Consider the following 45361-nt stretch of genomic DNA (forward strand, 5'->3'; position numbering starts at 1 on the left):
GCCTATCCAATCCGCAGCGCCCCGTCCGACATTACCGGCAACCCGGCCTGACGCGCGGCGGGCAGGGCGCTTGGATGCACCCTTTCGGACCGGTCCAGCCCAATCCGCCGCTTGCGGCGCAGCACGAAGATCCGGCTCCAGCCGCGCATGGTCCCGACCGAGGGCGCACCCGGATCGGTCAGGTAGCGGCTGCGCCAATGGGGCGGCAGGGGCAGACCGCAATGTTCCGCCTCTCCCAGCATCCAGGCCAGCGGGATATTCGCCAGCGGTCGTGCCGCCTGCCAGTCACCAAGCTGGCCGCCCACATCCCCGTGGGTGCCGCGAAACCACATCTGGATCACATCGCCCTCACGCCCTTCGGGCAGGGTCCACATGACGGGTGCGTAGACATCGCGGGTTTCGTCCATTGCCAGCGCGTGGCGCCCGTGGCGGGTCGAGGGGCCCAACTCGTGGCTGTGAAACTCATGCGCTTGCGGGGCCAGTCGCCAAAGCAAAGGCCAGCGCAGCCCGAGCGCGCGCACCGTGTCATAGACACCCACCATCTCGATCCGTACCCGGTCATGACAGCGCGCGGCGCGGAAGGCGCGGGCCTGCTGGCTGTCCGGCGCCTCCTGATACAGGCAATAGAGCCGCTCCAGCGCCTCTTCACTGATCTGCGCGGGCCGCAGCAACCCCAGTTTGTCGATCAGCCCCGCCAGTGACCGCACCGCGAAGGCGCCGCGCGAATAGCCCATCAGGAAGATCCGGTCGCCGGGGTGGTAGTTGCGGGCCAGGAACAGATAGGCGCGCTTGATCTGGCGGTTGATCCCGACCCCGGCCAACACCTCGACCGAGCGTTTGACCCCGCGCCACTGGATTCCGGGCTCGTAATACAGCATCACATTGGCCGATTGGGGCAGTTCCGAGAGCAGCCGATAGGTCAGGCCGATATTGGTCTCCTGACCCCGGCGCAGGGTAGACATGGTGCCATCGAGCAGCACCACATGGGTGCAGGCGGGCCGAACATCCGGCAGGCGCGGTTCCTCGTTGCGAAACCCGCGCCAGAAAGACCATTTACCCCTGATCGGTGCCAATCGCGCCCTTTGCCTCCTCGATCATCTGCCAGACACGATGCGGCGTGAACGGCATATCCGCAACCCTGACCCCCACGGGCCACAGCGCATCCTGAACCGCGTTCGCCACTGCCGCCATCGCGCCGATGGTCCCCGCCTCGCCACAGCCTTTCATGCCGAGCATGTTGGTCTCGGTCTCGGTCGGTTCCGAGTGGAAGTCGAAGAACGGGAAATCCCCGGCGCGCGGGATGCCGTAATCCATGAAACTTGCCGTCAGCAACTGCCCGTTTTCATCGAAGACCACCCGTTCGTTCATCGCCTGTCCGGCCCCCTGCGCAATGCCACCGTGAATCTGCCCTTCGACCAGCATCGGGTTCATGAGGTTGCCCAGATCGTCGGTCACAGTGTAGCGCTCGATGGTTAACAAACCGGTGTCGGGGTCGATCTCCACCTCCGCGATGTGGCAGCCATTGGGGAAGGACCGGCCCGCGTTGCGGATTTCCTTCTGGGCCACCAGCAGATCGGCGCGCCCCTCCGCCTCGGCCCGTTCGGCCAGTTCCATCAGACCTACGACCGTGTTCGACCCCGGTGCGCGGAAGACGGCCTCTTCTGGATCGAACCGCGCACCCTCGGCGCCAATCACCTCCTCTGCGAAGGGCAGAAGTCCCTCCAGCAGCAGGTCAGAGGTCGCGTATATGGCCGAGCCTTGTACCGTGACCGACCGAGACCCGCCGGTGCCGCCGCCCCTGGCGATTTGGTCGCTGTCGCCCTGCACGATTTCGATCTGGTCGAGTGCCAGCCCCAACCTGTCGCGCAGCAGCTGTTTATAGACCGTCTCATGCCCCTGACCCGCCGATTGTGTGCCGACATAGACCTTGGCCCCGCTCCCGGTCAGCTCCACCTTTGCGGTTTCCATCGGCTGGCCCAAGATGGCCTCGATGTAATAGCACAGCCCCTGACCGCGCAGCTTGCCCTTCGCGGCACTTTCGGCCCGGCGCGCGTCGAACCCGGCGGTGTCGGCCTCCCGCGCGGCCCGGTCCATCGCCCGTGCGAAATCGCCTGAGTCATAGAGTTCACCTGCCGCCGTCCTGTAGGGCATCTGCCCCGGTTTGATGAACGCACGACGGCGCAGCTCCATCGGGTCCACCCCCAGAACCCGCGCCGCATGGTCCATCGCGCGTTCCAGCACATAGATCGCCTCGGGCCGACCGGCCCCGCGATAGGCGTCGACCTGAGTCGTGTTGGTGAACACCGCCTTGTTGTTCATATAGGCCGCCTGCACGTCATAGACTCCGGGAAAGACGTGGGAAAACAGGCGGCTCTGGATGATCTGGGCGAAGCCCGACACATAGGCCCCCACGTTCGAGACCGTGTGCAGGCGATAACCCGTCAGCTTGTAATTGGCATCGAAGGCCAGTTCCGCCGTGCAGGTCAGGTCGCGCCCGCCATTGTCGGACAGCATGGATTCCGTCCGGTCGGCCATCCAGCGGACAGGCTGGCGCAGTTCCCGCGCCGCGAAGGACAGCAGGAAATGTTCCGGGTAGCGCATGGTTTTCATGCCGAAGGCCCCGCCTACATCGGGCGTGGTCACATGTACAATCTCGGGATCGACCCCGAGCCACGCAGATATCTCGGCCTTCTTCGTCCACACCCCTTGCCCGTTCTCGCAGACATGCAGGCGCTCGCCCTGCATCTCGGCATAAATCGCGCGCGGCTCCATGCTGGCGCACATGATCCGATTGTCTTCCACCGTGACCTTGACCACATGGGCCGCGTCCGTCAGGGCCTTGTCTGCGGCCTCTTTGTTGCCAGCCCCCCAGGAATAGCACAGGTTCCCCGGTGCTTCGGGGTGGATCTCCGGCCCGCCAATGGCGACATCCAGCTTCGGCTCCAACTCGTCGAAGTCCAGCACGACCAGTTCCGCCGCATTGCGTGCTGCCACCATGGTCTCGGCCACGATGAACACCACGGGTTCGCCCACGAAGCGTACCCGGCCTTCGGCAAGGATCGGGCGGCGCGGGGCGGCGGCCTTGCCCCCGTCTTCGGTGTCGATCACCGTGAAGTGGATGGAATTGGCCAGCCCCGCCGCCGCCAGATCCGCCGCCGTCACCACCAGATGCACACCGGGCACGTCCCGCGCCTCCGACACATCCAACTCGGCGATCTCCGCATGGGCCACCGGGCTGCGCAGCAGATAGCAGTGCAGCGCCCCCTCCGGCGCGATGTCGTCCACATAGCGCCCCTGACCCGTCAGGAACCGCTGATCCTCTTCCCTCGTGACCGACTGGCTGCTTCCGAATTTCATGACCTGCTCCGACTTGCCTCGCCTTCATAGGTATCAAGCCGGTGGCAACTGTCCAGCCCACGCGATTTCACCGCAATTCCCTGCCCGTGCCCTTGGCCTTTGCCCGCGAAGCGGATAAGTCACCCTCAAGCTTAGAACATGGGACATGCAGGCGATGGAAAAGACCTTTAACGCCGCCGAGGCCGAACCGAAAATCCTGGCGAAATGGGACGAGGCGAATGCCTTTGCCGCTGGTGCTAATGCCAGCCGGGACGAAACCTTCTGCATTATGATCCCGCCGCCGAATGTGACCGGCAGCCTGCATATGGGCCATGCCTTTAACAACACGTTGCAGGATATCCTGGTGCGCTGGCACCGGATGCGGGGCTTCGACACGCTCTGGCAACCCGGCACCGACCATGCGGGCATCGCCACCCAGATGGTGACCGAACGCGAGATGGCCGCGAATGGCGAACCCTCGCGCCGCGAAATGGGGCGTGAGAAATTCCTCGACCGGGTCTGGCAACAGAAGGTCAAATCGCGCGGCACCATCATCGGGCAGTTGAAGCGCCTCGGCGCCTCCTGCGACTGGTCGCGCGAGGCCTTCACCATGGGCGGGGCAGAGGGCGACCCGGATCGCGGCAACCACGCCAATTTCCACGATGCCGTGATCAAGGTCTTCGTGGAGATGTACAACAAGGGCTTCATCTATCGCGGCAAGCGGCTGGTGAACTGGGACCCGCATTTCGAGACCGCGATTTCCGATCTGGAGGTCGAGCAGGTCGAGGTGAATGGCAAGATGTGGCGCCTGCGCTACAAGCTGGATGGCGGCGAGACCTACGAACACCCGATCGAATTCGACGAGGAAGGCAACCCGACCGACTGGGAAACCCGCGATTACCTGACCGTCGCCACGACACGGCCTGAAACGATGCTGGGCGATACCGGCGTTGCGGTTCATCCCGAGGACCGGCGCTATGCCCACCTCATCGGCAAGACCGTGACGCTGCCCATCTGTGGCCGCTCCATCCCGATCGTGGCCGACGAATATGCCGACCCCGAAAAGGGCACCGGCGCGGTCAAGATCACACCGGCGCATGACTTCAATGACATGGAAGTGGGCAAGCGCACCGGCCTGCGCGCCATCAACGTCATGACCACCCGCGCGGCGATGTTCCTGCGCGGCAATGACGACTTCGCGGAGGGCTGCCCGGCAGACATGATCGGCGCGGCCATCGAACGCTATGACGGCATGGACCGCTACGAGGCCCGCGATGCCATCGTGACCGAGGCGCGCGACAACGGTTGGCTCGACGGGATCGACGAAGACAAGCACATGGTGCCCCATGGCGACCGGTCCAAGGTGGCGATTGAACCCTACCTGACCGACCAGTGGTTCGTGGATGCCGCCAAGATCGTCGGCCCGGCTTTGGACGCCGTTCGCAAGGGCATGGCCGCGCAGGAGGCAGGCGAATTCGACGAGGCCGCAGGCTATACCCGCATCCTGCCCGAACGCGACGCCAAGACCTATTACCACTGGCTGGAGAATATCGAGCCGTGGTGCATCAGCCGCCAGCTGTGGTGGGGGCACCAGATTCCGGTTTGGTATGACGACGACGGCAACGAATACTGCGCCGCGACCGAGGACGAAGCAGTCGTCATGTCGGGTGGCAAGGCCCTGACACGTGACGAAGATGTCCTCGACACCTGGTTCTCCTCCGGTCTCTGGCCCATAGGCACGCTTGGCTGGCCCGAGGAAACCGAGGCCTACGCCAAGTATTTCCCGACCTCGACGCTGATCACCGGCTTCGACATCATCTTCTTCTGGGTCGCCCGGATGATGATGATGCAACTGGCCGTGGTCGACCAGATCCCCTTCCACACGGTCTATGTCCACGCCCTCGTGAGGGACGAGAAGGGCAAGAAGATGTCCAAGTCGCTTGGCAACGTTCTGGACCCGCTGGAACTGATTGACGAATACGGCGCGGATGCGGTGCGCTTCACGCTCGCCTCCATGGCCGCCATGGGCCGCGACCTGAAGCTGTCCACGCAGCGCATCGCGGGCTACCGCAACTTCGCCACCAAGATCTGGAACGCCGCCCGTTTCGCCGAGATGAACGAGTGCAAACCGGTGCCGGGCTTCGACCCCGCGGGCGTCACCCAGACCGTCAACCGCTGGATCGTGGGCGAAATCGCCCGCGCCCGCGTCGCCCATGACGCGGCACTCGATGCCTACCGGTTCAATGACGCGGCCAACGGGCTCTATGCCACCGTCTGGGGCAAGGTCTGCGACTGGTATCTGGAATTCGCCAAGCCGCTCTTCGCCTCGGGCGACGAGGCGGTGATCGCGGAAACCCGCGCCACCATGGCCTGGGTCATCGACCAGTGCCTTGTGATGCTGCACCCCACCATGCCCTTCGTCACCGAAGAGCTGTGGGGCCAGATTGCGGACCGCGAAAAGCTGCTGGTCCACACCGACTGGCCGACCTACGGCGAAGAGCTTGTCGATGCCGAAGCCGACCGCGAGATGAACTGGGTCATCGGCCTGATCGAAGCCATCCGGTCCGTTCGCGCGCAGATGCATGTGCCTGCCGGTCTCAAGGTGCCGCTGTTGCAGGCGGAACTGGACGCCAAGGGACAAGCTGCGTGGAACCGCAACGAAGCGATGATCCTGCGGCTGGCCCGCGTTGTCGGCGTGGACACCGTGGACACGCTGCCTAAAGGGGCCGTCACCATCGCCGTCGAAGGTGCGGTCTTCGGCCTGCCGATTGCCGACATCATCGACGTGGACGAGGAAAAGGCGCGGCTGGAAAAGGTGCTTGGCAAGCTGGCAAAGGAACTGGGCGGGCTGCGCGGACGGCTGAACAACCCGAAGTTCGCCGAAAGCGCCCCGGCAGAGGTGGTCGAGGAAACCCGCGACAATCTCGCCGCGCGTGAAGAGGAAGAGGCCAAGATCAAGGACGCGCTTGCGCGTCTGGCAGAGATTGGCTAACAGCCAGCCCTTCTGTTACAACCAGCGACGCGCGGGAAACCCTTGCGCGTCGCTTCGCTTTTGGGTTCTTCTCTTGCCATGATCGGTCCACGCTACACATCGCTCGTCCAGAGCCTCCCCGCCTCCGTCCCCTTTGTGGGCCCCGAAACCCAGGAACGGGCCCGCGGCGAGGCTTTTCGCGCGCGGCTTGGCGCCAATGAAAGCGTTTTCGGTCCATCTCCCAAGGCCAAGGCAGCCATCGCCGAAGCCGCGAATGAGGCGTGGATGTATGGTGACCCGGAATCCTACGATCTGCGCGCAGCGCTTGCGGCCCATCATGGTGTGGGCATGGAAAACATCGTGGTGGGTGAAGGGATCGACGGCCTGCTTGGTTATCTGGTTCGTCTGCTGATCAAACCTGGCGATGCGGTGGTCACTTCGGACGGGGCCTACCCGACCTTCAACTACCACGTGGCCGGGTTCGGCGGCGAGCTTCACAAGGTGCCCTATGCCGACGACCATGAAGACCCGCTGTCGCTGATCGCCAAGGCGCATGAAACGCGCGCCAAGCTGATCTATTTCGCCAATCCCGACAATCCCATGGGCAGTTGGCACGACGCGGACACCGTACAGCATCTGATCAATTCGGTGCCCGAGGGCTGCCTTCTTGTGCTGGATGAGGCCTATTGCGACAGCGCCCCTGCCGATGCGATCCCGCCGCTTGATGCGAGCGACACCCGCGTGATCCGTATGCGCACCTTCTCCAAGGCTTACGGTCTTGCGGGCATGCGCGTGGGCTATGCCATCGCAGAGGCCGGGCTGATCACCGCCTTTAACAAGATCCGCAACCATTTCGGCATGAGCCGCGTGTCGCAGGCCGCCGCGCTAGCGGCGTTGGAGGACCAGGATTACCTGCGTGAAACGGTGGAGCGGATTGCGAACTCCCGCGACCAGATCGGCCGGATCGCACGGGACAACGGGCTGACACCGCTGCCGTCAGCAACCAATTTCGTGGCCATCGACTGCGGTCGCGACGGGGATTTTGCTCGGTCCGTGCTTCAGGGGCTGGTGGCGCGAGGAATCTTCGTGCGCATGCCGTTCACGTCCCCACAGGATCGCTGCATCCGCGTGAGTTGCGGGCGCGACGAAGATCTTGCAGCCTTCGCAGAAGTGCTTCCCGCCGCATTGGCAGAGGCGAACGACTAGGAAAAATCTTCTGGAAGATTTTTCAGGTCAGCAAAATTCTTCCAGAAGAATTTTGGGAAGGTCGGAAGAATTTTGGTTCAAAATTCTTCTATCCCTTTGCGATGACCTCAGCTGCTGCATCAAGTCCGCCCGGTCCGTGGGGAATGCGCAACGCGGTCATGCCCGCTTGTAGCGACCCAAGCACGCCCATGACCATATGCGCATTCACGTGTCCCATATGGCCGATGCGAAAGATGCCATTGGCGTCTTCTTCCGGTGCGCCAAGCGGAATGCCAAGCGTGATCCCCGCCTGCTGCTCCAGCCAGTGGCGCAGGCGCGTGCCTGCCACGCCCCCCATGCGAACCGTCGTCACCGCGTGCGAACGTTCTGCCGGGCCAGCGATATTCAGCTCGATATCGGTGTCTGTTCCCCATGCCTCGAACGCGGCCCAGACAGCCCCTGCCAGCACCTTATGGCGGTGCCAGACTGCCTCTAGCCCTTCTTCGTGCAGGATCATGTCCAAAGCCTCGCGCAGCCCATACAGGTGATGCGTTGGCGCGGTGCCGCAGAAATGCTGATAGTAGAGCGCCGGGTTCGCACGCGGGCGCCAATCCCAATAGGGCGTCACGAGGTCAGCCGTTTCGCGGGAGGCATCCGCCTTGTCGTTGAAAAAGACGAAGGACATGCCCGGCGGCACCATCAGCCCCTTCTGGCAGCCCGTCACCATCACGTCGACGCCCCAGTCATCCATGTGGAACTCATCCACTGCCAGGCAGGCGATATTGTCGGAAAACAGCAGCGCCGGGTGGCCGGTCTCATCCAGCACACGACGCAGGCCGGGAATGTCGTTCTTGACCGAGGAGGCCGTATCGACCTGCACCGCCAGTACCGCTTTGATCTTGTGGCTCGTATCGGCGCGCAGAGCCTCTGCCACGCGGTCCAGATCCACCGCCGCGCGGAAGCCGAAATCGATGATCTCGGTCTCGATCCCCAATCCGCGCGCCATCTCGCCCCAGCCTTGGCAAAACCGCCCGGTTCCGAGAATCAGGATGCTGTCGCCCCGTGAGAGGGTGTTGCACAGCGCCGCTTCCCAAGCGCCATGGCCGTTGGCGATATAGATCGCCACCTCATGTCGGGTCCGCGCCACCTGCTTTAGATCCGCAACGATGGTTGCGGTCATGTCCACCAACTGCCCCGTATAGATGTTGGGCGCAGGTCGATGCATCGCCTGAAGCACGCGGTCGGGCATGACCGAAGGGCCGGGAATGGCGAGGTAATGACGACCGTTGGCGAGGCTCATGTCGGGACCTTTCAAGAGGGCATGTGAAAGCGGTAGCCGCCCTCGCAGGCGGGGTCAATCGGTGCCGTGATAGCGCCGTGCAAGCCGCGCCGGATCGGCCCCCATCCGGTAGCGCAGCAGGGTGCCGAGGTTGCGCGCCCCGCGCCTCACCCAGCCCTCTGCCTCGTATCGCGCTGCCGATGTCCGCGCCTCCACCGGCACCATTACAAGCCGGTCTTTCAGGGCGCGCGCGATCGCCACATCTTCCATAAGCGGCTGGTCCGGGTAGCCGCCAACCCGGTCGTACTGCACCCGCGACAACAGCAGCCCCTGATCGCCATAAGGCAAGCCAAGCGCCCGCGTCCGCCAGTTGGCCCATCCTGCCACGCGCCGTGCGGCGCTCGCCTCGCTGCGGAAGGCGAGGCGGAAACAGGCCGCGCGGTCGGGGTTGCGGTTCATATGAGTCAAAACCGCTTCGCCCCATCCGGGGGCCAGATGCGTGTCGGCATGCAGAAACAGCAGCCACGGGGCCGACGCCGCCTGCGCCCCGCGCGCCAGTTGTCCGCCCCGGCTGGCCGGGCCGCTGACCCAGACTGCGCCCAGTTCCCTCGCGGCCTCTGCCGTTTCATCCGTGGACCCGCCGTCAGAGATCACCAGTTCGCGCACCAGCCCCATCTCCACCCCTTCCATCAGCGCCGCGGTGGTCGCCGCCAGCAAAGGTGCTGCGTTCAGGGTGGGGATGATGATGGACAGCGGCGCAGGCATCTTGCGAAAGCCCATGGTTCAGGACGGTCTGCCGTCCTATATGACGGGGAAGACGCGAAAGGAAACGTGGATGACCGGCGAAAAGGCAGAGAATCGCACCGTGTTGCGGATTGCAGGCAAGGATGCGCATCACTTCTTGCACGGGTTGGTGACGAATGACGCCCGGCCCGGTGCGCTCGTCTATTCTGCGCTTCTGTCTCCTCAAGGCAAGTTTCTGGCCGATTTCTTTCTGCTCGACCGGGGAGAGGATATCCTGCTCGACGTGGCCGGTGACCTTGCGCCGGGGCTGTTCCGGCGTCTCTCGATGTACAAGCTGCGTGCCGCCGTGACGATCGATGACAGCGGTTTGCCGGTGGCCCGTGGCCTTGCCGAGGTTCCGGACGGGGCCTTTGCCGACCCACGCCACAAGGCCCTCGGCTGGCGGGCCTATGGGATGGAGGGCAGCGCGCCGCAGATCGACTGGGACGCCATTCGCGTGGCCCATTGCATCCCCGAAACCGGCATCGAACTGATCCCCGAGGACAGTTACATTCTGGAGATGGGCTATGACCGGCTGCACGGGGTCGACCACCGCAAGGGCTGCTATGTTGGACAGGAGGTCACCGCGCGGATGAAACACAAGACCACCCTGCGCAAGGGGCTGGTCACGGTGGAGATAGATGGCAGCGTCCCCGTGGGCACCCCGATCATGGCGGGGGCCAAACCGGCGGGCACGCTCTTTACCCAATCGGGCGGGCGGGCCATTGCCTATCTGCGCTTCGACCGGGCAAAGGGCGACATGGCGGCGGGCGACGCGACCGTCCGGTGGTCAGAGCCGGGTCAGAACAACGCCTGAGACAATCAGAACGGCGGCAATGATCTTGCCCCGGTCCATCTTGTCGCCAAACAGCAGCCAGCCAAGCAGCACCGCAAACAGGATCGACGTTTCCCTGAGCGCTGCGACCAGCGCCAGCGGGGCAACCGTCATGGCCCAGACCGCAATCGCGTAGGCGGCAAAGCTCGCCGCCGCCGCGATCAGCCCCATGATCCAGTCCCGCCTGCTGGCCCGGATCACCTCGACCCCGCGCAGTGCGATGGCAGCGGGGGTGTAGAACAGCGCCGACAGCATCATCAGCCAGCCCACATATTGCAGCGGATCACCCGCCACACGCGCGCCCAACCCGTCGGCCAGCGTATAGCCCGCCGTGGCCATGGCCGAACCTAACGCAAAGGGCAACAACCGCCGCGATTCCCCGTTTGTGAAGACCCCGCGCGCCATGAAGGCGATGCCGAGGCCAAGGACCAGAACGCCCACATAGTCCATGACGCCCATAGGGTCGGACAGGAACAGCACGCTCACCACCAACACCATCATCGGCGCGGCCCCGCGCGCCAGCGGATAGACGCGGCTGAGATCCCCCTGTTCATAGGCGAAGGCGAGGAACAGCTGATAGGCCATATGGATCAGCCCCGAGGCCAGCAGCCACGGCCATGCCTCTGCCACCGGGAACGGTTTGGTCAGGGCGACGCCAAAGCCGATCGCCGCATGCCCCACCGACAGCAGGAACATCGAGGTCTGCTTGGACAGCCCCGTCTTGATGATGGCGTTCCAGCCCGCATGCAGCAAGGCCGCACCCAGGACCGCCAGAAGAACCGTGAGGGACATGTCGTGCTGCCTCGGCGAATGTAACGGTTATGTGACACAAGCCGCAGGCGAATGGAAAACCCAAAAAGGCAGGTCAGCAGGTATTCTCGGTCTCTGCCGTGCCGGAATGCGAGTCCGGCGCGCCATACGCGTTCAGTCCCTCCACCCCCTTGGGCGTCAACGCATAAACACCCTTCTCCACCTTCTCGAACCATCCATAGTGGTCGTCCCGCATCAGGGTCGTGGCCCGGTCCACCCCGGTGGCGGCCTTCACGTCCCGCCCCCGTGACGGGCCGTTTTCTACCAGATGGGCCGCGCACCGCAGCGCGTCCTGCCGGTAGGCGGTGACCAGTCCCACCCGCGTGGCCCCGCCGCTATTCGGGTCGCCGACACGCCGCGAAAACTCTCGCAGCAGCCGCTGGCGTTTCGGTTTCGAGATGCGCGGCGCATATGGCCCCGGATCGCAATGCGCCTCGACGAAGCCATCGCGCAGCCGCACGGTCAGCAGGCCAAGCCCCAAGCGGCGGCAGAGCGTCACGTTTTCCTTCAATGCCTTCTGAAATCCGCGCCCGTTGCCGCGCGGCACCGCCAGATAGACGAGGTCCGCCAGCGCCAGCCGCGCCACCCCCTGATGGAACAGCGCTAGCGAGAAACGGGTTTTCAGCTCCACGATCACCGGGTCTTCGCCCGGACGCAAGGCCACCACATCCGCGGCACCGACCTCGGATTTCACCTCGTAGCCCTGCCCTTCCAGAAAGGCTTTCACCGGCGGATAGAGATCGGTTTCCTTCACCATGGCGGCAGGCTATGACGGGAAACAGGGAAAGTCATCCCGGGCGGGGATGAATCGCTTGACACTGCCCGTGCAGCGCCGTATCCACCCGCCAGATTTGTAGGGGCGCTGACCGGCTCAGCGCCCTTGTCCGTTTCTGAGACCGAGGATAAGCACATGTCGCGCGTCTGCGAATTGACCGGAAAAGGCCCCATGTCTGGCAACAATGTCAGCCACGCCAACAACAAGACCAAGCGTCGGTTTCTTCCGAACCTGAACGACGTGACCCTCGGGTCCGAGGCGCTTGATCGCAGCTTCAAGCTGCGGATTTCGGCAGCGGCCCTGCGCTCCGTCGATCACCGTGGTGGTCTGGATGCGTTCCTGGCCAAGGCGAAAGACGAAGAGCTGTCGCCCAAAGCGCTGAAAATCAAGAAAGATATCGCGAAGGCCCAGGCAGAAGCCTGATCTTCCCCGATCCTTTCAGCACAGTTTCGCGGCCTCCGGCATCTGACCGGGGGCCGCGTCCTTTTTGCGCTTTGCAAGCGCCGCGACCCATGCCTATCTAGGCCACATGAACCGTCTGCTGAATCCCGCAACCGCGCTGCTGCTTGGTCTGGTACTTGCCATGACCTCGGTCAGCATGGCCGTGGCCCGTGGCGGGATGTCGATGAATGGCGCGATGATTCTCTGCATCGACGCAGGCCAGCAGGTCGTGCCCCTTGGCCCCGATGGGCAGCCGATTGAGGTGTCTCATGCCTGCCCCGATTGCATCATCGGCGCATTGGCCCTGACGGAACCGCAACCGCTGGACGCGCCGCAATGGCACATGGCGCGGCTCTATGCGCGGCCCTTCACGCTGCTTGTTCACGAAACCACTGTCCAGGGCGGGCAGGGGCGTGGCCCCCCATCCCTGATCTGATCCCGAATTTCCCTATTCCAATCAGATCAAGGAGACGACCGATGTCGTTCAAATCCACCCTTCTCGCGGGCGTTGCCGCCCTGTCCTTCGCCCTTCCCGCCTTTGCCGACGGTATCATGATCCACGACCCCTATGCGCGCGCGTCGGCGATGATGTCGCAATCGGGCGCGGCTTTCATGGAGATCATGAACCAGACCGACACCGATGATCGGCTGATTGACGCCCGGTCCGACGTGGCTGAACGGGTCGAGCTGCACACGCATCAGGAAGACGCAAATGGCGTGATGCGAATGATTCACGTAGAGGAAGGCTTCGCCATTCCCGCCGGTGGCAGCCACGCCCTGGCGCGCGGCGGTGACCACGTCATGTTCCTCGGCCTCAACCAGCCCTTCGAACATGGCGATGAGATCGAGGTGACCCTCGTCTTCGAACAGGCCGGTGAGATAACCGTGACCATCCCGATCGACCTGGAACGCAACCCAATGCGTCAGCAGATGCAGGGTCATGGCCAGATGAACCACGGCAACATGGGCAACGCGGCCTCTGACTAAGCCCTTGGGATAGGGCCGCGACGGTGCTGTCCCTCCCATAGTGGCCCTTGGCGGCGCGCCGCAGGTTCCATCCGGCGCGCCGTTCCAATTGAAACCCTATTGCATCAGCGCAATCGCGGCAGCCTGCGCCTCGGCGTATCCGTCCAGGCTGACCGTATGGGCAGAGCCGTCTGGAAAGACTGCGCCACCCGAGATGAACTCGGCCGATGTGTCCGGACCGGCATAGGTCAGCAATACCTCTTCAGCGCCGAAACCCTCTCCCTCCCGCATCATGCCATCACCGGGGACATGCCCGCGTCGCGTATAGGCGAAGTAGCCGAACGGATTGACGAACACGATCAGCCCATAGCGATCCTCGACGGCGCAATCGCGCGGATAGGACCAGCTGCCGGTGCCCACAGGTGTACACAGAACGCGCCAGTCGTCATGCACCGAGATCACGCGATAGGGGGTCAGGTCATAGCTTTCCAGACCGGCCTGCGCATGGACCGCCGTGCCGTGGGTGGTGAACAGCAGACAAAGGGCGAGGATGGAGTGGCGTTGCATGGGAAACCCTTTACGCATCTAAATATGTGTTTTCTATACACCATGTTGAGCGCGCAATCAAACCGTCTCACCGGCTTTTGAACGGGCCGCTATGCCAGCATCTCAGCCACCCAGTCCGGCACTGTGTCGGTGGCAGGCCCCGCAATCACCCGGTCGAACAGCCCCGGCAGGCGCGATGGCTCCAGGTTGATTTCCAGCGTCTCAGCCCCGGCGGCCTGCGCCTCCTGCACGAATCCCGCGGCGGGATAGACCTCGCCCGAGGTGCCGATGGACACGAACAGGTCCGCCTGCCACAACGCGTCGGCGATCTGGTCCATGTGATAGGGGATCTCTCCGAACCAGACGATATCCGGGCGCGTGCGCGGGGCCGCGCAGGCGGGGCAGGGGGCGTCGGGGTCCATCACCCGTGGCGCGGGCCAGCGATGGTCGCAGGCCGCGCAGAGCGCCCCGGCAAGCGCCCCATGCATATGCAGCACATTGCGGCTGCCCGCGCGTTCATGCAGGTCATCGACGTTTTGGGTGACGATCAGCAGCTCCCCCGGCCACTCCCGTTCCAGCCGCGCCAACGCGGTATGCGCAGCATTGGGCGCAGCATCCAGCGCATTGGCGCGGCGGGCATTGTAGAAATCATGCACCAGCCGGGGATTGCGGGCGAATCCTTCCGGCGTGGCAACCTCGTTCAAATCGTAGCGCGTCCAAAGCCCGTCCTTGTCGCGAAACGTGCCAAGCCCGCTTTCCGCAGAAATCCCCGCGCCGGTCAGGATGACAATGCGTTCCATTCAGCCCCCTTCCATGGCATCAAGGCACCGCAATGAAGGAGCCCCCATGACCAAGTCTATCCTCTGTGTCTGTCTGGGCAATATCTGCCGCTCCCCCACGGGCGAGGCGCTGCTGCGCGTGGCGCTGCCTGATGCACATATCGACAGTGCCGGAACCGCAGGCTGGCATGTGGGCAAGCCACCCTATGGCCCGATGCAGGCGGCGGCACGGGCGCGGGGCTATGACCTCAGCCAACAGCGCGCCCGTCAGGTCACGGCCGAGGATTTCCACCGCTTCGACCTGATCCTGGCGATGGACAGCAGCAATCTGAAGGATTTGCAGGCGATCCGCCCGGCGGATGCCACGGCAAGGCTGTCCCTGTACCTCGCCCCGCTGGATGGTGCGCCACGCGATGTGCCCGACCCATATTACACGCGGGATTTCGACGGGGTGTTGGACCTGATCGAACTGGCCGCAAGGGCCTGGGCCGAGAAGCTCGCCTGAGTTCAGCCGCACATCTGTTCGGCAGCTTCCCCGAAGGCCCTGTACCGGTCCCAGAATGCCTCGTCCCGATGGTTGTCGGACATGCGCAACTCTTCCGCTTCGTCCGGGTCGTCAAACAGTCGCGCGGCGCGGCGCTGTTCACCGAAATTCAGGGTCTGGCGCGCGGCGCTACCGATACAGGCGCAAAGCGACGGGTTCGCCGCCGTGCGGCCCGATGTCATACAGGCGCGTTCCACCGGGCTTGCCTCCAGAGGGGCGCCCACCACCATGAACGTGATCAGAAATGCCGAGAATGTCTTGCGCATCGCCCTGCCTCGCTTGCCCCGTGCAAGGGGTTGGTCCCCCCATCTGCATGTTAATCTGCCGAAAATACCCCCGCAGCGCAATCTCCCGGCGCGCAACGGGGGCAAAATGGGCGGAAAATGGCAGGTCAGGCGGCAGGGCGCTGCTGCATGCGGCTCAGAACGATATCGTCGGCCACCTTGTGCGGCGCCAACCCGCGCGTGGCGGCCTGAGTCAGGATCGCGTCAAGCGTCGCTTCGGCCTCGGCCAGCTTATCGGCGACGAAGCGCTCCCGGTCGCGGATCTTGAGGATCTCGGTCGCCACGTTGATGATGCCGCCCGCATTGGCCACATAGTCCGGCGCATAGAGGATACCACGCTTGTGCAGCGCTTCGCCATCGGCAGGGGTTGCCAGCTGGTTGTTGGCCCCACCCGCCACGGCCTGCACCCGCAGGGCCGGAATGGTGTCGGCATTCAGGATGCCACCAATGGCGCAGGGGGCGAGGATATCGGCCTCCACCTGCAGGATCTTGTCGACCGGCGCGAGTGCCGCGCCGAAGACCTGCGCCGCGCGGTCGCAGCGGGCGGGGTCGATATCGGCCACGATCAGCGACGCCCCGGCATCATGCAGCATCTCGGCCAGATACCAGCCCACATGCCCAAGGCCCTGCACCGCCACCTTGCGCCCGGTCAGGTCGCCCGATCCGAACCGGTGCCGCGCGGTACAACGGATCGCGTTGAAAATGCCGCGCGCGGTGATGGGCGAGGGGTCGCCGCTGGCAAAATCCCCATCCGGCAGACCGGCCACGAACTCCGTCCCACGCGCGATCACGGCCATATCGGTAGGGCTCATCCCCATGTCTTCCGCCGTCCAGTAGCGCCCTTTCAGCGCCGCGATGGCCCCGGCGAACCCCGCCAGCAGCGCCTCGGATTTCAGCACAGCCGGATCGCCCATGATCACCGCCTTGCCACCGCCCAAAGGCAGACCCGCCGCGGCGTTCTTGAAGGTCATCCCGTGGCTCAGCCGCAGCGCATCGGTCAGCGCCGCCTCCTCGCTGGCATAGGGCTTCATCCGCAAGCCGCCCGCTGCCGGACCCAACTGGGTGGAGTGGATGGCGATAAAGCCCACAAGCCCGGTCGCCACGTCTGAAACGCGCAAGACCTCTTCATGGCTGGGTGTCGGCAGGGTGGTGATCTGCATGGGGTGTCCTCCTCTTTGAGGGGGAGGATATCGTCAGATCAGGGGGGATTGACGCCAAATATCCGTTCCATGCGCCTGATGATTGGTGATATTCTCTGCCATCACCCTCTGATTCGAAGGATTCTCGCGGATGGACGACCTCGACCGCAAGATCGTCACCACCCTGCAACGCGATGGCCGCCTGCCGGTCACCGATCTGGCCGAACGTGTGGGCCTTTCCCCCACCCCCTGCGCCCGCCGCATGGCGCGGATGGAGGCCGAGGGCATCATCACCGGCTATGCCGCCCGCGTCAGCCCGGAAAAACTGGGATACCCCATCACCGTTTTCGTCTTCGCCGAACTGGAACGCCAGAGCCGTGACGCGCTGGAAGGGTTCGAACGCGCCATCCGCCGCTTCCCCGAAGTGCTGGAATGCCATCTGATGACCGGCAGCCGCGACATCCTGCTGAAAATCGCCGCCCGCGACCTGCGCAGTTTCGACAGCTTCCTCGAACACAACCTGATGAGCGTCCCCGGCATCCGCTCCACCCGCACCAGCTTTTCGCTGCGCGCGATGGTGGATCGGGAGATCAGCGCCGGGTCTTCGCTTGGACGCTGACAGGGCTTGGGATAAAACCGACTAACCAGTGATCCGGGCAATCCTCCGGGCAGCCAGTGCCGCGCCACCGACGGGCGCCCATTCGCCGCTTTCGATCCCGGTGGCGATGCGAAGCGTCACTGGCCACAAGGGCTGTTGCCCGTTCAGCAAGCCCTCATACCAATCGACCCAGAAGCCCCAGGTTTCCGGCTCTTTCCCAAGATGCGCTTTGCCCACCTCCCAGAGGTCAAGCAGCTCCGGCGGTGCTTCGAGGTCACTAGACCAAAGCGGCGGCCAGTCCTGCTTGGGGTCGTTGGCGTCGCGGGTGGCGGCGGCGTAGACCGCCGATGTCGCAGCCTCGGTGTGGGTTTCAATCTCGTCCGGCGCGCACTCCGCCCGTTCGGCCTGCACTGCCACAGCTTTGGAAATCGCAAGGGCCGAGTTGCTGATCGCCGAGCCCGACGCCCGTCTGAAACTCTCCAGAATGCCCGTCACGGCATCAAGGGTCGCCGACATGGCCCGTTCCGCCGCGCGATCCCCGTCGGCTGTCGCAGGATCGAACCCGCTCGCCGCTTCGCCAGACCAGTGTTCGAGGGCTGCCGAGACAATATCCAGCTCTTGTCCGGTCTTGACTGCGCCCTGCGTGTCCCGTGCTGCGGCAGCCGATGACAAGGCCAGCCCGAAGAGCGTGGGCAGGGCGATCACCTCTCTCATGTTGAAAGCGTCCGGGTCGTTTGCGTAAGCCGCGTCCCGGCACAGAAAAATCGCGGGAAAGGCCCGCAACGCCGCGCGTGACGCCACATAGCTGCGCGATTCCACTGGTTGAGCCTTGGCCCAGTCCTTGGCACCCCGTGCGTCGAAAATCTTGTCCATATCAAACCACCAGAACTCTCATCACAAAGCCCAATCATGGCCGGCCATGGCCGCGATGGCAAATTCCCTGTCGTGGCCCGCCGCGCACACAAATTGCGCCTTGATCCCAAACCGGTGCGAAAATTGGATGACTGTCTTTGAAACTTTGCCATTGAGAGAAGGGTGAAGCTGTCTGACACCTACCGGTCACAGGCGATTTCTCTGCCCAACAGACCCCATTGACCAAACCCCAAATCCCGCTCATATCCCACCCTCATGACCGACCTTGATCTCATCCGCAATTTCTCCATCGTGGCCCATATCGACCACGGCAAATCCACCCTCGCCGACCGGCTGATCCAGCTGACCGGAACGGTGGCTGAACGCGATATGCAGGCGCAGTTGCTCGACAGCATGGATATCGAGCGCGAGCGCGGGATCACCATCAAGGCCAACACCGTGCGCATCGAGTACCCGGCCAAGGACGGAAAGACCTATGTGCTGAACCTGATCGACACGCCCGGCCACGTCGACTTCGCCTATGAGGTCAGCCGGTCCATGCAGGCCGTGGAAGGCTCGCTGCTGGTCGTCGACGCCAGTCAGGGGGTCGAGGCGCAGACGCTGGCCAATGTCTACCAGGCCATCGACGCGGATCACGAGATCGTTCCGGTCCTCAACAAGGTCGACCTGCCCGCCGCCGAACCCGAGCGCGTGGCCGAACAGATCGAGGACGTGATCGGCATCGACGCCTCTGACGCCGTCCTGATCTCCGCCAAAACGGGCGTCGGCATCCCCGATGTGCTGGAGGCCATCGTCACCCGCCTGCCCGCGCCCAAGGGCGACCGCGACGCGCCGCTCAAGGCGATGCTGGTGGACAGCTACTATGACAGCTATCTGGGCGTCGTCGTCATCATCCGCGTCATCGACGGGGTGATCCGCAAGGGCGACCGCATCAAGATGATGAAGACCGGCGGGCGCTACCCCGTCGACCGGCTCGGCGTCTTCCGCCCCAAGATGCAGGACATCAAGGAACTGGGCCCGGGCGAGATCGGCTTCCTCACCGCCTCGATCAAGCAGGTGCGTGACACCCGCGTCGGCGACACCATCACCCATGAAAAGCACGGCACCGACACCGCGCTGCCCGGGTTCAAACCGGCGCAACCGGTGGTCTTCTGCGGCCTCTTCCCTGTGGACTCCGCCGAGTTTGAAGACCTGCGCGACGCGATCGAGAAACTGGCGCTCAACGACGCCTCCTTCAGCTTCGAGATGGAAACCTCCGCGGCCCTCGGCTTCGGCTTCCGCTGCGGTTTCCTTGGCCTGCTGCATCTCGAGGTCATCCGCGACCGCATCGAACGCGAATATGATATCGAGCTGATCACCACCGCGCCCTCCGTGGTCTACCATGTCCACATGAAGGACGGCACGGTGCAGGAGCTTCACAACCCCGCCGACATGCCCGACCTGACCTATGTCGACCATATCGAGGAACCGCGGATCAAGGCGACCATCCTCGTGCCCGACGACTATCTCGGCGACGTGCTGAAGCTCTGCCAGGACCGGCGCGGGATCCAGCTTGACCTCACCTATGCGGGCTCCCGTGCGATGGTCGTCTATGACCTGCCCTTGAACGAGGTCGTCTTCGACTTCTACGACCGGCTGAAATCGGTGACCAAGGGCTATGCGTCCTTCGATTACCAGATGGAGGGCTACCGCGAGGACCACCTGGTCAAGATGTCGGTGCTGGTGAACGAGGAACCGGTCGATGCGCTGTCGATGATGGTCCACCGCGACCGGGCCGAAATGCGCGGCCGCGCCATGTGCGAGAAACTGAAAGAGCTCATCCCCCGCCACATGTTCAAGATCCCGATCCAGGCCGCCATCGGCGGCCGCGTGATCGCGCGAGAGACCCTGTCGGCCATGCGCAAGGACGTGACCGCCAAATGCTACGGCGGCGACGCAACCCGGAAGCGCAAGCTGCTGGACAAGCAGAAAGCAGGCAAGAAGAAGATGCGCCAGTTCGGGAAGGTGGAGATCCCGCAATCGGCGTTTATCAATGCGCTGAAGATGGATAGCTGAGGCGGGTTGGCCTCACGTAGGGTGGGCAGTTCTGCCCACCTTTTAGCGACTTTGTGGTGGGCACGATGCCGACTCTACGCTAGCTGGAGACGAAAGCTGGACTTGCTCAATTGGAGCTTATTTGGTCCATTATCTCATGAACACTTTTGGGCTGAAGTGCCCAGCGGTAGGCTGGATGAACTTCCCACTTGTATCCAAAATCTACAAACTGACTCTGGAGCATTCTGTTTTGATCAAAGTGGGTCCACTTTTTTTCACCATCTGCATCATCGTTTCTCGCAATAATGAAGTCAATTTTGTATAGAAACTCTGCGACAGCTCGATCAGTTGCTGGTTTCCCATTACTAAAAAACAAATTGTTACTCTGCTTTATGTTCTTTATTTTTTGAATCAATTCATCATTCGTATACAGCCAGCGTTTTTCTTTCTCTATCTGGCGTTTGCTTGAGGGTCTCATGTTGTATACCAGTTGTTCAATTTGTGGCATCTCTGACTTAAATTCCAGAGTAAGATCAGTAATGCGACCGTGAGAGTAGTCTGAAAAAATACTCTCCAAATCGCTAGAAAGAATCTTATTGTGGCCTCGCTGGTATGCTTGGCGGGCCGCCGCAGTTAGGAGTTTGATAAGATCTCTAGGTCTATTTCTGTTCAGAGATAGCAGAACAATGTGAATTGGAGCCCCAGCCCAGTGCCCCTTGCCCACGGAATATCGCTCTTCGATAACGGGGTGAATCTCCTTTGCCAGCTCGCTCTGGCTCAATTTCCCAAGAACGGATGGATCAAACGATTTGCCAAAGTAGCTGGCAACTCGAAGGGCCATGACGGTGATAACGTCATGACGCGTCCACGACAAACGCACGACGTTACTTTCAACCTTGTCGGTACTTTCATCAGAGGTTCTATAAAGATAGTAAGCGTCACTTCTCAGGCCGATTCGGATTTTTAACCTTTGATCTTCGTTCGTAAGGTCTCTTGCTGCATTTACCAAAGCGGAGATATTGTTAATATCATCCTCCGTTGCCTTCCAGCCACGATCAATGTCATCAATGTAAACTCTAATTTCTCGATCTTGTGTAAAGTACTTGCGCAGTCGATCTAATTCTTGATCAACCTTCGCGCCGCTCGAAGTTAGTGTTTTCTGAACGAGGGCAGAAATAATTTGCTTGCCAGCATTCTGGAGCGTTATCTTTAATTCTCGGTCACCCTCAATGCCAAGACTGTCCAGGGCCTTATTGTATATGGCTCGACTAATAAGTATCTTATACCCACTTATTTTTTCTAAGAATGTCTTTGAAGTTGAATTTTCAAGAATAAGATCATTTGGCTGAATCCATAGTGAAAGCGTTCCCTTCTCTTGGTCCTCAAGGTGGGACATCCTTAGGAGGGCGCTCTTGCCAATTCCTTTGTGCCCGACAAGAATTCTTAGCGGTAAGGATGAACGAATGTTTTGATAACTCTTGTTCCTGAAGAAGTACTCCTTCAGCCGAGTGGGGTCTTCATCTTCTGCCGTGTCAGTTCCAAACAACCTGCGAATAGTTTCATCATCAAACTGAAGTGCCGCGCCAGACATACCCAACTCCAATAAAAAAATCCACTAAACTGTATCAGTGCTCCCGTATTTTGCAATGACCCAAATCAAAGCCCCCCGCCTCACCACCGGCTAGGACATCCCCCATGTCCTACCTCCTTCTCCTCCTCCACCTCTTCATCGGCGCCACCCTTGCGGGTGTGTTCCTCGTCATCCTTCTGGTGGCGGGGTCGGTCGGGATCTGGCCGATCGCCGGGGCCGTCGTGGCGGGCTTCCTGCTGGCCTTCCCCGTCGCAATCTACGTCGCCCGCGCCATGCAGGGGCGGTGATTTGTCTGCACAGGGGGTGTACGGGGGGTGTACAGGGGGTGTACGCATGGCACCCCCCTGTTTTTCGGGTCTCAGGCGTTCAGGAACGCCCGCACCGCCGCCTCGAATTCGCGCGGTTTGTCGGCATGCAGCCAATGCCCCGCACCGGGAATTTTCGCAAAGCGCGCCTTCGGGAAATAGCCCTTGATCGCGTCCCGATGCTCTGGGCGCACATAGTCCGACTCCGCCCCCGACAGCATGAAGACCGGCCCGTCGAACCGGCCCTCAACCCCCTCCGGCCAGCCCGTCGCCTTGCCCATGTCACGGTCCAGAACGTCATGGTTGAGCCGCCAGCGCCTGCCCTTAACATCCAGAGATTGCAGCAAAAAAGCACGAACACCCGCTTCGGGCACCGCCGCGCTCAGCTGCTCATCGGCATCGCGTCGCGTCTCAACCCGCGACAGGTCCACCGCGCGCATCGCGTCAATCAGGTGGCTCTGGCTGTGCCCGTAAGCCACCGGCGCGATATCGGCCACGACCAGCCGGTTCACCATCTCGGGCCGCGTCAGCGCCAGCATCATCGCGGCCTTGCCCCCCATCGAATGCCCCAGCACATCCGCCCGCCCGCCATGGGCAGCAATCACCTGAGCCAGATCAGCGGCCATATCGGGATAGCTATGCGTTGGCTGAAACGCGCTATCCCCATGATTTCGCATGTCAACGCCGATCACCTGCCGCTCGTCGGAGAGGCGCTTGGCGATGACGTTCCAGTTGCGGGCAGAGCCGAAGAGGCCGTGCACGATCAGAAGCGGCGGGCGGTCGGTGGGGTCACCGGTGAGATAAGTCGCGAGCATGGCCCCGGAATATCCCATCCGACGCGGCTCGACCAGAGCCGTTGAGCGGGTGGCCAGGGGACGCTAGGATGCAGTGTCGAAAGGGAATCTCATGGCCGCCGATCCGCTGCAGCTTGACCGCCTCTCAGACCGCCTGACCGCGCTCTTGCGCGAAAAGCTGGGGGTGCGCGCCGATACCCTGCCCGTGGCCCTGCGCCGGGCGGGGCGGAAACTGCCGCGCCGGTTGCGGCGGGATGGCGCGCTTCTTCTCGCAGCGATCGAGCGGTCCCGGAACCCGCGGTTGGCGCGGGTCACAGATGGCGACGGGCCGGAACGCGCGGCAAGGCGGATAGAGGTCTATCTGAGCGGCCTAGACCCCGCCACAGCCCGCGCCCGTGCCCGCGCCTATCTGTTCGCCGATCTGGCCTTTCGGCTGGCGGTTGTGATCGCATTGGTGATCGGCGTTCTGGCCTGGCGTGGCTACGTCTGAACGATTGCGCTGGCCTGCCAGCTGGCAGGACGCGCCTCGTTTAGCCTCCCCCTGAAGGAGAGGCTCTCCTTAGCCCGTATGTTCTTGGATAAGGGCCCGCGCCGGGTTGTCGGCAGAACCGGTTCGCCTGCGTCCGGCTGACGCATCGAAAGCCGTGACTCCTCGCCTATTTGCACGGGTGCGTGAACCTAAAAGGACCGGAAAGGAAACACACATGTTCAAGGGTTTGGGGCTGTCTCTGGCGCTGATCATCGGTGGAATGGTGGCGGCACCTGCACTGCTGATGGCCATCGTCTGACAAGAAAGGCCCCGTTCAAATCGGGGCCTTTCCTCGTTTCAGGATGGTCAGTGCTGCGGCTTCAGAAACGTCCCGTTTCGAAGATCGCGCATGGCCTGCTGGATCTCGGCCTGTGTGTTCATCACGATCGGACCGTGCCAGGCGACCGGCTCCTCGATCGGGGCCCCCGAGATCAGCAGGAACCGCACGCCCTCCGGCCCTGCCTGTACCGTTACCTCGTCGCCGGTGCCGAAGCGGATGAGGGTGCGGTTGCCCGACAGGTCACGCATATTGACCTCTTGCCCCATAACCTCTTTTTCCAGCAGCACGCCCTCTGGCTGCGAGGCATCGGCAAAGGCTGCCGCCCCGTCGAAGACATAGGCGAAGGCGCGGCGATAGGTGTCGATTTTGAAGGTCTTCTTCACCCCGGCGGGCACATACACATCGAGGTATTGCGGATCGGCGGCGATGCCGTCCACGGGGCCGCGCTTGCCCCAGAATTCGCCCACGATGACCTTCACCCGCGTGCCGTCATCGTCGATGATCTCGGGGATTTCCTTGCCTTGCACGTCCTGATAGCGCGGCGCGGTCATCTTCAGCGACGAGGGCAGGTTTCCCCAAAGCTGAAAACCGTGCATTTGCCCCTTCGCGTTCCCGAAAGGCATCTCCTGGTGGAGGATGCCGGAACCGGCGGTCATCCATTGCACATCGCCCGCGCGAAGCTTGCCTGTATTGCCCAGGCTGTCCCCGTGTTCCACGGTGCCTGCCAGCACATAGGTGATAGTCTCGATCCCGCGATGCGGGTGCCAGGGAAAGCCGCGCATGTAGTCCGACGGGGTTTCCCCCCGGAAATCGTCGAACAACAGGAACGGGTCCAGTTCGCTTGGGTCCTGAAAGCCGAAGGCGCGGTGCAGCTTGACGCCGGCGCCCTCCATCGTGGGTTGGGCGCGTCGGGCTTCGGTAACGGGTCTGATGGACATGGAAACCTCCTCGGGTCCTGATTGCAAGGAATGTAGGGCGAGGCAGGGGCATCGACAATTGGCGGTCCACAAACGACCATTGTGCAGTCCTGCAAGGGTCGGTTTCGGGCAAGACAGGCCGGACAGCCCGTGAAATTTTCGCGAAAACCTTCAGGGAGACTCGGAATGAAAGTAGGGTTTATCGGACTTGGCAATGTCGGCCACAAGCTGGCCGGATCGCTGTTGCGCAACGGGGTCGACATCACGGTTCGCGATCTGGATGAGGCCAGGGTGGCCGAGTTCGCGGCCAAGGGTGCCAAGGTTGGGGAAAGCCCCGCCCAGATGTTGCGCGACTGCGACGCGGTGATCACCTGCCTGCCGCATCCCAGCATCTCCGCCAAGGTGGTGGAAGGCCCGGACGGCCTGCTGGAGGCCATGGGGCCGGGCAAGATCTGGATGGAGATGAGCACCACGGACGAGGCCGAGGTGAAGCGCCTTGGGGCCATGGTCATCGCAGCGGGCGGCGCGGCGGTGGATTGCCCGGTATCGGGCGGCTGCCACCGGGCCGATACCGGCAATATCTCGATCTTTGCGGGCTGCGACCGGGCAACATTCGAGCGTATCCTGCCGCTGCTGACAAAGATGGGCCGTCGTGTGCTGCATACCGGCCCGATCGGGTCGGCCTCGGTCCTGAAGGTGATCACCAACTATCTGGCCACCGCAAACCTGATCAGCTGTGCCGAGGCGCTGACCGTGGCCAAGGCGGCCGACATGGATCTGGGCGTGGCCTACGAGGCGATCCGGATTTCCTCGGGCACCAGCTTCGTGCATGAAACCGAAAGCCAGGTCATCCTGAACGGGTCGCGCGATATTTCCTTCACCATGGATCTGGTGCTGAAGGATATCGGCCTGTTTCAGGAGGTCGCGGACCGGGCGAATGTGCCTTTGGAGATGAACCCGCTGATGATCCAGATCTTCAAGGACGGCATCGCGCGCTACGGAGAGCGGGAACTGTCCCCGAATATCATCAAGCGGCTGGAAGAGGCGACCGGCCTCGACATCACCTATCCGGGCTTCCCGGCAGAGATGACCGATGATGAACCCGAAGAGCCCGGATACGAGGTACGTCGCGAGGTCTGATCAGGGGCGTACCCTCCGGACAAGTTTCACGTAATAAACTCCTGCGCGGCCCAGAGGGTCGCGCGGTGAATTGCCTCCCATGACTCTCGTTCTGGTCATTTCTTCCGCGCCATGCTCTAACCCGGAAAATCAACCGGAGAAGCTGCATGACCGACAGCGACGAAATCCTGGAACGCATCACTCCGAAGGGCCCGCGCAGGGTGTTTGCGACGGGATCGCTCGGTTTGCTCGGCCTGCTTCTGGTCTGGGTCGCGGCAAGCCATCCGCCCGCTGATTTCGGGTTCACGGCGCTCTTGCTGGTGATCGGCGCCGGCAGCCTGTGGTTGTCCTGGGCGCTGTGGCAGGCCTCCAGCGTGACGCTGGAACTCACGCGGGAGGAACTGCGCGAACAGGGCGGGCGGCTGATTGCCCGGATCGACAATATCGAAAAGGTCGACCGCGGCTTCTTTGCCTTCAAGCCCGCCGCCGGGTTCCGCCTGTCGCTGCGCGACCGGATGCCGAATGCCTATGCGCCGGGCCTGTGGTGGCGACGCGGGCGGATGGTGATGGTGGGCGGGGTTACCTCGAATGCGCAATCCAAGGCGGTGGCGGATTTGATCTCGGTCCGCATCGCGCAACAGCGCGGAGAGCTGTGACAGCCCCCCGCGCCCTGCCGATTTACAGGCCCTTGGCCCGGTAGCTGGCCGCCACGCGCCCGATCGAGACCATGAAGCCCGCGGTCCGCAGATCGGTCACGTCGTTGCGGCTGTGCCAGACCTCGCGCATCGACTGGTAGGCCGCGCGCATCGTGTCATCGAGGCCCGAGCGCACCAGTTCCAGCTCGTCCGCGCCTCGCAGATATTTTTCCTTGAAGGCCGGGGTCAGCGACCATGCGCTGCCAAGATGCCGGTCGAGCCGCTCCAGTTCATCGACGATCAGCTGGTGGCGTGCTTCTTCCTGGCGGCGCTGCATCCGGCCAAAGCGGATATGGGACAGGTTCTTGACCCATTCGAAATAGGACACGGTCACGCCGCCCGCATTGGCATAAAGGTCGGGGATGATCACGGTGCCCTTCTTGCGCAGGATTTCATCCGCGCCTGCCGTTACCGGGCCATTCGCGGCCTCGATGATCAGAGGGGCCTTGATATTCGCCGCGTTCTGCAGGTTGATCACGCCCTCCAGTGCCGCCGGGATCAGGATATCGCACTCCTCCTCCAGCGCCTTGACCCCGTCCTTGATGTAGCGGGGCCCCGGGAACATGTCGACGCCGCCGGTGCGGGCGATGTGGTTCTTGACGGCCTCGACATCCAACCCGTCAGGATCGAGCAGCGCGCCATCGCGTTCGATGATCCCGACGATCTTGGCGCCATCCTCCTCCGACAGGAACTTGGCGGCGTGGTAGCCCACATTGCCGAGCCCCTGCACGATGATCCGCTTGCCGTCGAGAGACCCGCCAAGCCCCGCCGCAGCGACGTCTTCGGGATGGCGGAAGAATTCCTGAAGCGCGTATTGCACGCCCCGGCCCGTTGCCTCGACCCGGCCCCGGATACCGCCCGCATGGGGGGGTTTGCCGGTCACGCAGGCCTTGCCGTTGATATCGGTGGTGTTCATCCGGGCATACTGGTCGGCGATGATCGCCATTTCCTTTTCACCGGTGCCCATGTCGGGGGCGGGCACGTTCTGCGCCGGGTTGATCATGTCGCGCTTGATCAACTCATAGGCGAAGCGCCGGGTGATCTGTTCCAGCTCGTGCTCTTCATAGTCGCGCGGGTCGATGCAAAGCCCGCCTTTCGATCCGCCGAAGGGGGCTTCGACAAGGGCACATTTGTAGGTCATCAGCGCGGCCAGCGCCTCAACCTCGTCCTGGTTCACATTGGGGGCGTAGCGGATGCCGCCCTTGGCCGGTTCGAAATGTTCGGAATGGACCGAGCGATACCCGGTGAAGGTCCGAATCTCGCCCCGCAGACGCACCCCGAAGCGAACCGTGTAGGTGGCGTTGCAGACGCGGATCTTTTCTTCCAGCCCAGGGGGCAGATCCATCATGGATGCAGCGCGGTTGAACATCAGGTCAACTGACTGACGGAAACTCGGTTCTCCCTTCGGGGACATCGCGTATACCTCCTTGGCGTGTTCCGTGTGCGGCCCCTGCTGTGTTTGCAAACCGCCCATTTTTTGAGCGGACCACAGCTGGCCCATCCATGCAAGACAACCTGTCGTTGAAACAGCCAGTTTCATCGTTAAGCGCTGAAAAATGCACGCAAGTTGATTGTTGTCATTCATAAAACTCCCCGTTTCCTTCCTGCTTCCGCCCCATTTCTGCCGTTCTTGTGAACGAGGAAGACCATGGGTCGAACTGCGTCGATCCACGACTCGTCATTTTGCATGAGGCTTCCGGGATGACCCGAGCGACAGATCCGATCCGCCAAACGCGACCCCACGCGCCAATTCGGCGCCGGGCCGGATTTCTGCGCGACGAACGCGGAACCGTGACGATCTTCGCCTTGATGATGTTCGTCCTGATGCTGGCCGCTGGCGGGATCGCCATCGACGTGATGCGCTACGAAACACAGCGCACGCAGTTGCAATACACGCTGGACCGCGCCGTTCTGGCCGCGGCCGCGCTGAACCAGACTGAAGACCCGGAGGCGGTCGTGATCGACTACTTCGCGACCTCGGGTCTGGATCACTACCGGCTGGAAGTGGACGTGGACCAAGGGCTGAATTTCCGCCGGGTCTCCGCCTATGCCGAGATGGATCTGCGGTCCTACTTCATGAACATGTTCGGGGTGAACGCCCTGACATCCCCCGCGCGGGGGGCCGCGGAAGAGCGGATCATGGATATCGAGATTTCCATGGTGCTCGACATCTCGGGTTCCATGGGCTGGAACAACAAGATCCGCAACATGCGCGACGCGGCCAATGAGTTCATCGACACCGTGCTTGCCGCGAATGCGGAAGAAGACCAGGTGTCGATCTCGATCATCCCCTATCACAGCCAGGTCAATGCGGGCACGACGCTGGCCAGTGTCTTCACCCTGTCTGACGAGCACAATGAATCGAACTGCACCCGCTTCGATCCGGCCGACTACAACGTAACCGCGATTGACCCCGATGAGGCCATCGAACGGATCGCGCATTTCGACTATCGGTACCGCAGCAGCTATCGCACCTTCCGCACGCCGCATTGCACCACCAGTGACTACGCCGCCATTCTGCCCTGGTCGAATGACGCGGATGAGCTGCACGCGCTGGTCAACAGCCTGAGCGCAAACGGCAACACCGCGATCGACCTTGGCATGAGATGGGCCGTGGGCCTGCTGGATCCGGCGGCACAGCCCGCTGTGACGGAACTGATCGCCGCGGGAGAGGTGGACGCGGATTTCGAAGGCCGCCCCTATTCCTACGAGGAAGACGAGGTTCTGAAGATCATCATCCTGATGACCGATGGCGAGAATACCAGCCAGGTCGACGTGGTTCAGGAATTCAAGCGCGGGCCCTCGACCGTGTTCCGCGACCCTGACACCGGCCGCACCTCGGCCTATCTGCCGCGCTACGACCTGTACTACTGGCACCACAATGACAGCTACAATTCGCAGCCCTATGGTGGCAGCGATGCCGAGGCCATTCCGTGGGCCGAACTCTGGGCCACCTATTCCGCTCGGATGCTGGCCGGCGAATACTACTACTACGCCGGTGACTGGGACTACTATCGCCAGCTGCGCTACTACTCGATCGAAACCTACGCGGGTGCGAGCGAGGCCGATGCCAACCTGCGCAATATCTGCGACGCGGCAAATGAGGCCGGGATCATCGTGTTCACCATTGCGTTCGAGGCGCCTGCCCGCGGCGAAAGCGTGATGCAGCACTGTGCCACGACGCCTGCCCATTACTACGACGCCGAAGGGATCGAGATTTCCGAGGCCTTCGCCTCCATCGCGGCGTCGATCAACCAGCTCAAGCTGATCCAGTAGGGCATGACATGTGGGGCCTGACCAAGATATCCCGGTTCTTCCGCAAAGAAGAGGCCAACGCGACAGTGGAATTCGTGATCGTCTTCCCGCTGATCGTGATGATCTTCGTGGCGGCCTTCGAGACCGCCATGCTGCTGACCCGGCAAGTGATGATGGAACGGTCGCTGGACAGCGCCGTGCGCTACCTGCGGCTGACCTCTGATGTGACGGTCACCCATGACGCGATCCGGGACAATATCTGCGACAACACGCCGATCCTCATCAACTGCCAGGAATCACTGTTGCTGGACCTGCGCGTGATTGATCAGGATACCTACAACCTTCCGGACTATCACACGCTTTGCGTGGACCGCTCCGGCACCGTTACCCCGGCCAACCAGTTCCATCCCGGCGCGGACAACCAGTTGATGCTGATCCGCACCTGCGCCCTTGTGGACCGGATCCTGCCGATTTCCGGGCTCGGGCTGGACCTGACGCGCGACGATACCGGCGCCATCCACATCACCGCCGCCACCGTCTTCGTGAACGAGCCGGAGTGAGACAGCCATGAAACGGATGATCAGGACATTCTGGAAGGACGAAGGCGCCTCGGTCGCGCTGGAAGCGGTGATCGTGATTCCGATCCTGGCCTGGGTCTTCGTGGCCAGCTTTGTCTTCTTCGACGCATTTAGAGTCTACAACACCTCGATCAAGGCGACCTATGCGGTGGCCGACGTCCTGTCACGCCGCACAAACGAGATTGCCAGCTCGGATATCGAGGGGCTTGCGGATGTGTTCCAGTTCCTGACCCGGAACACCGCCGGATCGGCCCTGCGTGTATCGCAGATCACCCGACAGCAGGGCGGCTACCGGATCGACTGGTCGCACGGCACCGACGGGACGACCTATATCCGCGCCAGCGACTTCCCCGATTTCATCGACCGCATTCCGATCATGGCCTATGGCGACCGGATGCTGCTGATCGAAACCTTCCTGCCGCATCGCCCGGCTTTCAGCGCGGGCCTTGCCGATCAGGAATTCGTGAATTTCACCGTCACCCGCCCCCGTTTTGCCGGTCAGGTGGCCTTCGAGGCCGATCTGGAAAACTCATACGTCTACACCAACAACGGCTATCCAACGGGTCTGGACGGCTTCTACTACATCAATGAAGAAGGCGGCGCGGATCCAGCGCATGACCCGGATTGGGATGTCGATCCGTCCTGATCCGTTTTGGCGTCGATAACTGACCTTCCGGTGTCGTGAGCTTGAGTTTCCTTTCGCAATCCGTCTGACTACACTCTCCCCGTCTATACCACCGACCGGGCAAGGAGAGGTCATGCGCTATTCGGGTTGGCAGGTCATCAAGCAGGGTCTGTCGGGCAACCGGGGCTGGAAACCGGCCTGGCGCGATCCCGCGCCCAAGGCGGAATATGATGTGGTGATCATCGGCGGCGGGGGGCATGGGCTCGCCACGGCCTATTACCTTGCCAAGGAACACGGGCTGACCAATATCGCCGTGCTGGAGAAGGGCTATCTCGGCGGCGGCAATGTCGGCCGCAACACCACCATCGTGCGCGCCAATTACGGGCTGGAGGGCAACTCGCAGTTCTATTCCCATTCGCTGAAGCTGTGGGAAGGGCTGGAGCAGGACCTGAACTATAACGTCATGCACAGCCAGCGCGGAATCGTGAACCTGTTCCATTCAGACGGCCAGCGCGATGCCTACGCCCGGCGCGGCAACATGATGATGGCCCAAGGCGACGATGCGATCCTGCTCGACCGCGACGGCTGCCGCAAGCTGATGCCGTTCCTCGACTATGACCAGACCCGCTTTCCCATCTTCGGGGGCCTCTATCACAAGCGCGGTGGCACCGCCCGGCACGACGCGGTGGCCTGGGGCTATGCACGCGGCGCGGATCAGCGGGGCGTGGACCTGATCCAGAAATGCGAGGTGACCGGCATCGATGTCGAAAACGGCAAGGTCACGGGCGTGCAGACCACGCGCGGCGCGATCCGCGCCAAGAAGGTCGCCATGTGCGCGGCGGGCCGGTCCGGCCAGGTGGCGGCGATGGCGGGGATGCGGCTGCCGATTGAAAGCACCGTGTTGCAGGCCTTCGTCACCGAGGGGCTGAAGCCGGTCATCGACAACGTGATCACCTATGGCATGGGCCATTTCTACATCAGCCAGTCCGACAAGGGCGGTCTGGTCTTCGGCGGCGATATCGACTTCTACGCGTCCTATGCGTCTCGCGGGAACCTGCCGATGATGGAACACGTGATGGAGGCGGGCATGACCCTGATGCCGATGATCGGCAAGGCCAAGCTGCTGCGGTCCTGGGGCGGGATCATGGACATGTCCTCGGACGGTTCGCCCATCATCGACAAGACCCATATCGACGGGCTCTACGTCAATGCGGGCTGGTGCTATGGCGGGTTCAAGGCGACGCCTGCCTCGGGCCATTGCTATGCCCACCTGATCGCAACCGACCGCCCGCATGAGGCCGCCACCCGCCACCGGCTCGACCGTTTCAACACAGGGAGGATCATGGATGAGGAATCCAAGGGCTCTCAGCATAATCTGCATTAGCATGATGGCGGCGGTCCCGGCCTTGGCGAACGACACGTTCCCCATGGGGTGCTATGCGCGCGACTATTCGGCAGAACATCTGGCCGCGCATCCGGCGCAGGTGGCAGAGCGGCTTCGGCTGAACTTCTACCGGCTGGACGGCAGCGCGCCTGACAGCCTGCTCTATTTCGATGTGACCGCCCTGATGGCCAATCAGGGTCATGCCGCCCAAGACGGGCTTGGCGGCGAGGTCATGACCGAAACCGGGTTTTGCAATCGCCCGTCGGGCTGCGGCGTCGAAGCCGATGGCGGCACGTTCGAGATCACGCGCTTGGCGGACGGGGTGCTCGAAATCCGCACCTCTCACCTGCGCGTGGGCATGAATGGTGGGATCGACCACGAGGGGGTCTATTCCTCACTCGGCGAGACCTACAACGAATACACAACCTACCGGCTTTTTGCCGCCCAACCTGAAGCCTGTTCGGAGTTCTGATGCGTATCAAATGCCCTCTCTGCGGGGACCGCGACAGCCGCGAATTCACCCCAATGGGACACGAGACCTATATGAACCGGCCAGACGACGAGGGCTGGAGCCCCGCCTGGGACAACTACCTTCATCTGCGCGACAACCCGGCCGGGATCACGCGCGAAATGTGGTATCACGGCGCGGGCTGCACCAGCTGGCTGCGCGTGGAACGCGACACCGTCACCCATGACATCCTGCGTGTTGAGCTTGCCGTGGATGTGAAGCGGGGGAACGCATGATGCGGATCGAGGGCAAGGGCCGGGTCGATGTATCGGCCCCGGTGAAATTCAGCTTCGACGGGCAGGGATATACTGGCTTCAAGGGCGACACGCTGGCCTCGGCGCTGCTCGCCTCCGGCGTCAAGCTGGTGGGCCGGTCGTTCAAATACCACCGCCCGCGCGGGGTGCTGACGGCAGGCTCGGAAGAACCCAATGCCATGGTGGAAATCGGGCGCGGCGCGGCGCAGGTGCCGAACGTGCGCGCCACGGTGCAGGAGATCTATGCCGGACTCGACGCCTACAGCCAGAACCGCATGGGACCGCTGGCCTATGACCTGCTGTCCGTGAATGACCTCTTCCCGAATTTCCTGAGCGCCGGATTCTACTACAAAACCTTCATGTGGCCGCGCGCCTTCTGGGAAAAGCTCTATGAGCCTGTGATCCGCCGCGCGGCGGGGCTTGGCTCGCTCTCGGGCAAGCACAACCCCGACCACTACGAGAAGGCCTTCGCCCATTGCGATATCCTCGTGATCGGGTCCGGCCCCACCGGGCTGATGGCCGCGCTGACGGCGGCGCTTGGCGGCGCGGACGTGATCCTTTGCGAAGAAAGCAATGAGTTTGGCGGTCGGCTTCTGTCCGAGGACGAAGAGATTGACGGCCAGCCGGGGGCGGAATGGGTGGCCTCGATGCTCGACGCGCTGCGCGACACGGGCCGGGTGCGGCTCATGTCCCGCACCACCGTCACCGGCGCCTATGACCAGGGCACCTACGGCGCGCTGGAACGGGTGGGCCTGCATGTGAACGGCCCGGCAGAGCTGCCCAAGGAATGCTTCTGGCGGATCAACGCGCGGCAGGCGGTTCTGGCAGCGGGCGCGCTGGAACGCCCCTTGGCCTTCCCGATGAACGACCGGCCCGGCATCATGATGGCCAGCGCCGTGCGCAGCTACCTGCACCGCTACGGCGTGGCGGCAGGGCGCAAGGTAACGCTGTTTGCCACCAATGACGACGCGCATCGCACCGCGCTCGATCTGATGGCCAACGGTGTGGAGATCGCTGGTGTGGTCGATGCGCGCCCGGATGCAAAGGCGCAGGGCGACTATCCGCTCTTTGCCGAGGCCGAGGTCATCACCACCAAGGGCCGCAAGGCGCTGACAGAGATCACCATCCGCCACAATGGCAGCGAGCAGAAGATCGCCACCGACTGCCTGGCCATGTCCGGCGGCTGGAACCCGACGCTGCACATGACCTGTCACATGAACAGCCGTCCGGTCTGGAACGAGGGGATCGCGGGCTTCGTCCCTGCCGATGACGCCGTTCCGGGGCTGATCCCGGCGGGGGCCTGCAAGGGCACCTATTCAACGGCGGGCTGTCTGGCCGAGGGTGTGGAGGCCGCGAAACAGGCGCTGTCTGCGCTTGGCGGGAAACTGCCCGAGGTGGATATCCCGCAGGCCAGCGATGCCGTGGGCGGGTCGAAACCGCTCTGGTTGGTCAATGGCAAGGGCCGGGCATGGCTCGACTTCGCCAATGACGTGACCTCCAAGGACATCAAGCTGGCCGCGCAGGAGGCGTTTACCTCTGTCGAGCACATGAAGCGCTATACCACTCAAGGCATGGCGCCGGACCAGGGCAAGAACTCCAATATCGGGGCGCTGGCCATTCTGGCGGATGCCACGGGCCGGGCGATCCCGGAAACCGGAACGACGACCTACCGCCCGCCCTTCGTGCCGACCTCGATCGCCGCGCTTGGGGCCGGGGCGCAGGGTAAGGGCTTCGCGCCCGAACGCTTCACCACCAGCCACGACGCCAGCATCGAACGCGGCGCGCCGATGATCACGGCAGGGCTGTGGTATCGCCCCAGCTACTTCCCGCGTCCGGGCGAAACCACATGGCGGCAGTCTTGCGACCGCGAGGTCACGATGACCCGCAATGCGGTTGGCATCTGCGACGTTTCCACCCTTGGCAAGATCGACATTCAGGGGCCGGATGCGGGCGCGTTTCTGGATTTCGTCTATACCAACATGTTCTCCACCCTGAAGGTGGGCCGCGTGCGCTACGGGCTCATGCTGCGCGAGGACGGGCATGTGATGGATGACGGCACCACGGCGCGGTTGGGTGAGACCCATTATGTCATGACCACCACAACGGCGGCGGCGGGCGAGGTGATGAAACACCTTGATTTCGTTCAGCAATGCCTGCGGCCTGACCTGAATGTCCGCTTCATCTCGGTCACCGAACAATGGGCGCAATTCAGCGTTGTCGGTCCCAAGTCGCGCGATCTTCTGAACGGGTTGCTCGATGCCCCGATCGACAATGACAGTTTCCCCTATATGGGCTGCGGCGAGGTCAGTGTGATGGGCGTGAAGGGGCGGCTCTTCCGCATCTCCTTCTCGGGCGAGCACGCCTATGAAATCGCCGTGCCGTCACGCTATGGCGAGGCGCTGTATCGGCAGTTGGTGACGCAGGCCGAAACGCTCGGCGGCGGGGCTTACGGGATGGAGGCGCTCAACGTCATGCGGATCGAGAAGGGCTTCATCACCCATTCCGAGATTGACGGGCGCGTGGTGCCCTTCGATATCAGGATGGACCGGATGGTGTCGGCCAAGAAGATGTGCATCGGCAAGCCTGCGACCCTGCGCGAGGGGCTGAAGGAAACCGACCGACCGCAACTTGTCGGGCTGAAACCCGTGGGCGCTGTGAAAGAGCTGACCGCCGGGGCGCGGCTGTTCTCTGCCGGGGCCGACGCGGTGCGTGTGAATGTGGAGGGCTACACGACCTCTGTCGGGTTCTCGCCGTCGCTTGGGCATTTCATCGGACTTGGGTTCCTCAAGGACGGGCCGAACCGAATGGGTGAGGTCGTGAAGATGGTCGATCATGTGCGCAATGTGGAAACGACGGTCGAGGTGTGCAGCCCCGTCTTCCTCGATCCGGAAGGGGAGAAACTGCGTGGTTAAGCTGCTTGCGAAGTCGCCCGTAGAGGGCCTGGTTCCCTTGGAAATCAATGGCTTGACCCTGACGGAATCCGGTCCGGGCCCGATCACCTCAGTGGCCCCCTATGCAGGCCAGGAGGCGGCTGCCTCGGGCGCATTGAAGGCGCTCATTGGGGCGGAGATGCCGTCGCCGAACCGGTCCACGGGCCGCGAGGGCGCGCGGGTGGTCTGGACCGGGGCAGGGCAGGCGATGGTGATTGGCGCCGATGTCGATCCATCCCTTGCGCAGCACGCCGCCCTGACCGACCAAAGCGACGCCTGGATCACTTTTAAGCTGCAAGGTCAAGGGGTTGAGGATGTGCTGGCACGGCTCACACCGCTCGATCTGAATCCCGGCGTGTTCAAGACAGGCCATGCGGCGCGCAGCCAGTTGGGCCATATGAACGCGGTCTTTCTGAAGGTCGCGGCGGATGCGTTCGAGAGCATGATCTTCCGCTCCATGGCGCGCACGGCGGTGCATGAATTCGAGATCGCCATGAAGGCCGTCGCCGCCCGCGCCGCGCTGTCCTGACCTGCCGAAAACAGGGGGGTGCCATGCGTACACCCCCTGTACACCCCCCGTACACCCCCTGTGCAGACAAAACGGCGGTTTCAGTCCGGCCGTAGCTGCCCGCGGTAGCGGATGAGCAGCCCGACCAGGGGCAGCGACGCCGACACGTCAAAGCCGAAATCGCCCGCCTCTGTCTGGCATTCGCTCGTCTCGCTGCGCGGGGTCAGCCAACGGGGCATGGGAAGGCCTAGAACATGCATCCGGTCGATGCCGTAATGCAGCCGCCCATCCTGCATCCACAAGGACATGCGCAGGCGCACCGGGCCAAAGCGTTCGATGACCGCACGGCCATCGTCTGAGACGCTCAGGCGGGATTGCGTGACATGGCCGCCGAAGTCGCGCCGCCAGGTGCAGCCACCATCCGGTCCCGGCTGGATCAGCAGGGTGACCGGCAGATCGGGGGCGGCCTGCGGAAACCCCCCAAGCCAGAGCGCCATGCGGGCCAGCCAGGACGGGCCGCGAGTCACGGCGCAGCGGCCCTGAAACCGGGTCTCGCCATCGACCGTATGCAGGGCCTCGATAGCCGGGGGCAGGACAAGCCCCGTGGTGGCGGCAACGCGCGCGACCGGGTCCATTAGCCCCACCCGCCGGGCAGGAACCGGGCGCGCAAATCGGCGTCGGGGATCATGCAGGTGTCATAGCGTCCGAACCAGCGATAGCGGTTGCGCGCGATCAGGGAATAGACCGGGTCGGCCAGCCAACGGGGCAGCCAGCCGATGCAGGACAGCCACCGCCACCCCCCGCCGATCACCCGAAGCGCGGCGGCAACCGCGCGGGTCTTGGCATGGCATTCGCCTGCCACAAGAACCAGCGTGGTCTCATATCTTTCGGTGGACAGGCCAAGCGCCGCGTAGATCTCCTGCCCGAGCGGCGATTGCGCGGTGACGAAGCGCAGGCGCCGGTCGCGGTCATGTTTCAGCAGAAACCGGAAACTATGGGCGCAGAGCACGCATTCCCCGTCGAACACCACCACTGGCGCGGGGCCGATCCGGTCAGAGAGGGTCGCGGGCAGCTGCATGGCGATACCCCCGTCCGATCAGAAAATCCTGTCGCCCATCTGGTCGATCATCGACTTGGCCTTTTCGACGGACGCCTCGGCGGCCTGATCGGCCCCGTGCAGCATGTCGGCGCGGATCAGGTGGTGGGACTTCAACTCTCCGCCGATCTCCTTCTCGATCCGGGCGGCAATGCGGTAGCCATCGGGTTCCTTCATCGGCTCGGGGATGATCGTGTAGCCGTTATAGAGGGTGGGCTCGGGGCCCTTGGGGGTCTCGGACCCGCCGAAGAGTTTCTTGAAAAGGGACATGCGCATGCTCCTGACCTGTTCGGGGCGGAGTGAAGCAAAGGCAGGCGGTGATGTCCATGGGGCGGGTTCAGCCGCGTGCCGGTCGCACGGGCATCAGCCTGAGGGCCAGCAGCAGCCAGGGCAGGCCGTGCAGGGCAAGGTCGAAGATGTCGATGGGGCGGGTCAGGGTGCCGCCCGCCAGCATCTTGAGCTTTTCCCAGATATGCGGCTCGGGCACGAAGGGGGCGAGGCCGAGGGTGAGGCAGGCGAGGATCAGGTAGATCACCGGGATCGCGTCGAGGCGGCGTTTGAGGGCGGACATGGGCGGCTTCCTGCGTGGCTTGGTGGAGTGAAGCAGGCAGGGCAGGGGATGTCCATGGGGGTGTGCCCCGCGGGGTACAAGGCGAATCCGCTTGGGATGGTGGGCAGAATTGCCCACCCTACTTGCTAGCTCTAGATTTCTTGGATTACGAAAACCGGTTGTTGAGGTAGGGCAAGGCCTCGATGAACTAATGCGTTCAAAGCAAGCCGTCGTGTATGCCCTTCGATCAACATAAATGGTTTCTGAACTAGAATTCGATCCTTGTTGAAGAAACCGTTCGCGGTGCCAAATACTATCGGAGGATAGTCCCAAGTGGCTTCTTGAGAGAGTAAGCTAATAAGCGGTTCTTTAGTTGGTCGCCCGAATTCGTCGGACCAACGTGTCAGGTCACTCTCAGGTTCAAACACCTCGTCAATAGCCGAAGCAACATTAGAAAGAAATTGGTCTGGAAGCCATGACTCCAGTGAGACTTTGATCCTTTCGAGGTCAAAATATCTGTGAACAGTGTAATCCCAGTGTCTGTAGACCCATTGTTCTACAAAATTCTTTGGCAAATGCCCGAGTCTTTGCATTCCACACCGGTCCCACCATTCCCCGAAGGATTCTTCGGACCGTCCACCACAATCACCGATTGGCCGAAGTTTTTCTGGCCATTCGCAGTCCTGATAAGGTGGCTGAAAGGCTTTATTGCCCACCTCACTGATCAAGGAAACTCCGCAGCTTCCTGCTCCGCGAGGGATGTTTCAGCTTCCTGAGCGCCTTCGCCTCGATCTGGCGGATGCGTTCGCGGGTCACGCTGAACTGCTGGCCCACTTCCTCCAGCGTATGGTCGGTGTTCATGCCGATGCCGAAGCGCATGCGCAGGACGCGTTCCTCGCGGGGCGTGAGCGACGAGAGCACGCGGGTCGTGGTTTCCTTCAGGTTTTCCTGAATGGCGGAATCCAGCGGCAGAACGGCGTTCTTGTCCTCGATGAAATCGCCAAGCTGGCTGTCTTCCTCGTCGCCAATCGGCGTTTCCAGCGAAATCGGTTCCTTGGCGATCTTCATCACCTTGCGGACCTTTTCGAGCGGCATTTGCAGCTTCTCGGCCAGTTCTTCCGGCGTCGGCTCACGGCCGATCTCGTGCAGCATCTGGCGGCCGGTGCGCACCAGCTTGTTGATCGTCTCGATCATGTGGACCGGGATGCGGATGGTGCGGGCCTGGTCGGCGATGGAGCGGGTGATCGCCTGCCGAATCCACCAGGTCGCGTAGGTCGAGAACTTATAGCCGCGGCGGTATTCGAATTTGTCGACCGCCTTCATCAGGCCGATATTGCCTTCCTGGATCAGGTCGAGGAATTGCAGGCCCCGGTTGGTGTATTTCTTGGCGATGGAGATCACTAGGCGCAGGTTGGCCTCGACCATTTCCTTCTTGGCCTGACGGGCCTCTTTCTCGCCCTTCTGGACCTGCTGCACGATGCGGCGGAATTCGCTGATATCGAGCCCCACATAGGTGCCGACCTGCGCCATGTCGGCGCGCAGTTCTTCCACCTTGTCGCGGGAGCGTTCCATCAGCATCTGCCAGCCCCGGCCCGGCTTCTCGGCCATGCGGTCGACCCAGGTCGGGTCCAGCTCGTAGCCGCGATAGCTCTCGATGAATTCGCGGCGGTTGATGCGGGCCTGATCGGCCAGTTTCACCATGCCGCTGTCGATCGACATCACCCGGCGGTTGATGCCGTAAAGCTGGTCGATCAGCGCCTCGATCCGGTTGTTGTGCAGGTGGAGTTCATTCACCAGTTCAACGATTTCCGACCGCAGCTGCTGGTAGACGGTTTCCTCTTTGGCGGAGAAGCTGGAATCCTCGTTCAGCGTGGCCGAGATCCGCAGATCCTGCATGGCCGAAAGCTGTTCGTAGTCGGAGGCGATCCGGTCCAGCGCCTCCAGAACGCGGGGCTTCAGTGCCGCTTCCATGGCCGCGAGGCTCATGTTGGCCTGTTCGTCTTCCTCGTCGTCGTCATCGGAGGAAATCGGGTTGCCGTCGGCGTCGAATTCCTGCTGCTTTTCCTTCTTGTCCTCCGTGGCGGCGTCAGTGGACAGGCCCTGAGCAACGGGGGCTTCATCCGCGTCCTCGCCTTCCATGGAGCTGCCGAAGGTGGCGTCGAGGTCGATCACGTCGCGCAACAGGATTTCTTCGTCGAGAAGTTCGTCGCGCCAGATGGTGATCGCCTGGAAGGTCAGAGGGCTTTCGCAGAGCCCGGCAATCATGGTGTTGCGGCCGGCCTCGATGCGCTTGGCAATCGCGATCTCGCCTTCGCGGGACAGCAGTTCGACGCTGCCCATCTCGCGCAGATACATGCGGACGGGGTCATCGGTGCGGTCGAGCTTTTCGGTTTCGGCGGTGGACACGGCCACGTCACGCGACGACGAGGTTTCGACAACGGCGGTGGAGCCCTGTGCCTCGGACTCTTCCTCGACCTCGTCATCCTCGATCACGTTGATGCCCATCTCGGACAGCATCGACATCACGTCCTCGATCTGCTCGGAACTGACCTGCTCGGGCGGCAGGACCGTGTTCAGCTGATCATAGGTGATGTAGCCCCGCGTCCGGGCCTCGGCGATCATCTTTTTGACCGCGGTCTGGCTCATGTCGAGGCTGACATCGGCCTCTTCACCGTCGGATTTACGATCGTCGGTATCTTTTGCCATACGGTATCCCCTTCGCGGGCGAGCTGATTCGCCCCATGCGTCACATGTTGTTCTAAGCGCGAATCACTGATTCGCACACCCGCGCTAGCGGGTTTTCTTCTCCCACGGGCGGGTTTCTATCAAGTCCCGCAAGCGTTTGGACAGGGCGCTTTCGTCTTCCGGCGATGCCGAACTGCTACTGGATTTCGGTGCGTCCGCCTGCTGACGGGCGTGAAGAGCACTGTTCAGGCGCCAGCCAAGTCGTGATTCGTCGCCCCCGTCGAGGTCCTCCAGCGCCTCTGCCATTTCGTTCTGTATGCCGCGCCGCGCCGCGAGCTTTGCAAATTCCTCGGCCAGACAGAGGGCCGCTTTTTCCGTATCGCCGGGCGCGCGCACACAGGGTGCGATACGCACGTGGCCCAGAGACAGCAGTTTTTCAAGGGTTGCAGACAAATTTGCCTGGTCGAGCGCCGCGCGCAGATTGTCCGGGTCGCGTTCCGGGGTGCCCAGAAGAAACCCGGTCAGCCGCGCCTGGTCGGGGTCGGTCGGGTCCAGCCGGTCGAGCGCGTGTTCGAACTCGTCGATCAGGGACGGTGTCAGGCAGAGCGTCGCAAGGATCAGCGCGGCGCGCATGTCGAGGTCGGACATTGCCCCGGCGGCGAGTGGCGTCATCCGCGTTTCGGCCATCGGTGAGGCAACGCCCTTGTGCGGGAACCGACCCGGCTGCCATGCGCCACGTGCCGGGCGCGGGGCACGGAACAGCTCAAACCGCATGTCCTTCAAGACCTGCCCGTAATGGTGGCGCAAAGACGGGTCCTTGATCTGGCCAATCGCCTGACGCAGCGATTTGTCCAGCGCGGCGCGGCGTTCGGGGCTGTCGAAGACCTTGCCCTCGGTTTCGCGCTGCCACAGCAGCTTGACCATCGGCTCGGCACGATCCAGCAGATCCTGCATGGCGCTTGCGCCCTTTTCCTTGATCAGGTCATCGGGGTCCTTGCCCTGCGGCAGCAGCACGAAGCGCAGGGATTTGCCCGCCTCCAGCAAGGGAAGCGCAAGGTCGATCAGGCGCATGGCGGCCTGCAACCCGGCGCGGTCACCGTCCAGCGCCACGATGGGTTCATCAGAGATACGCCATAACAGGGCCAGCTGGTGTTCCGTGATCGCGGTGCCAAGGGGGGCGACGGCGGCCCCGAACCCCGCCCGGTCGAGCGCAATCACGTCCATGTAACCTTCGGCCACGATCAAGGGCTGGCCCTTGCCCGCTGCCTCTCTCGCCGGTCCATGGTTGTAGAGCGCGCGGCCCTTATCGAAGAGCTCCGTCTCGCGGGAGTTCAGGTATTTCGCCCGCGCGTTCGGGTCCATCGCCCGACCGCCGAAGCCGATGCAGCGCCCGCGCGGGTCGCGGATCGGGAACATGATCCGGTCGCGGAAGGCGTCATAGGGTGTGCCACCGTCATCGGGTTTCGTGGCGATCCCGGCGGCGATGATCAGATCGGGGTCGTGGCCCTTTTCCTTCAGGGCCTGAAACGCCCCCTGCCGCGATCCCGGCGCATAGCCCAGTTCGAACCGGTCCTCGGCCGCCTGATCCAGCCCCCTGCGGTCGATATAGGCCCGCGCCTGCGCCCCCACTGACGCCCGCAATTGCAGCCGGTACCAGGCCACGGCGGCCTCCGTCACCTCGGCTAGCTGCGTGCGGCGGTCGGCCTTTTCCTGTGCGCGGGGGTCGCGGGCGGGCATGGGCATCCCGGCTTCGCGGGCGAGGATTTCCACCGCCTCCATGAAGCCGACATTTTCGGTCGACTGGACGAAACTGATGGCATCGCCCTTCTCGTGGCAGCCGAAGCAGTAATAGAACCCCTTGCGGTCATCTACGTGGAAGCTCGCCGTCTTTTCCTGATGGAATGGGCAGGGCGCCCACATGTCGCCCTTGCCCTGGTTCGACTTGCGCTGATCCCACGTGACCTTGCGCCCCACGACCTGCGTCAGGGAGATTCGGGTGCGAAGTTCATCCAGGAAGCCGGGGGGTAGACTCATGCGGCGGAGTATCCTGCGGGCACGGGGGGAAGTCCAGCGGGCGCGGACGGGTGTAATTCCATGATTTCGCCACATTTGCGCCCGAATGCGGGCACAATGTGACGGCATTCAGGCAATCTGGGGGCGCTTCCGAGAGGAAACGCAAGATGTTTGCCGAATTTCTTACCGCCGAGTCCGGTGCCGTGACCGTCGACTGGACCATCATGACCGCTTTCGTCTGCGGCCTTGCCCTGTCCGTGATCGGTCTGCTCAGCGCAGGCGCACAAGAGCCGACCAATGGGCTGAACGCCACGCTGTCCTCGGACGTGATCGGCAACCATTCCAGTTTCGACTGACATCGCATCTCGACGCCGGGTCCGGTTTGGACCAGTCTGCCCCCATGCTGACCCGGTTCGAGATCCCCACCCAAGGCCCCGGCCTGTACGAATTCACAGCCCCGCTGGCCCGATGGCTGGCGGGGTTGTCCGTGTCGGAGGGGCTGCTGACGCTGTTCATCCAGCACACATCGGCGTCCCTTCTGGTGCAGGAAAATGCCGACCCCGAGGTGCAGACCGACCTGACCGCGTTCTTTCACCGGCTGGTGCCGCCCACCACCGACCCGTCGATGGCTTACCTGACCCACATCTATGAAGGCCCCGACGATATGCCCGCTCATATCAAGGCGGCGATGATGCCCGTGTCGCTGAGTATCCCGGTCAGTGACGGGCGGATGCAGCTTGGCACATGGCAGGGGGTCTATGTGGTCGAACACCGGACCCGCCCGCACAGGCGGCAGGTGGTGGCCAAGCTGTTGTCCGGCTGACCCCTTATCTTGGGGGTGACAATTCCCCTCTACCCAAGGTCTCGCGGCTGACCTATAGTGCCTGTGGATAACTGGGGCATCAGACCCCAGTGGCAGAGCAGAGTGGAAGAGGGGATCAGGCCCATGCGGTGCCCGTTTTGCGGAAATGTCGATACCCAGGTGAAGGATTCACGCCCGGCGGAGGATCACGTGGCCATTCGGCGGCGGCGCTTCTGTCCGGCTTGTGGCGGGCGCTTCACGACCTATGAGCGCGTGCAGCTGCGTGACCTTGTGGTGATCAAGACCAATGGCAAGCGAGAGGATTTCGACCGCGACAAGCTGGAACGCTCGATCCGCATCTCGATGCAGAAACGCCCGGTGGACCCTGAGCGCATCGACCAGATGATCTCCGGCATCGTGCGCCGGCTGGAAAGCATGGGCGAAACCGACATTCCCTCGAAACAGATCGGCGAGATCGTGATGGAGGCACTCGCACGGATCGACACCGTGGCCTATGTGCGCTTTGCCAGTGTCTACAAGAACTTCCAGGCTGCCGACGATTTCGAGGATTTCGTGGCCGAGCTGAGGCCCCCGAGCCCCGAAGGCTGAGCCATGACCCAGGACGATGCCCGCTGGATGCGCCACGCGCTGAGCCTTGGGGCGCGCGGGGCGGGGCAGGTCTGGCCCAATCCGGCCGTGGGCTGCGTGATCGTCAAGCATGGCCGTGTGGTGGGCCGCGGTTGGACCGCGCCGGGCGGGCGTCCGCATGCGGAACCGCAGGCGCTGGATCAGGCCGGGGATGAGGCCGTGGGGGCCACCGCCTATGTCACGCTGGAACCCTGCGCGCACTGGGGCCAGACCCCGCCTTGCGCCGATGCGCTGATCCGCGCCTCGGTGGCGCGCGTGGTCGTGGGCCTGCGCGATCCCGACCCGCGCACCGATGGCGGAGGCATCGACCGGCTGCGTGAAGCGGGGGTCGCCGTGACCGGCCCGGTGCTGGAGGAGGAGGCCCGCCGCGCGCATCGCGGGTTTCTGAGCCGTGTGCTGCGCGGACGACCGCGCCTGACCCTGAAACTGGCCAGTTCCTTCGACGGGCGCATCGCCACGGCCACGGGCGAAAGCCAGTGGATCACTGGCCCCGACGCCCGCCGCGCGGTCCATGCCATGCGGATGCGTCACGATGCAGTGATGGTGGGGGCGGGAACGGCGCGCGCCGATGACCCGTCGCTGACCGTGCGCGGCATGGGGGCGTTGCGCCAACCGGTGCGCGTGGTGATCTCGCGCCGTCTCGACCTGCCCCTGGACGGGGTGCTGGCCCGCAGCGCGCGCGAGGTGCCGGTCTGGGTGATCTGCGGCGACAGCGCCGATGCGGACCTGCGGGCTGCCTGGGAAGGCCTCGGGGCGCGGGTATTGACGGTCGCAACGGGGCCGGGCGGGCAGATCGACCCGACAGCGGCGCTGGAGGCGCTTGGCCGCGAGGGGCTTACGTCGGTCTTCTGCGAAGGCGGCGGGGCGCTGGCCGCGTCGCTGCTGTCCGCCGACCTCGTGGACGACCTTGTCGGCTTTACCGCCGGGATGGTGATCGGCGCCGAGGGGCAACCGGGAATCGGTGCGATGGGGCTGGCGGACCTTGCCGAGGCCCCGCGCTTTAAATTGCGGACAACCAGCAGGATTGGCGCCGACATCCTCCACGAGTGGACCCGCCCTCTTTCATCTTGGTAAAAGTACCCACTGGCGGAATGCTCTTCGAAGAGCATTTTTCGCG

47 protein-coding genes are annotated in these 45361 nt (G+C 63.1%); 25 read left to right on the forward strand and 22 right to left on the reverse strand.

Annotation, left to right across the window (positions count from 1 at the left end; translation table 11 throughout):
• Positions 1-2: 2 nt before the first annotated feature.
• The gene (locus BKY26_RS13740) at positions 3-1073 is read right to left on the reverse strand and encodes a DUF2235 domain-containing protein (RefSeq protein WP_083431456.1); all 1071 of its coding nucleotides are present in this window, start codon (positions 1071-1073) and stop codon (positions 3-5) included.
• A complete protein-coding gene (locus BKY26_RS13745) occupies positions 1054-3357 on the reverse strand; it encodes a xanthine dehydrogenase family protein molybdopterin-binding subunit (RefSeq protein ID WP_071690959.1) in 2304 nt (767 codons plus the stop codon). The genes BKY26_RS13740 and BKY26_RS13745 overlap by 20 nt, the downstream gene beginning before the upstream one ends.
• Before the next feature lie 154 nt (positions 3358-3511).
• On the opposite strand from BKY26_RS13745, the gene BKY26_RS13750 reads away from it, so the two are divergent.
• Together BKY26_RS13750 and BKY26_RS13755 are read left to right on the forward strand one after the other, a co-directional pair.
• Positions 3512-6328, forward strand: a complete 2817-nt coding sequence (locus BKY26_RS13750) for a valine--tRNA ligase (RefSeq protein WP_071691001.1) — start codon at positions 3512-3514, stop codon at positions 6326-6328.
• 78 nt (positions 6329-6406) lie between these two features.
• Positions 6407-7513, forward strand: coding sequence for a pyridoxal phosphate-dependent aminotransferase (locus BKY26_RS13755; RefSeq protein ID WP_071691002.1), 1107 nt, complete (start codon positions 6407-6409; stop codon positions 7511-7513).
• A gap of 88 nt (positions 7514-7601) precedes the next feature.
• On the opposite strand, the gene BKY26_RS13760 is transcribed toward BKY26_RS13755, so the two are convergent.
• Both BKY26_RS13760 and BKY26_RS13765 read right to left on the reverse strand, forming a co-directional pair.
• Positions 7602-8792: a pyridoxal-phosphate-dependent aminotransferase family protein gene (locus BKY26_RS13760; protein WP_071690960.1), complete on the reverse strand. Its 1191-nt coding sequence runs from the start codon at positions 8790-8792 to the stop codon at positions 7602-7604.
• Positions 8793-8846: 54 nt separating this feature from the next.
• A complete protein-coding gene (locus BKY26_RS13765; RefSeq protein ID WP_071690961.1) occupies positions 8847-9536 on the reverse strand; it encodes a TIGR04283 family arsenosugar biosynthesis glycosyltransferase in 690 nt (229 codons plus the stop codon).
• A 70-nt stretch (positions 9537-9606) separates the two neighbouring features.
• Between BKY26_RS13765 and ygfZ the strand changes: the two genes are divergently transcribed.
• Positions 9607-10371, forward strand: coding sequence for a CAF17-like 4Fe-4S cluster assembly/insertion protein YgfZ (gene ygfZ / locus BKY26_RS13770; RefSeq protein ID WP_071691003.1), 765 nt, complete (start codon positions 9607-9609; stop codon positions 10369-10371).
• Here ygfZ and BKY26_RS13775 read toward each other — a convergent pair.
• Both BKY26_RS13775 and BKY26_RS13780 read right to left on the reverse strand, forming a co-directional pair.
• The gene (locus BKY26_RS13775) at positions 10345-11181 is read right to left on the reverse strand and encodes an EamA family transporter (protein WP_071690962.1); all 837 of its coding nucleotides are present in this window, start codon (positions 11179-11181) and stop codon (positions 10345-10347) included. The two genes, ygfZ and BKY26_RS13775, sit on opposite strands and share 27 nt — an antisense overlap.
• A gap of 73 nt (positions 11182-11254) precedes the next feature.
• Positions 11255-11956: a DUF2161 domain-containing phosphodiesterase gene (locus tag BKY26_RS13780; RefSeq protein WP_071690963.1), complete on the reverse strand. Its 702-nt coding sequence runs from the start codon at positions 11954-11956 to the stop codon at positions 11255-11257.
• A 153-nt stretch (positions 11957-12109) separates the two neighbouring features.
• Between BKY26_RS13780 and rpmB the strand changes: the two genes are divergently transcribed.
• The 3 genes from rpmB to BKY26_RS13795 all read left to right on the forward strand — a co-directional run bounded on the left by rpmB (position 12110) and on the right by BKY26_RS13795 (position 13402).
• On the forward strand, positions 12110-12397 hold the full coding sequence (gene rpmB / locus BKY26_RS13785) for a 50S ribosomal protein L28 (RefSeq protein ID WP_071690964.1): 288 nt from the start codon (positions 12110-12112) through the stop codon (positions 12395-12397).
• Between the two features lie 106 nt (positions 12398-12503).
• On the forward strand, positions 12504-12851 hold the full coding sequence (locus BKY26_RS13790) for a hypothetical protein (RefSeq protein WP_071690965.1): 348 nt from the start codon (positions 12504-12506) through the stop codon (positions 12849-12851).
• Positions 12852-12892: 41 nt separating this feature from the next.
• Complete coding sequence (locus BKY26_RS13795) at positions 12893-13402, forward strand: copper chaperone PCu(A)C (RefSeq protein WP_071690966.1); 510 nt, start codon at positions 12893-12895, stop codon at positions 13400-13402.
• A 96-nt stretch (positions 13403-13498) separates the two neighbouring features.
• Here BKY26_RS13795 and BKY26_RS13800 read toward each other — a convergent pair whose 3' ends face one another.
• Positions 13499-13948, reverse strand: coding sequence for an invasion associated locus B family protein (locus tag BKY26_RS13800; RefSeq protein WP_071690967.1), 450 nt, complete (start codon positions 13946-13948; stop codon positions 13499-13501).
• Between the two features lie 89 nt (positions 13949-14037).
• Positions 14038-14727, reverse strand: a complete 690-nt coding sequence (locus BKY26_RS13805) for an NAD-dependent deacylase (RefSeq protein WP_071690968.1) — start codon at positions 14725-14727, stop codon at positions 14038-14040.
• A 46-nt stretch (positions 14728-14773) separates the two neighbouring features.
• On the opposite strand from BKY26_RS13805, the gene BKY26_RS13810 reads away from it, so the two are divergent.
• Positions 14774-15211, forward strand: coding sequence for a low molecular weight protein-tyrosine-phosphatase (locus tag BKY26_RS13810; protein ID WP_071690969.1), 438 nt, complete (start codon positions 14774-14776; stop codon positions 15209-15211).
• A gap of 2 nt (positions 15212-15213) precedes the next feature.
• Here the strand turns inward: BKY26_RS13810 and BKY26_RS13815 are convergent, their stop codons facing one another.
• Positions 15214-15516 carry a hypothetical protein gene (locus BKY26_RS13815; protein ID WP_071690970.1) on the reverse strand — a complete coding sequence of 101 codons (303 nt, stop codon included), beginning with the start codon at positions 15514-15516 and terminating at the stop codon, positions 15214-15216.
• Between the two features lie 125 nt (positions 15517-15641).
• Entirely contained in the window at positions 15642-16694 is a 1053-nt protein-coding gene (locus BKY26_RS13820) for a Leu/Phe/Val dehydrogenase (RefSeq protein ID WP_071690971.1), read from the reverse strand.
• A gap of 130 nt (positions 16695-16824) precedes the next feature.
• Between BKY26_RS13820 and BKY26_RS13825 the strand changes: the two genes are divergently transcribed.
• Positions 16825-17292 (forward strand): Lrp/AsnC family transcriptional regulator, encoded by a 468-nt coding sequence (locus tag BKY26_RS13825; RefSeq protein ID WP_071690972.1) that lies wholly within the window; start codon positions 16825-16827, stop codon positions 17290-17292.
• A gap of 21 nt (positions 17293-17313) precedes the next feature.
• Here the strand turns inward: BKY26_RS13825 and BKY26_RS13830 are convergent, their stop codons facing one another.
• Entirely contained in the window at positions 17314-18144 is an 831-nt protein-coding gene (locus BKY26_RS13830; protein ID WP_071690973.1) for a hypothetical protein, read from the reverse strand.
• Between the two features lie 255 nt (positions 18145-18399).
• Between BKY26_RS13830 and lepA the strand changes: the two genes are divergently transcribed.
• Positions 18400-20199: a translation elongation factor 4 gene (gene lepA, locus BKY26_RS13835; protein ID WP_071690974.1), complete on the forward strand. Its 1800-nt coding sequence runs from the start codon at positions 18400-18402 to the stop codon at positions 20197-20199.
• 106 nt (positions 20200-20305) lie between these two features.
• Here the strand turns inward: lepA and BKY26_RS13840 are convergent, their stop codons facing one another.
• Entirely contained in the window at positions 20306-21769 is a 1464-nt protein-coding gene (locus BKY26_RS13840) for a P-loop ATPase, Sll1717 family (RefSeq protein WP_071690975.1), read from the reverse strand.
• Positions 21770-21873: 104 nt separating this feature from the next.
• Here BKY26_RS13840 and BKY26_RS13845 point away from each other — a divergent pair, with 104 nt between their 5' ends.
• Complete coding sequence (locus BKY26_RS13845) at positions 21874-22056, forward strand: hypothetical protein (RefSeq protein ID WP_071690976.1); 183 nt, start codon at positions 21874-21876, stop codon at positions 22054-22056.
• A 71-nt stretch (positions 22057-22127) separates the two neighbouring features.
• On the opposite strand, the gene BKY26_RS13850 is transcribed toward BKY26_RS13845, so the two are convergent.
• Positions 22128-22889: an alpha/beta fold hydrolase gene (locus BKY26_RS13850; RefSeq protein WP_083431459.1), complete on the reverse strand. Its 762-nt coding sequence runs from the start codon at positions 22887-22889 to the stop codon at positions 22128-22130.
• A gap of 91 nt (positions 22890-22980) precedes the next feature.
• Between BKY26_RS13850 and BKY26_RS13855 the strand changes: the two genes are divergently transcribed.
• Positions 22981-23358: a hypothetical protein gene (locus BKY26_RS13855; protein WP_071690978.1), complete on the forward strand. Its 378-nt coding sequence runs from the start codon at positions 22981-22983 to the stop codon at positions 23356-23358.
• Between the two features lie 345 nt (positions 23359-23703).
• Here BKY26_RS13855 and BKY26_RS13860 read toward each other — a convergent pair whose 3' ends face one another.
• Entirely contained in the window at positions 23704-24615 is a 912-nt protein-coding gene (locus BKY26_RS13860) for a pirin family protein (RefSeq protein WP_071690979.1), read from the reverse strand.
• A 165-nt stretch (positions 24616-24780) separates the two neighbouring features.
• Between BKY26_RS13860 and BKY26_RS13865 the strand changes: the two genes are divergently transcribed.
• Together BKY26_RS13865 and BKY26_RS13870 are read left to right on the forward strand one after the other, a co-directional pair.
• Positions 24781-25734: an NAD(P)-dependent oxidoreductase gene (locus BKY26_RS13865; protein ID WP_071690980.1), complete on the forward strand. Its 954-nt coding sequence runs from the start codon at positions 24781-24783 to the stop codon at positions 25732-25734.
• 146 nt (positions 25735-25880) lie between these two features.
• A complete protein-coding gene (locus tag BKY26_RS13870) occupies positions 25881-26369 on the forward strand; it encodes a hypothetical protein (protein WP_083431458.1) in 489 nt (162 codons plus the stop codon).
• 22 nt (positions 26370-26391) lie between these two features.
• Here BKY26_RS13870 and BKY26_RS13875 read toward each other — a convergent pair whose 3' ends face one another.
• Positions 26392-27822 (reverse strand): Glu/Leu/Phe/Val family dehydrogenase, encoded by a 1431-nt coding sequence (locus tag BKY26_RS13875; RefSeq protein WP_071690982.1) that lies wholly within the window; start codon positions 27820-27822, stop codon positions 26392-26394.
• A 287-nt stretch (positions 27823-28109) separates the two neighbouring features.
• On the opposite strand from BKY26_RS13875, the gene BKY26_RS13880 reads away from it, so the two are divergent.
• From BKY26_RS13880 to BKY26_RS13915, 8 genes are all read left to right on the forward strand, one after another.
• Complete coding sequence (locus BKY26_RS13880) at positions 28110-29684, forward strand: TadE/TadG family type IV pilus assembly protein (RefSeq protein WP_071690983.1); 1575 nt, start codon at positions 28110-28112, stop codon at positions 29682-29684.
• 8 nt (positions 29685-29692) lie between these two features.
• Positions 29693-30223 (forward strand): TadE/TadG family type IV pilus assembly protein, encoded by a 531-nt coding sequence (locus BKY26_RS13885; RefSeq protein WP_071690984.1) that lies wholly within the window; start codon positions 29693-29695, stop codon positions 30221-30223.
• Between the two features lie 7 nt (positions 30224-30230).
• Positions 30231-30887, forward strand: coding sequence for a TadE/TadG family type IV pilus assembly protein (locus BKY26_RS13890; protein ID WP_071690985.1), 657 nt, complete (start codon positions 30231-30233; stop codon positions 30885-30887).
• A gap of 112 nt (positions 30888-30999) precedes the next feature.
• Positions 31000-32250: a sarcosine oxidase subunit beta family protein gene (locus tag BKY26_RS13895; protein ID WP_071690986.1), complete on the forward strand. Its 1251-nt coding sequence runs from the start codon at positions 31000-31002 to the stop codon at positions 32248-32250.
• 22 nt (positions 32251-32272) lie between these two features.
• Positions 32273-32722 carry a hypothetical protein gene (locus BKY26_RS13900; RefSeq protein ID WP_158514342.1) on the forward strand — a complete coding sequence of 150 codons (450 nt, stop codon included), beginning with the start codon at positions 32273-32275 and terminating at the stop codon, positions 32720-32722.
• Positions 32722-32994, forward strand: a complete 273-nt coding sequence (locus BKY26_RS13905) for a sarcosine oxidase subunit delta (protein ID WP_071690988.1) — start codon at positions 32722-32724, stop codon at positions 32992-32994. The genes BKY26_RS13900 and BKY26_RS13905 overlap by 1 nt, the downstream gene beginning before the upstream one ends.
• A complete protein-coding gene (locus BKY26_RS13910; RefSeq protein ID WP_071691004.1) occupies positions 32994-35924 on the forward strand; it encodes a sarcosine oxidase subunit alpha family protein in 2931 nt (976 codons plus the stop codon). Before BKY26_RS13905 ends, BKY26_RS13910 begins: the two co-directional genes overlap by 1 nt.
• Positions 35925-35976: 52 nt before the next feature.
• The gene (locus tag BKY26_RS13915) at positions 35977-36471 is read left to right on the forward strand and encodes a sarcosine oxidase subunit gamma (protein ID WP_245764458.1); all 495 of its coding nucleotides are present in this window, start codon (positions 35977-35979) and stop codon (positions 36469-36471) included.
• An 80-nt stretch (positions 36472-36551) separates the two neighbouring features.
• Here the strand turns inward: BKY26_RS13915 and BKY26_RS13920 are convergent, their stop codons facing one another.
• The 7 genes from BKY26_RS13920 to dnaG form a co-directional block, all read right to left on the reverse strand.
• Entirely contained in the window at positions 36552-37085 is a 534-nt protein-coding gene (locus tag BKY26_RS13920) for a DUF4166 domain-containing protein (RefSeq protein ID WP_071690990.1), read from the reverse strand.
• A complete protein-coding gene (locus BKY26_RS13925; protein ID WP_071690991.1) occupies positions 37085-37528 on the reverse strand; it encodes a thiol-disulfide oxidoreductase DCC family protein in 444 nt (147 codons plus the stop codon). The genes BKY26_RS13920 and BKY26_RS13925 overlap by 1 nt, the downstream gene beginning before the upstream one ends.
• Before the next feature lie 18 nt (positions 37529-37546).
• On the reverse strand, positions 37547-37816 hold the full coding sequence (locus tag BKY26_RS13930) for an HlyU family transcriptional regulator (protein WP_071690992.1): 270 nt from the start codon (positions 37814-37816) through the stop codon (positions 37547-37549).
• 67 nt (positions 37817-37883) lie between these two features.
• Positions 37884-38117, reverse strand: coding sequence for an RND transporter (locus BKY26_RS13935; RefSeq protein WP_071690993.1), 234 nt, complete (start codon positions 38115-38117; stop codon positions 37884-37886).
• A 131-nt stretch (positions 38118-38248) separates the two neighbouring features.
• Positions 38249-38824 (reverse strand): hypothetical protein, encoded by a 576-nt coding sequence (locus tag BKY26_RS20050; protein WP_131541874.1) that lies wholly within the window; start codon positions 38822-38824, stop codon positions 38249-38251.
• Positions 38814-40802, reverse strand: a complete 1989-nt coding sequence (gene rpoD, locus BKY26_RS13940) for an RNA polymerase sigma factor RpoD (RefSeq protein ID WP_071690994.1) — start codon at positions 40800-40802, stop codon at positions 38814-38816. Before rpoD ends, BKY26_RS20050 begins: the two co-directional genes overlap by 11 nt.
• An 84-nt stretch (positions 40803-40886) precedes the next feature.
• Positions 40887-42815, reverse strand: coding sequence for a DNA primase (gene dnaG / locus BKY26_RS13945; RefSeq protein WP_071690995.1), 1929 nt, complete (start codon positions 42813-42815; stop codon positions 40887-40889).
• Positions 42816-42961: 146 nt separating this feature from the next.
• On the opposite strand from dnaG, the gene BKY26_RS13950 reads away from it, so the two are divergent.
• From BKY26_RS13950 to ribD, 4 genes are all read left to right on the forward strand, one after another.
• Positions 42962-43150 carry a hypothetical protein gene (locus tag BKY26_RS13950; RefSeq protein WP_071690996.1) on the forward strand — a complete coding sequence of 63 codons (189 nt, stop codon included), beginning with the start codon at positions 42962-42964 and terminating at the stop codon, positions 43148-43150.
• Positions 43151-43194: 44 nt separating this feature from the next.
• Positions 43195-43617 carry a secondary thiamine-phosphate synthase enzyme YjbQ gene (locus BKY26_RS13955; RefSeq protein WP_071690997.1) on the forward strand — a complete coding sequence of 141 codons (423 nt, stop codon included), beginning with the start codon at positions 43195-43197 and terminating at the stop codon, positions 43615-43617.
• Between the two features lie 123 nt (positions 43618-43740).
• Positions 43741-44205 (forward strand): transcriptional regulator NrdR, encoded by a 465-nt coding sequence (gene nrdR / locus BKY26_RS13960; RefSeq protein WP_071690998.1) that lies wholly within the window; start codon positions 43741-43743, stop codon positions 44203-44205.
• A 3-nt stretch (positions 44206-44208) separates the two neighbouring features.
• A complete protein-coding gene (gene ribD, locus BKY26_RS13965; RefSeq protein ID WP_071690999.1) occupies positions 44209-45318 on the forward strand; it encodes a bifunctional diaminohydroxyphosphoribosylaminopyrimidine deaminase/5-amino-6-(5-phosphoribosylamino)uracil reductase RibD in 1110 nt (369 codons plus the stop codon).
• The last annotated feature ends 43 nt before the right edge of the window (positions 45319-45361 follow it).

Source organism: Nioella sediminis (assembly GCF_001879695.1).
GTDB classification, from domain to species: Bacteria; Pseudomonadota; Alphaproteobacteria; order Rhodobacterales; family Rhodobacteraceae; genus Nioella; species Nioella sediminis.

Excerpts from the sequence above, each read along its gene's own strand:
- BKY26_RS13845 (WP_071690976.1), top strand. The coding sequence starts at position 21,874 with ATGTCCTACCTCCTTCTCCTCCTCCACCTCTTCATCGGCGCCACCCTT.
- BKY26_RS13850 (WP_083431459.1), bottom strand. The coding sequence starts at position 22,889 with ATGCTCGCGACTTATCTCACCGGTGACCCCACCGACCGCCCGCCGCTT.
- BKY26_RS13955 (WP_071690997.1), top strand. The coding sequence starts at position 43,195 with ATGCTGACCCGGTTCGAGATCCCCACCCAAGGCCCCGGCCTGTACGAA.
- rpmB (WP_071690964.1), top strand. The coding sequence starts at position 12,110 with ATGTCGCGCGTCTGCGAATTGACCGGAAAAGGCCCCATGTCTGGCAAC.
- BKY26_RS13795 (WP_071690966.1), top strand. The coding sequence starts at position 12,893 with ATGTCGTTCAAATCCACCCTTCTCGCGGGCGTTGCCGCCCTGTCCTTC.
- lepA (WP_071690974.1), top strand. The coding sequence starts at position 18,400 with ATGACCGACCTTGATCTCATCCGCAATTTCTCCATCGTGGCCCATATC.
- BKY26_RS13890 (WP_071690985.1), top strand. The coding sequence starts at position 30,231 with ATGAAACGGATGATCAGGACATTCTGGAAGGACGAAGGCGCCTCGGTC.
- BKY26_RS13880 (WP_071690983.1), top strand. The coding sequence starts at position 28,110 with ATGACCCGAGCGACAGATCCGATCCGCCAAACGCGACCCCACGCGCCA.
- BKY26_RS13810 (WP_071690969.1), top strand. The coding sequence starts at position 14,774 with ATGACCAAGTCTATCCTCTGTGTCTGTCTGGGCAATATCTGCCGCTCC.
- BKY26_RS13865 (WP_071690980.1), top strand. The coding sequence starts at position 24,781 with ATGAAAGTAGGGTTTATCGGACTTGGCAATGTCGGCCACAAGCTGGCC.
- BKY26_RS13775 (WP_071690962.1), bottom strand. The coding sequence starts at position 11,181 with ATGTCCCTCACGGTTCTTCTGGCGGTCCTGGGTGCGGCCTTGCTGCAT.
- BKY26_RS13815 (WP_071690970.1), bottom strand. The coding sequence starts at position 15,516 with ATGCGCAAGACATTCTCGGCATTTCTGATCACGTTCATGGTGGTGGGC.
- BKY26_RS13950 (WP_071690996.1), top strand. The coding sequence starts at position 42,962 with ATGTTTGCCGAATTTCTTACCGCCGAGTCCGGTGCCGTGACCGTCGAC.
- BKY26_RS13885 (WP_071690984.1), top strand. The coding sequence starts at position 29,693 with ATGTGGGGCCTGACCAAGATATCCCGGTTCTTCCGCAAAGAAGAGGCC.
- BKY26_RS13920 (WP_071690990.1), bottom strand. The coding sequence starts at position 37,085 with ATGGACCCGGTCGCGCGCGTTGCCGCCACCACGGGGCTTGTCCTGCCC.
- BKY26_RS13780 (WP_071690963.1), bottom strand. The coding sequence starts at position 11,956 with ATGGTGAAGGAAACCGATCTCTATCCGCCGGTGAAAGCCTTTCTGGAA.
- rpoD (WP_071690994.1), bottom strand. The coding sequence starts at position 40,802 with ATGGCAAAAGATACCGACGATCGTAAATCCGACGGTGAAGAGGCCGAT.
- BKY26_RS13895 (WP_071690986.1), top strand. The coding sequence starts at position 31,000 with ATGCGCTATTCGGGTTGGCAGGTCATCAAGCAGGGTCTGTCGGGCAAC.
- BKY26_RS13805 (WP_071690968.1), bottom strand. The coding sequence starts at position 14,727 with ATGGAACGCATTGTCATCCTGACCGGCGCGGGGATTTCTGCGGAAAGC.
- BKY26_RS13830 (WP_071690973.1), bottom strand. The coding sequence starts at position 18,144 with ATGGACAAGATTTTCGACGCACGGGGTGCCAAGGACTGGGCCAAGGCT.
- BKY26_RS13855 (WP_071690978.1), top strand. The coding sequence starts at position 22,981 with ATGGCCGCCGATCCGCTGCAGCTTGACCGCCTCTCAGACCGCCTGACC.
- BKY26_RS13790 (WP_071690965.1), top strand. The coding sequence starts at position 12,504 with ATGAACCGTCTGCTGAATCCCGCAACCGCGCTGCTGCTTGGTCTGGTA.
- ribD (WP_071690999.1), top strand. The coding sequence starts at position 44,209 with ATGACCCAGGACGATGCCCGCTGGATGCGCCACGCGCTGAGCCTTGGG.
- BKY26_RS13800 (WP_071690967.1), bottom strand. The coding sequence starts at position 13,948 with ATGCAACGCCACTCCATCCTCGCCCTTTGTCTGCTGTTCACCACCCAC.
- BKY26_RS13760 (WP_071690960.1), bottom strand. The coding sequence starts at position 8,792 with ATGAGCCTCGCCAACGGTCGTCATTACCTCGCCATTCCCGGCCCTTCG.
- BKY26_RS13750 (WP_071691001.1), top strand. The coding sequence starts at position 3,512 with ATGGAAAAGACCTTTAACGCCGCCGAGGCCGAACCGAAAATCCTGGCG.
- BKY26_RS13875 (WP_071690982.1), bottom strand. The coding sequence starts at position 27,822 with ATGTCCCCGAAGGGAGAACCGAGTTTCCGTCAGTCAGTTGACCTGATG.
- BKY26_RS13840 (WP_071690975.1), bottom strand. The coding sequence starts at position 21,769 with ATGTCTGGCGCGGCACTTCAGTTTGATGATGAAACTATTCGCAGGTTG.
- BKY26_RS13930 (WP_071690992.1), bottom strand. The coding sequence starts at position 37,816 with ATGTCCCTTTTCAAGAAACTCTTCGGCGGGTCCGAGACCCCCAAGGGC.
- BKY26_RS13925 (WP_071690991.1), bottom strand. The coding sequence starts at position 37,528 with ATGCAGCTGCCCGCGACCCTCTCTGACCGGATCGGCCCCGCGCCAGTG.
- BKY26_RS13870 (WP_083431458.1), top strand. The coding sequence starts at position 25,881 with ATGACCGACAGCGACGAAATCCTGGAACGCATCACTCCGAAGGGCCCG.
- BKY26_RS13765 (WP_071690961.1), bottom strand. The coding sequence starts at position 9,536 with ATGCCTGCGCCGCTGTCCATCATCATCCCCACCCTGAACGCAGCACCT.
- BKY26_RS13825 (WP_071690972.1), top strand. The coding sequence starts at position 16,825 with ATGGACGACCTCGACCGCAAGATCGTCACCACCCTGCAACGCGATGGC.
- BKY26_RS13820 (WP_071690971.1), bottom strand. The coding sequence starts at position 16,694 with ATGCAGATCACCACCCTGCCGACACCCAGCCATGAAGAGGTCTTGCGC.
- BKY26_RS13860 (WP_071690979.1), bottom strand. The coding sequence starts at position 24,615 with ATGTCCATCAGACCCGTTACCGAAGCCCGACGCGCCCAACCCACGATG.
- BKY26_RS13755 (WP_071691002.1), top strand. The coding sequence starts at position 6,407 with ATGATCGGTCCACGCTACACATCGCTCGTCCAGAGCCTCCCCGCCTCC.
- ygfZ (WP_071691003.1), top strand. The coding sequence starts at position 9,607 with ATGACCGGCGAAAAGGCAGAGAATCGCACCGTGTTGCGGATTGCAGGC.
- dnaG (WP_071690995.1), bottom strand. The coding sequence starts at position 42,815 with ATGAGTCTACCCCCCGGCTTCCTGGATGAACTTCGCACCCGAATCTCC.
- BKY26_RS13745 (WP_071690959.1), bottom strand. The coding sequence starts at position 3,357 with ATGAAATTCGGAAGCAGCCAGTCGGTCACGAGGGAAGAGGATCAGCGG.
- BKY26_RS13905 (WP_071690988.1), top strand. The coding sequence starts at position 32,722 with ATGCGTATCAAATGCCCTCTCTGCGGGGACCGCGACAGCCGCGAATTC.
- BKY26_RS13910 (WP_071691004.1), top strand. The coding sequence starts at position 32,994 with ATGCGGATCGAGGGCAAGGGCCGGGTCGATGTATCGGCCCCGGTGAAA.
- nrdR (WP_071690998.1), top strand. The coding sequence starts at position 43,741 with ATGCGGTGCCCGTTTTGCGGAAATGTCGATACCCAGGTGAAGGATTCA.
- BKY26_RS13935 (WP_071690993.1), bottom strand. The coding sequence starts at position 38,117 with ATGTCCGCCCTCAAACGCCGCCTCGACGCGATCCCGGTGATCTACCTG.